This window comes from Pantoea osteomyelitidis, assembly GCF_044342975.1.
GTDB classification, from domain to species: Bacteria; Pseudomonadota; Gammaproteobacteria; order Enterobacterales; family Enterobacteriaceae; genus Pantoea; species Pantoea osteomyelitidis.
On the sequence record NZ_JBGFSN010000004.1, the window covers coordinates 224,937 to 281,154 of the forward strand.

Genomic DNA, 56,218 nt, shown 5'->3' on the forward strand with positions numbered 1-56,218 from the left:
ATCCGCCAGACGAGGGAAAATATCGCGATTCACAAAGGCGGAATGATGGGCCAGCTCGCGCGTCAGGGCGGTTTCCGGCCAGCGTTCGATCTCGGCGGTGATCACGCTTTGCGCGATCGGCAGCGCTTCCGGCTCGGCATCCAGCCCCACCGGATAAACCGCGATACCCAGCGGCTCACCCGCCTGGCGCAACATACGGCCGAGCTGGCCGTTTCCTAATACGCAAACCGGCTTCATGCTTCCTCCCGCGGATCCGGGTTGTTCAGCACCTCATCGGTCTGGCTCTGACGCCAGTTCGCCAGGCGGCTTGCCAGATCGCCATCGTGAAGCGCCAGAATCTGCGCCGCCAGCAGGCCAGCGTTTGCCGCGCCCGCTTTGCCGATCGCCAGGGTTCCCACCGGAATGCCGCGCGGCATCTGCACGATAGAGTAAAGGCTGTCGACGCCACTCAGCGCCGCGCTCTGTACCGGGACGCCCAGTACCGGCACCAGCGTTTTCGCCGCCAGCATGCCGGGCAGATGCGCTGCGCCGCCGGCACCGGCGATAATCACCTGATAGCCATTCTCTGCCGCAGATTCGGCGAAGCTGAACAGCTTATCGGGGGTGCGATGGGCAGAGACCACTTCAACGTGGAAGGGCACGTCCAGGCTGGTAAGGATCTCCGCAGCAAACTGCATGGTGGCCCAGTCACTTTTAGAACCCATGACGATAGCGATGCGGGCCGGGGCGGCGTTGGATGACATGCGGTCAACTCCTGTGAATAATCAAACGAACCTGGCCGGGCGGGCAGGTAAAGAAGGGCACAGAGAATAGCATGAGACGGGCACGAGGAAAACGGTTGCGTCGCGGCAAACCACGGCTTTTCCCGTGGTTTCAGAAGGCAAAATCGATAAGTTGCAGACCGCTGGCGTCCAGCTGGATCATCGACCCCTGCGTATGCCAGGCGCCCAGCACCGCGCGCTGCGCCGGCTGATTCATCACCATCAACGGGTGGACCGCTGGACGGTGCGTATGGCCATGGATCAGCAGCAGTACCTGCTGGCGCGTCATGGCCGCCGCTACCGCATCCTGATTTACATCCATGATGCTCACTGATTTATGCTGATTCGCCTGCTTGCTGTCGGCGCGCATTTGGGCGGCGATACGTTTACGGATAAACAGCGGCAGAGAGAGGAACAGCTTTTGCAGCCAGCGCTGATGCACTTTGGCGCGGAAACGCTGGTAGCCCTGATCGTCGGTACAGAGCGTATCGCCATGCATAATCAACACCCGATGGCCGTAGAGGTCCAGCACCTGTTCTTCCGGCAGCAGCGTCATGCCGCTGGCGCGGGCAAAATCATGACCGAGCAAAAAGTCGCGGTTGCCGTGAATAAAGAAAACCGGAACGGGCAGGGCATGCAGGGCTGCGGCAACCTGCTGATGCAGCGGATTGGGATCGTCATCGCCGATCCAGGCTTCAAACAGGTCGCCAAGAATATAGAGCGCATCGCAGTGCGGCGCTTCGCGCTGTAAAAAACGCAGAAAACCGGCAGTGATTGCCGGTTCTTCATGACACAGATGCAAATCTGCAATAAACAGCGTGCGCGACATTACTCGCTGACGGTCACTTTCTGAATCACGACGTCTTCTTTCGGCACGTCCTGATGCATACCGCTACGGCCAGTAGAGACCGCCTTAATTTTCTCAACCACGTCCATGCCTTCCACCACTTCAGCAAACACGCAGTAGCCCCAGCCCTGCAGGCTTTCGTCGCGGAAGTTCAGGAAGTCGTTATCAGCTACGTTGATGAAAAACTGGGCGGTAGCAGAGTGCGGCGCAGAGGTGCGTGCCATCGCCAGGGTACCACGGGTGTTTTTCAGGCCGTTGTTGGCTTCGTTGCGGATCTCTTCTTTGGTGGCTTTCTGCTTCATGCCCGGCTCAAAGCCGCCGCCCTGAATCATAAAGCCGTTGATCACACGGTGGAAAATGGTGTTGTCGTAGAAACCTTCACGGCAGTAATCCAGAAAGTTTTTCACGGTCGCCGGCGCTTTGTCGTCAAAAGTCTTGATGACGATGTCACCATGGTTCGTCTGGAAGGTAACCATATTCATGTCCTGTAAACGGAGTTGTCGGTATCGCGTGCCGTACCGCGCGTGCGGCAGGCCATTTTATCAGACGCTCGTTATAACATAATTTCTACTGACGCGTCAGCAAGGCGGCGGCAGTTGGCTTGCTTTGCGTCGCGCGAGCGTGAAAAATACGGCACAATGATCTTATTCAAAATAAGCGTAACCCGCACACGTCTATACGGAATCGTTCAATGCTAAAGATTTATAACACTCTGAGTCGACAGAAAGAGGAATTCAAACCTATCCATGCCGGTGAAATCGGTATGTACGTGTGCGGCATCACGGTGTATGACCTTTGTCATATTGGTCACGGACGCACCTTTGTTGCTTTTGACGTGGTGGCGCGTTACCTGCGTTATCTCGGCTATCAGCTGAAATATGTACGCAATATTACCGATATCGATGACAAGATCATCAAACGCGCCAATGAGAACGGCGAAAGCATCGAAACCCTCACTAACCGCATGATTGGTGAAATGCACAAAGATTTCGCCGCGCTGAACATTCTGCCGCCGGATCTGGAGCCGCGCGCCACCCGTCATATCGACGAGATCGTTGAGCTGGTCGGCCAGCTGATCGCGCGCGGTCACGCCTACGTAGCGGAGAGCGGCGACGTGATGTTCGACGTGGCGAGCGACGCCGATTACGGTCTGCTGTCGCGCCAGGATCTGGAGCAGTTGCAGGCGGGGGCGCGTGTCGAGGTGGCGGAAGCAAAACGCAGCCCGATGGACTTCGTGCTGTGGAAAATGTCCAAGGCGGATGAGCCTTCCTGGCCGTCGCCCTGGGGCAATGGCCGTCCCGGCTGGCATATCGAATGTTCCGCCATGAACTGCAAACAGCTGGGCGAACATTTCGATATTCACGGCGGCGGCTCGGATCTGATGTTCCCGCATCATGAAAACGAAATCGCTCAGTCTACCTGCGCCCATGACGGTCCTTACGTCAATTACTGGATGCACTCCGGCATGGTGATGGTGGACCGCGAGAAGATGTCGAAGTCGCTGGGCAACTTTTTCACCGTGCGCGACGTGCTGAAGCACTATGATGCCGAGACCGTGCGCTATTTCCTGATGTCGGGCCACTATCGCAGCCAGCTCAATTATGGCGAAGATAACCTCAACCAGGCGCGTGCGGCGCTGGAGCGTCTTTATACCGCGCTGCGTCATACCGATGCGTCGGCGCAGGCGGCGGGCGGCGAGGGGTTTGAAGCGCGCTTCCGCACGGCGATGGATGACGATTTCAACACGCCGGAAGCCTATTCGGTGCTGTTTGATATGGCGCGCGAAGTGAACCGTCTGAAAGCGATCGATACCGACGCGGCCAACGCGCTGGCGGCGAGCTTGCGTCAGCTGGCGGACGTTTTAGGCATTCTGCAGCAGGATCCGGAGCAGTTCCTGCAGAGCGGCGCGCAGGCGAGCGATGATGAAGTGGCGGAGATCGAAGCGCTGATCAAGATGCGCAACGATGCGCGTAAAGCCAAAGACTGGGCGCAGGCTGACGTGGCGCGCGATAAGCTGAATGCGTTAGGCATTGTGCTGGAAGATGGGCCGCAGGGCACCACCTGGCGACGTAAATAACTCTACAGGGCGAGCAATCGCCCTTTTTTATTGGCGATGATTGAACAAATTCAGATTACCGGCTTCCGCTCGGTAAGAAGCCTGACGCTTCAGCTGGGCCAGCTTAACGTGATTAGCGGTCCCAACGGCTGCGGCAAATCCAACCTCTATAAGGCGGTGCGTCTGCTGCACGATGCCGCCAGCGGACGTTTGTCGCTGGCGCTGGCGGAAGAGGGCGGCATTCAGAAAGCGATGTGGGCTGGCGGACTGCGGCGCGGCGACCGACGCGGCGAGGCCAAACGTCTGAAGCTCGCGGTACAGATGGATGACTTTGACTATCAGATGGAAGTGGGCTTTCCGGAGCCGCTTGAGACCAGTCTGTTTAATTTGGATCCGCTGGTAAAAGAAGAACGGCTGTGGCTGAGCGGCCACCAGCGTCGCCCCTCTTCCTGCATTATGGAACGTCGCAACCAGACCGCGTTTTTGCACAACGTGGAAGGGGAGCGGGTGGCTTATCCGGCCTCGCTGCATCAGGAGGAATCGCTGTTTGGTCAGTTGGGTGAGCCGCATCGTTATCCTGAAATCTCTCAGATGCGCGAGCGTCTGCGCCAGTGGCGTTTTTATCATGAATTTACCGTCTGGCCTGGCTCACCGATTCGTGCGCCTCAACCAGGCATTCGTTCGCCGATACTGTCGCACGATGGCAGTAATCTGGCGGCTGCCTGGGCAACCATTGTCGAGCGCGGTCACCACGAGCTACTGTTTCGCGTGGTAGCCGAAGCCTTTCCCAACAGCGAATTTCATGTGCAGGCGCAGGGCGGCCGTTTCCAGATGCTGATGTCGCGCCAGGGGATTTTGCGTCCGCTGGAAAGCGCTGAATTTTCTGACGGCACATTGCGCTTTCTTTGTCTGGTAGTGGCGCTACTCAGCCCGCGTCCACCGCAGTTTATGGCGCTGAATGAGCCGGAGAATAGTCTGCACGAGGATTTGCTACCGGCGCTGGCGATGTTGATTGCCGAAGCGAGCCAGTTCAGCCAGTTATGGATAACCAGCCACTCATCGCGTCTGGCGCAACTGATTGGCAAATACACCGGGGTCAATCATATTCAACTGGAGCAGGCGGAGGGGGAGACACGCATTATCGGGCAGGCAAGAAGTTAACCGGCGTTGCGGATGCGAACGCCGATCAGGGTCAGGCGGTCACGGTAACGCGCTGGCCTGCAAATTCCACCGTCTGGCCGGAAACGATTTTGCAGCGTTTGCGCGTTTCCACTTTGCCGTCGACGCTGACTTCGCCGTCAGCAATCACCGCTTTGGCGCTGGCGCCGCTCTCTACCCAACCTTCCAGCTTCAGCAGATCGCACAGGTCGACGTGCGGAAATTTACCTAATGAGAATGTTGCCATTATGCCCGCTCTCCGTTGTCCGAGGCTTCACACGCCTGCAGCGTATTTTCAATCAGCGTGGCGACCGTCATCGGACCGACGCCGCCCGGTACAGGCGTAATATAAGAAGCGCGCTCAGAAGCGGCAGCAAAATCGACGTCGCCCACCACTTTGCCGCTCTCCAAACGGTTAATCCCCACATCAATCACAATCGCGCCCGGTTTGATCCAGTCGCCCGGAATAAAGCCCGGTTTGCCGACAGCAACCACCAGCAGATCGGCATGCTCAACGTGATGACGCAGATCTTTGGTAAAACGGTGGGTCACGGTGGTGGTACAGCCCGCCAGCAGCAACTCCATGCTCATCGGACGGCCCACGATATTGGAGGCGCCGACGACAACGGCGTTCAGGCCGAAGGTGTCGATGTTGTAGCGCTCCAGCAGGGTTACGATGCCGCGTGGCGTACAGGGACGCAGCTTGGGCGCGCGCTGACACAGGCGGCCAACATTATAAGGATGGAAGCCATCGACATCTTTATCCGGCACGATGCGCTCCAGCACTTTGACATTGTCGATGCCTGCCGGTAACGGCAGCTGCACCAGAATGCCGTCAATTTCGGTGTCGTTGTTCAGATCGTCAATCAGCTGCAGCAGATCGGCTTCGCTGGTGGTGGCGGGAAGGTCGTAAGAGCGGGAGACAAAACCCACCTCTTCACAGGCACGGCGTTTGCTGCCGACATAGATCTGTGAAGCGGGATTGTCGCCGACCAAAACCACCGCCAGGCCAGGCGCGCGTTTACCGGCCGCCAGACGCTGCTTCACTTTTTCAGCAACTTCAAGGCGCACCTGCTGCGCAATCGTTTTACCGTCAATAATTTTTGCTGCCATCAGAGAGGAAATCCACGTATTGGGTTGATCGGGGAAAGGTGGCTATTTTGTCAGAAGCGCGCCGCGCTGTCAGGCATTGAATCGATGGCGTTGTCTGAAACTTAAGCAATCATGCGGCATGAAAAGCCAAATCGTGACTCATCGGAAGGGGAGTTAATCTGCTGATTACCCTGTTTTTCGCTACGCTTTATTCAACGACGTGCCGTTTTGGGCTTTGTCCGAGGTATTTATGACTCCATATTCTTTGGCTTCAACGCTGAATAAAAAATTTGTGCTGGAACCGGTGGTTTCGCAATCTGGCGCCTTTGTCGGGTTTGAATTATTAACGCGATATACCTCTGAGGCGGGAAAATCCCGTAACGCGCATATGGTAATAGAAAATATGCGTTATGAGGAAAAACGAGAATTTCTGTTTGAGCAGCTCAACCTTCTGTCATCAATCTTGATGCTGCTGGAGCAGCATCAGCTGTTTATCAGCATCAATATTGATCAGGATATGGTGCAGCTTCTTCAGGAAGATGAACGGTTGTGTCGGATGTTCAGCGCTTCCAGCATTATTCGTTTAGAGATCTCTGAGAACGTTGACTTCCTGCCTGACCACGCAGCGAGGCATACGCTGCAGCAGTTAAAAGAGCACGGCATTCGCTTTTTCCTTGGCGATCTCGGCACCGGCTTTGCCAACCTCGAAGCGCTTTATACGGGCCTTTTTGACGCAGTGAAAATCGACAAGCGCTTTTTCTGGGAGCAGAAGGATAAACCGATCTTCCCGGTGCTCATGAAAAATATCCGGCGCTTCTGTCCGCTGATTATCGTGGTTGGCGTAGAGGATGATGAGGATCTGGCGACGCTGGCAGCTGTTCCGGTATACGGGATTCAGGGCTATCGCTACGCCGCGCTGGCGCCAGAAGAGCTGGCGCAGCGTCTCAGTCAGAATGCTTTAAGCTCACCGCCCAGGCAGAACTGAGCGTCAGCGTCATATTTTGTGCGCCAGTTATTTATGCTGGCATCTCCATTTTTTCTCCTTATTTATTCGGTATGTATCAAATTGCATCCCAAACGTTAAGAAATCGATAACCCAGGGTAATGTCCTGTAAGTTATGGTTTTTTAAGAGTTTTAGAGATGCTTTTGTTCCTCCAGATCAACGATAGTAGCTTGCAACGGCGTACGTCGTTTTACTGGAGGTCGTACCATGAAAAAAACAACACTAAGCATCATCGCTTCTCTTATCGCATGCAGCACGTTATTTTCCGGCGTCTCCTGGGCGGACGGTCCGGGCGACCATCATGATGCGCGTTGGCAGCAACACGGCGGCGATCGTCACGACGATCATGGACGTGGCCCGCAGGGGCATGGCCCCGATCGCAGACCGGGAGGCGATCATCATGCGGGAGGCCCGCGATATGACGATCATCATGGCGATGGGCGCGATCATTTCGCATGGAACGGCCATGATTTCCGTCGGGGCCATCCGGTACCGCATGAATACCGCGGTCCGCATTACCGCGTTGACAACTGGCGCGAACGCCACCTGCCGCCGCCGCCCCGTGGCGAATACTGGTCATACATAGACGGCAACTATGTGTTGATTGCCGCTGCGACAGGCGTCATCACCTCGCTGATTTTTAACGGCGCATTTAATTAACGAAAACGGGCGGCATTAGCTGCCCGTTTTGTTTTCCGGGCTGGAGGCTGGGGAATGCCGGATTCGGGCAGTTTGCGTTATATTGCGAGGCGTGAAGATGATGAGGTTGTCTGAAACTTCAGCAACCATACGGGATTAGCAGCAAAGTCGTTGACTCATCAGGTGCTGGCCGTATAATTCACGCAATTCTAATGCGCCCTTAGCTCAGCTGGATAGAGCACCGGCCTTCTAAGCCGTAGGTCACAGGTTCGAATCCTGTAGGGCGTACCATTAGGTTTCAATCAGTTACGCAATTCGCAAACCTACCTGATTTCCTCCTTGTGTCGTTGTCACCTAAAAGTGAGTCAATTTTGCGCGCATGCTCCGTTAAGTGGTTAGGTGCCAGGTGCGCATACCGCTGCACCATTTCTATGCTTTCCCATCCGCCCATTTCCTGCAAAGCAAATAAGGGAATGCTGCTCGTATAGTGGCTGGGATCAGCATATGATTTTACTGACCAACAAGATTGACGTTCAGGTTTTGCATCAATGAAATTCACAAGCGTTTTTGCATATTGCTAAAACCAAAAAGGGCAATAATGCCCTTTATATAAAAACTACCGTGCCCCATCTCACCCCCGTAGCTGGCGAACCGCATCCAGGGTTCTGGCCGAGTACACGGTTGCGGCCCCTGCATTCAGGTTGATCGCCACACCCAACGCCTCAGCGATCTCTTCATCCGACGCGCCAGCTTTTACTGCTGCTTCAGCATGCAAGGTAATACAGCCGTCGCAGCGGGTCGTCACCGCGCACGCCAGCGCAATAAGCTCGCGCACCTTTGTACCAAGATGATCGGTTTTATCGCCTGCATTACCCAAAGTCATCACGCCATTTAAGGTATCCGGGGCAAGCTTTCCAAGATCGCCGACACGCTGCATCAATTCTGAACGATAACTATTCCAGTCTAACATTTTGATACTCTCCCCACTTATGTTGGTTTGTAATCAAAAAGATATGCTGTTCCGGTAATCTGCCGTGGCGCTTACCGAACTCTCTATGCCCTGTTGTTCGGACAAGCCTGAGAAATGTCATCTGACTGTGAAGCGTATTTTTAAATTCAGGCCGATGCCGACGCTTTCAAACTTATACCTCAGGAAGCGCAAAACCTGTGACCGGACAGGAATAATCTGATGACAGACCGTTCTGAATCCCTCTTTTAATGCGTAACCGGTTATTGATTTTGCTCTGGACTGCAATTTATGGAGGTGGGTCTGGCAGATGAGCCACTATCTCCGGCTCACCGATTCCCGCACTACCAGCGTTCCGCACAAACTGTCACCGCCCTCGTCATGCGGCTGATCGAGAATAATCTCCACCGCGCGTTTTACCATTTGATCGAGCGGCGTATCGAGGGTGGTCAGCGCTGGCGAAAAGTAATGTCCTATCGTTGCGTTATCAAACCCGGCCACCGAAATCGCCTCCGGCACCGCCAGGTTAAGATCTTTCAACGCCTTTATCGCTCCCAGCGCCATATCATCATTACCGGCCAGGATAGCGGTAACGTTTTCCTGTCGGCTGATAAGTTCCCGCGCTGCCTGATAACCGCTTTCCATACTCCAGTTTCCCTGCGCAATCAGCTTTTCATAATCCTGTTGCCCCTGGCTTATTAATTTATCCTGCCAGGCCTGCTGGCGAGCCGAGTTACTGGGGGAGGGCATCCTGCCGCGGATATAAGCGATTCTTTTATGACCCTGACTGAACAGATAATCCATCATGATTTCAGCGCCACGATAATGATCGATAAAGATGGCGCGATCGACGTGTCCTGTTAATTTATGATTCAGCACAATGACCGGAACCGGACTGTCAGCGACGGTTTTTTCTAATTGCGCGCTGCTCATATGTCGTGGATAAACCATGATTCCGGCGCACTTCATCCGGACCAGAAAATCGATAGCGTTGAGCTCTTCTTCCGCAGAATTTTTGCCGTCGGCAAAAATCAGTCGGCGATCGTGCTCTTCGCAAAACTTTGCTGCGTTATAAACCAGCGTCGAGAAAAATGGTCCGTTATAAACATCGTTGGTGATCACCAGACCAATCATATTGGTTTTTTGCGTGGCCAACTGCTGCGCCAGCAGGTTAGGTCGATAGCCGGTTTCTTCAATGGCTTTATACACCACTGCTTTGATCTCTTCCCTGACGATATTTTTTCCATTTAATACACGAGACACCGTCGATTTGGACACGCCGGCGCATCGTGCAACATCAAGCATTGTAACCATTACATCCTCGCTTTAAGGAACCTGGCAAAACGGCTAGCTTACCGACATTACCGGCGCGCCTGATGCCACCGACCCGCTATTAACGTGTCTGGTCATCTGGTAATCCTCGCTGTTCATCACTAAAAACGGGGTCGTTAAGTCATAACCAGACTCAACAATCGCCTGTCTGTGAAATCTGATTAGCGGCGTCCCGGCTTTGACCTTATCGCCAACCTTTACCAGGGTCGAAAAATATTGCCCGCCTAACTTTACCGTATCCAGCCCCACATGAATGAGCAGTTCCGCACCGTTGCTACAGAGCAAGCCCACAGCATGGTGGCTTTCAACCGTGGTAGCAACTTCTGCGTCGCAGGGAGAAACAATGATGTCATCTTCAGGCAGAATGGCAATCCCGTCACCCAACAGGCCGCCGGAAAAGCTCTCATCCTTAACCTCAGATAAAGGCAGCACCTTGCCCGCGACCGGGCTGCTCAGCATTAAAGCCACAGCATGTTGAGTCGGCTGCGTCATCGCGGTCTGGGAGGGGGCGATTGCGTCATCTTTGTCCGTGGGACGCGCCTCTTCCTGCTTCGTCACCGGCTCTTTAAAGCCCACCAGGAAAACCAGAACGAGGGTTACCACAATGGTCGTCACTACGCCCGTCAGTTCGCCGATAAAAGACATGGGATTTTCAGGGCTGATAGCGTTCACAATCGTCAGCAGGCCCGGCAAACCGGCATAGGCATAGTAATAACTGCCAAAAAGGCTGGTAACCACAGCGCCGAGAGTGCCGCCGATACATCCGCAGATAAAAGGCTTTTTAAGCTTCAGCGTCACGCCATAAATCGCAGGCTCGGTGATGCCGAATACGCCGGTCAGCCCCGCCGAGTACGCCACCGTTTTGAAACCGCGCTGCTTCGCTTTTAAGGCGCAGGCAAAGGCGGCGGCCATTTGTCCCACCACCGCCATGGTCTGGAAAGCCTGGAATGAATCACGGCCATGCATATCGAAGTTCGCCATCACCACCGGCGTAATTCCCCAGTGAACGCCGAAAATAACAATCACCTGCCATAAGCCGCCAATCACCGCCGCCGCCAGCGCAGGCGCGGTCTCAAACAGCCAGTTGTATCCCATGGCAATTGCGTTGGCGAGGCCTGACGTGACCGGCCCGATAAGGACCAGCGTAAGTGGCACCACGATCACGGCGCAGATAAGCGGCGTAAAAAGCGGAGCCACAACCTGCGGCAATACGCGTTCCACAAAGCGTTCCAGATAAGAAAGCGCTAACACCAGAAAAAGCGGCGGTAAAACTGAAGAGGTATATACCGTCTCGGACAAAGGAAGCGACAAAAAGGTCATAGCTTTGCCCTGCGCTATTTGCGCCGCGAGGGTAGCCCAGTCGGGATTTATCAGGGCGCAGCAGCAGAACAAGGCGATGAAGGTATTACATTTGAAAAACTTAGCGGCAGTGATGGCGATAAAAACCGGCAGAAAGGCAAAAGGCGTCCAGGAAATAAAGTTCAGGATACTGAATGCCCCGGTCTGCTGAAACGCGGGCAGAAAATAATTAACGGTAATCAAGATCCCTTGCAGAATGCCTGCTGCTGCAAGGACATAAATAATGGGCGCAAAAACCGCAGACATGGTAGCAATAACGGTATCGAGAATGCGTTTCTTCTCACCGCTATGTTGGAGTTTATCGGGATCGACTATTGCGGCAAGCGCGTCATAAACATCCGCAACGTGGGTTCCGATAACCACCTGAAATTGCCCGCCGCTGAGCACCACGGTAATCACCCCCGGCAGCTGCTTGATATTTTCACTCGCATTTGCAGGCACTTCTTTAAGCACCAGGCGGAGCCGGGTTGCGCAGCGTGAGAAACTGATTAAGTTCGTTTCTCCGCCCGTTTCTTTAAGGATATCAGTTGCTAATCTGGAATAATCTCTTGTCTTGCCCATTATCACTCCCTGCCGCCTGAGTTAAGAAACCGGTTTCAGCGTAACAGTGCGCAATAACCCTGCAACCGGTTTCATAAGGAAGTGTGGCTGTTATCGCAATTTTCTTGCACGAGCCAGAATGGGAAAAAAGATTATTTTGGTCCTGAAACTCTATTAAAGAACCACATTGAAAGATCTTTCAGAACAGACGTGAAGAGACAAAAAAAGCCCCGTGCATCACTGCCGGGGCAAAATTAACAACGTCATTTGGATGTTGCGCAATACCGCGCGCAGAGGTGCCGAAGCGCACCGGAAAGCCGTCACGCATAACGGCTTTCCGCTATTTCACTGGCACAAAAAAGCCCCGCATAAGCGCGACTTTAAGTTAAAAATTGATGCAAGCTGATAATAAAAAACTTAAAGCTAAGCGGGATATAATTTGCACGCAGGATTGATAGTAAAAATATTATAGACCAGGAATTTTTATAAAGCATAACGGGGAGCAGTATGTTCTGTTCGCAAACTGTGGCCTCAGGATCCGAATATAAAAAATTTTTGCCCGGCAAAAAGTAATTGTACAACTGCGGGGGAGCGTATTTCACCAGGCGCTTGCCTGGCAACATCGCGGGCCGCCGACGTTTTTCTCACACAGGTCTGCCGATTGTATTTTAATTACAACATACATAATGGCGTAAATTCAGGGTGACTTTTGCCGCTTTTTTACAGGTTGTTCAAAAGAGCGCAACACCGCCTGGGAGAGACAATACTACTAATGTTACCGGTAAAGTGGCCGATAAATGTGATGCAAATCACATTATAAGGGATGGTTATGTCTGTTTTTAGTCGTATTAAAACGTCGACATTTTTGCTGCTGAGCATCATTTTATTTGGGCTGCTGCAGCTGTTTTCCGGCGGCTTGTTTCTGCACTCGCTGAGTAATGATAAAGACAACTTTATCAGCGCCAGCGCTTCCAGCGATAAAGTGGATGCCTTGACTAACTCATGGTATGCGCTGAATGCCGCACGTTCTGACGTTAACCGCGTCGTGCTCTGGCTGCTGAAAGAGGGACAAAATAGCGGGAAAGTTGAAGGTATGGTGTCCCATGGGCGAGAGCAGTTACAGCTTGCCGCCGACCAGTTTCAGATTTTCCGTCAGGGCGAAAACCTTCACGGTCTTGATCCTCAGTTGACTGCCAGGCTTGAACAGAGCTATCAGGCCTATTACAGCACCCTGAACCAGCTTATGGCGATCGCCGGAAAGCGCGACATGGATGGGCTATTCTCAATCAATGCGGCACCAAAGCAGCAGGCGATGGCGGCAGATTATGATCGCTGGCGCGCCGCCGCTAACCGGCTATCAAAGCAGACTGCGGAAGAGAGCTACCAAACCTTCAGCCGGATGCTCTGGTTGCTGTGCGGCATTCTGCTGCTGGTGATTGCCGCTATTGCGCTCTGCTGGATGGTCATCACTCGCGTGTTGTTAAAGCCGCTTAATCAGGCGCTGGAACATATCGACAGTATCGAAAATGGCGATCTTACCCAACAGGTTATGTTGGATGCAGGTAGCCGTACCGAAATGGGGCGTCTGCAAGCGGGACTGGCGCGTATGCAGGCTTCGCTGACCCGTACCGTGGGTAATGTGCGCAGCGGCGCAGATACCATACTCTCTGGCGTGAGCGAAATTGCTATCGGTAATACCGATCTCTCTTCGCGTACTGAGCAGCAGGCGGCGTCGCTGGAGCAGACGGCGGCCAGCATGGAAGAGATCACCGCAACGGTAAAACACAATGCAAGCAATGCGCATCAGGCCGCAAAACTGGCGACCTCCGCTGCCGAAACGGCAGAAAATGGCGGCAACATTGTTGATGGCGTGATCAAAACCATGTATGGCATTGAAGAAAGCTCAAAAAAAATTGGCGAAATCACTGGCGTGATAGAAAGCATCGCTTTCCAGACCAATATTCTGGCCCTGAACGCCGCCGTTGAAGCGGCGCGCGCCGGGGAAAATGGCCGAGGTTTCGCGGTTGTCGCCGGTGAGGTGCGGAATCTGGCGCAGCGCAGTGCAGTGGCGGCAAAAGATATTAAAGGACTGATTGAAGAGTCAACGGTGCGCGTCAGTAGCGGATCGAAGCTGGCGGTGGCGGCTGAAGAGTCGATGCAGGGGATCATGAAATCTGTTCAGCAGGTGCGCGATATCATGGACGAAATTTCTGCCGCGTCCGATGAGCAGAGCCGTGGCATCACCCAGGTTGGCGTGGCGGTATCAGAACTGGATCGCGTGACGCAGCAAAATGCCGCGCTGGTGCAGGAATCCTCTTCAGCCGCCGCGCTGCTGGAAGAGCAGGCGAGGCGTCTTAACGATGCCGTTGCGGTATTCCGTCTGCATGCAGCGGCCATGCCAACGGTAAATATGCCCAGGAAATCGTTATTAAGCGAAAAAAACAGGGAGCCGCAGATTTCAATGGCTGAAGCTAAAGCAAACTGGCAGTCATTCTGACGTCAGGATTATATTCTGGTCAGCCAGGGTTATGGCTGACCAGAGACAGGCCTGCATTTTAATTTCCATACACATTGGTTTGCCGAATAACGTTGCCCGGTTATTGGTCAGAGAACAGACCAATTTCCAAACAATGTTGCCATAGGAATCGTCTTTATTTTTCAACTCTTCATTTGAACCTGAAAATATTTCAGGACGATGCCGGTTGACGCGCTGATTTTTCTTTAGATAAAACTTTTTTAACGGTTTTATTCAAAACAGGGTGGTATTATTATTAGACGGCGCTAGTGATGTGGCGTTGTGTGCTTCAGTTTTGCCTTATTTTACAAGGCCTTCCCCGTTTTGGTGGTATGGAAACTCCGCTCCCGATCGCTTTCGATCGGGCTTTTCCTCTGATTTTTTAGTAAGCCCGCTAATTATTCCTCGGTACTATTTTTCAGTAATTAAATTATATTTTTCGCTATTTATTATGTCGAAGTTATTAATTGCATTTTGTTCATAAATAGTAATTTCCTCCCTCTCACGGTTTAAAAAATAGCATTTCGCTTTTAAAGAAGTGTGTCAAAACAAGAGAAATGTTAAGAAATCGATAAGGCGGCGTAATTTATTGTAAGACCAATGATTTTAAGACTTTTGGAAATGCTTTTCGCTCCCCATATAGAGGATAGTGCTTTTCAACGGCACGTTATTAGCCGTTACCATTGGAGGTAAGACGATGAAAAAAACAACACTGAGCCTTGTGGCTTCACTTATTGCATGCAGCACATTTTTCTCAACCGGCTCTTGGGCGGAAGGTCCGGGCGATCAACATGGACAGCCATGGCAGCAGAGCGGCAACGATCGTCAACAGGCGCATGGTCAGGGAGCGGGCGATCGCGGGCATAGTAATGATGATCATCGCGGCAGCTCGCAGGCGCATCACAGCAGCAACCGCGATCACTTCGCCTGGAACGGACACGATTTCCGTCGCGGCCATACGGCTCCCCAGGAATTCCGCAGCGATCGCTACCGTGTCAATGACTGGCGTGAACGCGGCCTGCATGAGCCGCCGCGCGGCGAGTACTGGTCCAATATTGATGGTAACTATGTGCTGATTGCCGCGGCAACCGGCGTGATTACCTCAATCATTCTTCACAGCGCAGTAAATCATTAATTTCTTGCGGATGGCTGCGGCCATCCGCAAACCCTTCTGCATCATTCTGTTTTTCTCCCTTGCCAGGCTATCCTGTTTAGCAAACCCGTGTTTTGCTGATAAGGAGTGATAATGTCCGCTGTGAAAATGGTTGCTGTTGATATGGATGGCACTTTCCTTAACGATCGAAAGCGTTACAACACCGCGCGGTTTCAGAGGCTTTATCAGAGGTTGTAGGAACGCGGTATCAGGTTCGTGGTCGCCAGTGGAAATCAGTACTATCAACTCAAATCCTTCTTTCCTGATATTGCCGATGAAATCAGCTTTGTTGCGGAGAACGGCGCGCTGATTATCGATGGCGGTGAAGAGCTGTTTTGCGGCTCCTTTTCCCGTGACGATGTCGATCACGTGCTGGATACATTGCAGCAGGGCCACTATCCCGAACTCAAATTCCTTCTTTCCGGTCGTAACAGCGCTTATTACTTCTCCGGCGCGGATGAAAGCTGGCTGAGCAAAATGCGTCACTACTGCCATCGTCTGCAGGAGGTCGCCAGCCTCGATGACATCGACGATAAGCTGTTTAAATTCGCACTGAATTTATCGGATGAGTATGTGCCGATATTGATGGCGGACATTGAACGTCTGCATCAGGGCGCAGCGGCGGCGACCTCCAGCGGTCACGGCTCGGTGGATCTTATTGTGCCGGGCCTGCATAAAGCCCACGGGCTGCAACTGCTGGCGCAGCGCTGGGGTATTGAAAATCATGAGGTGCTCGCCTTTGGTGACGGCGGCAACGATCTCGAAATGCTGGTGCAGTCTGGTTACAGTTTCGCGATGGATAATGCGCCGCAGCGGGTAAAGCAGGCCGCGTGTTATCAGGCGCCTTCCAACAATGAGGAGGGCGTTTTGCAGGTCATTGAACAGATGTTGGCCGGTGAGACGCCGTTTCGGTAACGCAAAATAATTCATCAGCGCCAAAAGCCTGGCGCTGATGCTGGCCAGGTTACACCACGCGCCAGGCCTGTTCCAGCATCAGGCGCTGCTCCTCTTTGCTGTACTCCACCAGCGAGTTCTTGCTGTTTGAGCGCGTCAGAATCCAGGTCACTTCATCCCTGGTCAGCGTCGGTCCATCTCGCCAGAACGGCGAGATCGCCTGGTTCTGCAGCCACTCACGCAGATGGCGCGCCGGCGCTTCGCTGGTGACGTTAAACAGCGCCTGCTGCAACGTCTGCATGAGCTGCTGTTGCTGCGGATCCTGATGGCTTTCCAGCAGATCGAGAAAGGGGAACAGCAGGCGGCCGCAGGCTTCGCCATGATGAAACGGCTTGATGGCGCCCAGCTCGCCTGCAATACCATGAATCACGCCTAAGCCCGCCATGCTCAAGGTAACACCGCCAAGCCAGGAGGCCATCATCATTGCCTCGCGCGCGCTGTCGCCTTCCGCATCGTCACGGTTCAGCGCCGGCCAGGCGCGGGCAAACTGCTGCATGCCGTTGAGCGCAAACTGACGTGTGAAAAGATTGCCTTTGCGTGACAGATAACCCTCAAACAGATGGGTAAAGGCATCGATGGCGCAGCTGGCCAGGATGTGATCCGTTGCGCCTTTCAGCAGGTCCGGATCGAGAATCGCGGTTTGCGGTACAAAAACGGGATGACGCAGTGAGGCCTTTACCTTAATCAGATGCTGATCGGTCACTACGGCATTTTGCGTCACTTCACTGCCAGTACCGGCAGTGGTGGGGATGGCGATCAGCGGCAGGGTGACCGGCTGGAGCGGCGTATCGCCTACCTTTTCCAGATAGCGCGCCGTGGGCAAGGGATGTTGGATCATCGCGCTGAAGGCTTTCGCGGCATCCAGCACGCTGCCGCCGCCAATCGCCACCACGCGATCGACATGACCGCGCCAGCGCGTCACCCAGGCATCGATCTCGTCTGGGGAAGCCTCATGACTGACAATTTCATAACCGATAATTTGCGCATTCAGCGCGGCTTTCATCTGGTCGAAGGTCTGGCTTTGCAAAAAAGATCGTCCGCAAAACAGTAGCGTTGGCAGCGGCTGGGCTGACAACAACGGAACCAGCTTTGCCAGACTGCCGCGACCGAACAGGGTTTGTTGATTACTGTACAGCTCACTCAGATTCTCGCTCACCTGCGCATCCTTGGTTGATGAAAAGGGTTATCACTCTCACTGAGCATGCCTTATCCGTGATTATTTCACCAGCATGCGAAAAGCGGCCAGCTCGTCAGCGGGCATACCTGCCTGAAGCGCTGCCTGACAGATTTGCTCCCAGCTGTTTGCATCAAGCGGAATGCCGTTCTCCTGACGCTCCCGGCGGTTTGCCTCTTCCCATTCGCCCGGCACCTGAATCGGCTCAGATCCGCTCTGCGGCGATCGCTTCACCCAGTCAAGAAAGGCTTCGGCTTCCTGATGCATGGCGGGGGCGTCAAAGGCATCGGGATTCAGGATAATGGTCGTCATGCAGTTGAAAATAGCGTCGTTGCCGGTTTGTAAGGTCTCATCATGCGTGGTGCGACCGCCCGAAAGCGCGCCGCCTAAAATTTCGCACATCGTCGCCAGCGCGTAGCCCTTGTGCAGGCCAAACGGCAGCAGCGAGCCGTACGGCGGTTGATGCATCACGCCGGGATCGGTAGTGCCTTTGCCCTGATGATCGATCAAATAGCCTGGCGCAACTTCTACCCCTTTGTTCCACGCCACGCGTGTCTTACCAAAGGCGATACCGCTGGTAGCAAAATCGAGCAGCAGAGGTTTATGACCGCGGCGGGGAAAAATCGCGCAGAAAGGATTGGTGCCGAAGCGGCGATCGCTGCCGCCGAACGGGGCTACCATCGGATCGCCCATCACATTGACGAAATGGAAAGAGACGAAGCCCGCTTCCGCACACTGTTCCGCCCAGTGCCCGATGCGGCCAATATGGTGGGAATGATGTAAGCCTACGGCGGCGATGCCCAGCTTTTGCGCTCTGGCGATGCCGTGCTGCATCGCTTCCCTGGCGGCGACCTGGCCAAAACCCTGATGCGCATCCAGCGTCAGCACGGCGCCAGCATCTTTTACAATGCTGGGATGCTGATTGAGTTGCAGATGTCCCTGCGTCAGGGAAGCCATATAGCTGGGGATCATGCCGACGCCATGGGAATCGTGCCCGGCCTGATTGGCGGCAACCAGATGGTCGGCGACTAAACGCGCCTCGTCGGCTTTGCTGCCGGCATGGCACCAAATAGCCTGCACAAACTGATGCAGGTGAACGGAATCGATACGGTAGAGCGTACTCACGTTGTTATTCTCCTTTTCCGTTGGGGATTTTTTAATCCTGCGTGGAAAACATAACAACAGCAAGTGATGATTGCTACGAAGAAAAGGGCCACATCATGTGGCCCGGGCAGTTTAATGCGGTTGTCCAAACCCCGCTTTTTCCATTTGTTCGCGCAGCGCGCGGGCGATATGGCGATTGCCTCCTGTTACGGGGTAGATCACGTTATTGACTACATCATCAAGATAATGTTCTTCAAACTCTTGCATGGTAAGCTGTGAGCCGCCTTCGTCATTGATAGCAATCGTCCCTTTAATATAATCGCCAGTATTTTTTGCCTTCAGGCTGTAACGTCCCATGCTGGTATTAATCGTGCTCATAAGATCTCCTTGTTACTTTTTTGACGGCCATAGTAATTAAGGCTGTCTATGCCACTTCAAGTTTAGTAATCAATCCCTGTGCGAACGAAGCGCAAAAGCTGAGAAATCTCCGCAGCTGCGATCGTGCTCGCAGAAATTTCTGAAAATTAAACGAAGCCACAACGATTTATGCTGTTCCGCTGCGCTTTCCAGCGAACATAAAAGTTTCATCTATACTGGCTAACGGAACGCATTAATTAATCAGGAAAAGGGAGCAAGAGATGAAAATAATATTGTGGATTATCGCCATCATTTTTATCGTCGGTTTACTCACGCTGACAGGGGTTTTCAAGCTGATATTCTGAACAAGCGGGCACTTAGCGATTGGGTGCCCGTACTGCTTTAACGGAGCTTTTGCTGCCCTAACAGACAGCGCGCAATAGGGTCAACGGTGGTATTGGGCAGCAAATCTTCGGCGCCGAGCGGTTTGCGACAGCGTGCGCAACAGGCGCCGTGGTGTCTGTTTCCCGCCGGTTTACTGGCTGTGAATATAAACTTTGCACTGCCGCAACAGGTGCAGCGAATTTTCATTACCATTTCCTGAGGTATCCTTCCTTGTGCTGTTGTGAGATGAATCTTATCAAAATCAGCAACAGGATCTATAAATTCCTCTAATTTGTTTATCTGCGAAACAAAGATGTTTAACGCTATGAAAATTAAGCATTAACTCAAATTTTCGTTGTCTTTGTTGGTTGATTTTTAGGCAAAAGCGTTTTTTCCATGATTTAAATCAATGGATTAATGTGAGTCGCGCTATTCTGCAATTTCCTTTTTTGGCTGTTACAGGCCCTATGCCTGCCGCTTCGCTTCACAACAGGAAAATTCAAATAAAGGGGAGAGATCCGCAGCAGGCCTGATGGGTGAAGTGCGTAATAATATATAAATTACTTATTTCATAATCATTTATGATAATAATAATGTTTGGGTCGGCTGGTAATATTGCCATTCCGCGCCGTCCGACGGGACACAAACCCGCTTTACGCTAAAAAAGGCGACATTTATCAAGTTTTCGTCAATTCTTACTGGACAAATGTCACCGCAATTGCTGTACTAGACAGCGACACAGTTTAGTGTCCTTTTTTTCATGTAAAGGTAATATAGATGTCCAAGATTAAAGGTACAGTTAAGTGGTTTAATGAATCCAAAGGATTCGGTTTCGTTACTCCGGAAAATGGTGGAGCGGACGTGTTCTGTCACTTCTCTGCTATCCAGAGCAATGGTTTCAAAACCCTGGCTGAAGGTCAGCAGGTAGAGTTTGAAATCACTCAGGGTGCTAAAGGCCCGTCAGCTGCTAACGTTACTCCTCTGTAACTGTACAGACAGAATTCTAAAAACCCGCCTTCTGGCGGGTTTTTTTATGCCTGTAACCAGCAGCACAGCCAGGCGACAAAGGTAGCAAGGCCCACGGCGACAGCAAAATATTCGGTCAGGGTTTTTGGCATCATCGCTTGCATCTTTATTCTCTCTCTACAGTGAAGCAGAGAGCATCCCTCAGTAAGATTAAGTTCACATTAATGCCCGATGAGGAAGCTGCTCAAACAGCACGATCTGCGGGGCCAGTCACATAAAAGCTTTGTAACATTATTACAACAATTCCTGCTTGCAGCTTTTTTGATGCGGACGCTATATAACTGAGCGACAGGATTTAGCCTGTTCTGGAGGAAGAATGAATATACGTCAGGCACAGCCCAAAGACAGTTTTGCCCTGAGCGCACTACTGGCTGAGTTAGGTTACGGCGGCACCGAGAGTTTTATCGACCAGCGCCTCGCCCGGTTAAGCAATCATCCGGATGAGATACTGCTGGTCGCTGAGTATGGCGGGCGCGTTCAGGGTTTTCTTTCCATGCACTTTATTCCGCAGCTGGCGCTGGCCGGAGATTTTGCCCGTATCAGTTATTTTTGTATCGCCGAAAGCGAACGCAGCAAAGGCATGGGCCAGCAGCTGCTTCGCTATGCGGAGGAGATGGCCATTCAGCGCGGCTGCGATCGCATGGAAGTGCATTGTCATATCTCGCGCATCAAGGCGAATCAGTTTTATGAACGCGAAGGTTACGCAGAATCGCCGAGCTATAAGATTAAAAGTCTGCACGCATAGCGACTTCTCGCCCGGACGCAATCACCAGCGCATCGGCAATCACATCCAGCTGAGCGTCCGGAAACATCGCGGTACTGACACGAATAAACTGTCTGCTTCCCATACCACAGCGTTCGCCCGGCAGCACTGCGATACCGCGCGCCGCCAGAGTAATCATCGCATACTGCTCCGAAGCCACCGGGATATAAAGACTCAGACCGTCGCGTTCAGGCAGCACCAGGCCGCGACTGGCTAAGGCCTCCAGCAGACGTCGACGGCGGGCGGCATAAAGGCCACGCGCGTGCTGAAGCTGCTGCTGCGTGGCGCTGTCGCCCAGCATCCAGGCGACGGCATCCTGCAAGATACGGCTGGTCCAGCTTACGCCAAAATTTCGCCACGCCTGAATACGCTTCACTATCTCTGCCGTGCCGGAGAGCACCGCCAGCCGTAAATCGGGACCATAGGCTTTGGAGAACGAGCGGACATGCAGCGTACGTTCCGGAAAGTGCCAACCTAAGCTGTACACCGGCCAGGCGGAGAGATCGCCAATACCGTCATCCTCAACGATCAGCGTTTTGCTGCCCGCCAGCACCTCTGCCAGCGCCGCGCTGCGCGCCTGGCTTACCGTATGGCCGGTAGCGGAATGGGTGCGCGGCTGATAAATCACCATCACCGGCATTTTCTGTAATAACGAGGCCAGCTCGGCGGGCTGCGGTCCCTGATTGTCACAGGGCAGCGGCAGAATTTCAGCGCCCACATTATCGAGAATATCGAGCAGACGGGTAGCGGTGGGATCTTCAATGATGACGCGATCGCCCGGCGAGACCAGCGTTTGTACGATCAGATTCATCGCATCGAACCCGCCGTCAGCTGCCAGAAAGGCTTCAGCGGGAAACGGCCAGCGCGGCTGAATGGCTTTCAACAACTGCGGTGAGATAGGTTCACGCTGATAGCTGTTGAGCTGCGGCGAATTGAGACCAGCCAGCATCGCCTGCCGCAGATTGGGCAGTAGCGCCGGATCCGGCGATGCCAGCGCCAGGTCAGCCTGAATATTCTCACCGTAGTTGCCAATTTTTTCGAAGCGAATCGGGCGTGGCATTGCCGTGTCACCGCAAACCCATACGCCGCTGCGCCCTTTACCGGCCAGTACCTTTTGCTTTTTCAGCTGCGCCCAGGCGGCTGATACCGTGGCCGGGCTGATGCCCAGCTTTTCCGCCAGCTCGCGTACCGCCGGCATCTGCATCCCTACCGTAATCTGGCCTTCCCGAATCAGTGTCGAAGCAGCAAGTGCAATGCCTTTTACCGAGGCGTCGGTGATCTGTTCGCACAGCCAGTGCAGATCCACGGTTTGCGTCATAAGAAAAACCTTTGTTCAGTAACAAAGAAATTATTGTTCAGTTAGTATTCCCGATTTAGTATCAAATTCAAGCACTATTTGGCGAATAATCAGGCGCGCACAGTATCGCTGCGAAAAACGGAGAAAAGAGAGATATGGTTACCATCAGACTGGCGGTACGCGACTGGGACTATTTTACGCCGCTGGCGCTGGGCGATATTCAGCCTGAGGGCTTTACGCTGAAGATTGATCGTGTCGGCACATTGGTCAATGAAATTGCCACCAGTGATCAGTACGACGCCGGTGAAGTGTCGTTCAGCCGCTATGCGCAGGGACGGGCGAAGGGCGACGAATCCCTGCTGGGTCTGCCGCATTTCCTGATGCGCGGCTTTCGCCAGCGCTGCATTATCACCACTGCCGACAGCCCGCTCACTACGCCAGCCCAGCTGAAAGGCAAAAAAATCGGCGTCACCGGCTGGCAGGACTCCGGCAATACCTGGACGCGAACCGTGCTGCGCGAGGCGGGCGTGGAGATTGACGATGCTTACTGGTTTGCTGGTCGCCTCACGGAAGATCATCCGATTGTGGATCGTCTGGCCGGGTTTGGCCGTCCGGGACGGATTGAAGCCGCGCCAGGCGAACGTCCGCTGATCGATCTGCTGAAAGCGGGCGAACTGGATGCGGTTTTCACGCCTTTTATGCCGCAGGGCTTTTTCCTGCCGGAATCCGGCTTGCGTCAGTTGCAGACCGATTTTTATCAGGCGGAGCTGGATTACTTCAATCGTGTCGGTTATGTGCCGGGAATGCACATTCTGGCGATGAAACCAGCGCTGGCGCAGGAACATCCCTGGCTGCCGCAGGCGCTGAGTGAGCTGATCGATCGTTCTTACGTCATGTGGATGCAGAAGCGGGAAAAATATGCGGATACCACGCCCTGGCTGCTCGACGATCTGAGACGCACCGCGCAGGATTTACCCGCTAACTGGAACCAGAATGGATTTGCCGTAAACAAGAAAATGATTGCTGATTTCGCTAACGAACTCTATCAGCAGGGGCTAACCAAAACGTTGCTGACGCCAGAGGCGCTGTTTCCGGCGGCAGGCAAGGGAGAATGATGATGAAAGTAGCAATGGGACAATTTGCTGTCAGTCGTGAATGGCAAGAAAACGCCGATATCTGCATCGGCCTGATGAACAACGCACTGGCTGGCGGCGCCGATCTGCTGGTGATGCCGGAAGGGGTACTGGCGCGTGATATCGCCGATCCTGACCTGGTGCTCAAAGCCGCGCAGCCGCTGGATGGTCCTTTTCTGACGCAGCTGCTGGCGGCCAGTAAAGGCAACACGCTCACCACTATGATGAGCGTGCATGTGCCAACCGAAGGTGAAAAGGCGCTCAACGTGCTGATTGCCATTCGCAACGGCGACATCATCGCCGCCTATGAAAAGCTGCATCTTTATGATGCCTTCGCCATGCAGGAGTCGCAGCGCGTCAAGCCGGGCCACGAAATCCCACCTTTGGTAGAGGTCGCCGGGATGAAGGTGGGTCTGATGACCTGCTACGACGTGCGCTTCCCTGAACTGGCGCGTCGTCTGGTGCTGGACGGCGCCGACGTGCTGGTGCTGCCAGCTGCCTGGGTGAAAGGCCCGCTGAAAGAGATGCACTGGGAATTACTCACCACGGCGCGCGCGCTGGAAAACACCTGTTACATGGTGGCGGTAGGGGAATGCGGTCCACGCAATATCGGTAACAGCCTGGTGATCGACCCGCTCGGCGTAGCGATTGCCAAAGCGCCTGAGTCGGCGGCACTGGTGTTTGCCGATCTCGATCCTCAGCGTATCGCTTATGCGCGCAGCGTCCTGCCGGTTCTGGAAAACCGTCGCTTTGCCCGGCCGGAATTGAAATAACACTGACAGCATAGGGAAAACAGAATGAAAAAAATCGCAACCGTACTGACACTGGCTTTGGGGCTGACTACAACTTTAGCCCACGCCGCAGGAGAGATTCCCACACAGAAGGTCGATCAGGCGCTGCACGATCGTCTGCCGGCGGCGATCAAAACCGCGGGCAAAATGATCTCCGTTAACAACGGATCTTTTCCTCCCTATGAGATCGTGAACGGGCCGCACTCCATGGATGGCGCGTCTGCCGATCTGACCAGCGCGCTGGGCGAACTGCTGGGCGTGAAGATTGAGCACGCAACCGTCAGCGGACTGTCGGGCGTGCTGGCTGGCATCAACTCCGGCCGCTATCAGCTGGCTGTAGGACCGATTGGCGACTACCCGGATCGTCAGCAGAAAGTGGACTTTATCGACTTCGTGCAGGAGTTTGTGGTGTTTGGCGTGCAGAAAGGTAATCCATCTGGCATTAACGGCCTTGAAGATACCTGCGGCAAGCGCATCGCGGTGATGGCGGCGGGTTCCGCCGAGCAGGTGATCCGTAAACAGTCGCAGGCCTGTACCGAGGCCGGTAAGCCCGCGGTGACGGTACAATCCTTTACCGATCAGCCTTCCTCGATTCTGGCGGTGCGTTCGAAACGATCTGACGCTTTCTTCTCCTCGCAGGCGCCGCTGACCTATTTTGTTGAGCAGGCCAACGGGCAGCTGGAGCTGTCGGGCAAAGGGCAGAAAAACGGCTTCGGCGATATTTTCCAGGGAACCGTGGTGCCGAAAGGCTCGGAGCTGGGCAATGTGGTGCTGGATGCCTATCGCGAGCTGTATAAGAACGGCACCTATGCAGCCATCATGAAAAAGTGGAAGCTGGACGGCAATATGATCAACGAGCCGGGACGTAATCTGGCGAAAGGGGTCGCAAAATGAATGTAGACACCAACGATTCTCGAGCCACGGATAAGGCCGACGTGCAACAGCGCGACGTCGCTTTTGCCCGCAGCGCCCCGACCTACGGGCGCTGGGTCTCCTGGATTGTGGTGCTGGTTATCGCCTCCAACTTTCTCTGGCTGGTGGCGACTAACCCCAACTTTGAGTGGAAAGTGGTGCTGCAATGGTTTACCGAGGCCTCGGTGCTGAAGGGCCTACAGGTCACTCTGGGTCTGACGGTTGTTTCTATGATCCTCGGCGTGCTGATCGGTTTGCTGCTGGCGGTATGGCGGCTGTCGGAGAACCGCTTGCTGCGCGGCCTCTCAGGGCTTTACATCTGGTTCTTTCGCGGTACGCCGCTGCTGGTGCAGCTGATTTTTTGGTACAACCTGTCGACGCTGTTTCCCACGCTGTCGATCGCTTTGCCCTGGACAGGCATCACCTTCGCCAGCTGGAACACCAACGATCTGATCACGCCGCTAACGGCCGCGATTGCGGGCCTGGCGCTGAATGAAGCGGCCTATATGGCGGAGATTATTCGCGCCGGTCTGCTGTCGGTGGATAATGGCCAGGTAGAAACGACTCAGGCTTTTGGTATGAGCCGGACGCGCGCCCTGCGTCGCATTATTATCCCCCAGGCGATGCGTTCGATTATTCCGCCAACCGGCAACCAGCTGATCAGCATGATCAAGGCCACCTCGCTGGTCAGCGTGATTGCGATGGGCGACCTGCTCTACTCGGTGCAGTCAGTCTATAACCGCACCTTTGAAATTATCCCGATGCTGATGGTGGCGGTCATCTGGTATCTCTTTATCACCTCTGTGCTGAATATGGGGCAGTCGGCCATTGAGCGCTACTACGCCCGCGGCACCAAACGCACGGTGACGATGGTGAAACGCGATAAGAGCGCCGCTGAGCCGGTGGGAAATCGCACGCTGGTACAGAAGGAGGATCTATGACCACTGCTCAGCCGCTGGTACGGGCACGTAACGTACAGAAAAGCTACGGCGACAATGAGGTGCTGAAAGGCATCGACCTTGATGTGTTTCCTGGCGAAGTGGTGGTGATTCTCGGGCCGTCCGGCTCGGGGAAATCAACCTTCCTGCGCTGTATTAACCATCTGGAAGATATGAATGCCGGTTCGATTATGGTCGGGGACGATCAGGTCGGTTATGAGCTGAAGAAAGGAATTTTGCATCGGCTGTCGCCGCGTAAAATCGCCCATCAACGGCAGAAAATCGGCATGGTGTTTCAGCAATTCAACCTCTATCCCCATATGACGGTGCTGCAAAACATTATCGAGGCACCGATTGGCGTGCATAAGTTCCCGCGTCATGAGGCGATGACGCACGCTAAAGCGCTGCTGGCGACGGTGGGGTTGAGTGATAAGGCTGACGCCTGGCCGCGTCATCTGTCAGGCGGTCAGCAGCAGCGCGTGGCTATCGCCCGCGCGTTAGCCATCAAGCCGACGTTGATGCTGTTTGACGAGCCAACCTCCGCGCTCGACCCGGAGCTGGTCGGCGAAGTGCTGGCGACGATGCGCACGTTGGCGGATCAGGGACTGACGATGATTGTGGTGACGCATGAGATCGGCTTTGCGCGCGAAGCGGCCGACCGCGTGGTGTTTATGGACGGCGGCGTGGTGGTGGAGCAGGGGCCACCGGAACAGGTGATTGGCAATCCGCGTCACCCACGTACCCAAGCGTTTCTCAGCCGTTTTATCTGATAAACCGGGTCGTCGCTGGCGGCGACCGATCGTACTCTGTTACAGATTGCAGTTGTCGCGCGCGTTAAACTGCGCGTAAATAACAGCTACTGATTTTCGCTGAGGTTAAAAGGTAAAGTATGGAAGGTATCAGCATTGCCAAACTGCTGATCATCGGTGCGCTCATCGTACTGCTTTTTGGCACCAATAAGTTACGTTCACTGGGTGGCGATCTGGGCTCCGCAATCAAAGGCTTCAAAAAAGCCATGAAAGATGATGAACCCGCCGCAGCTAAAAGCACCGCAGAAGACGTTCCGGCAGAACGCGTTACCCACAAAGAATAATCTCCGCTTTCTTCGTCATTAAATGTAAATTTTTGTGTCGAATGCAAAGATGATAAACCAGACTGCCATGCAGTCTGGTTTTGTTTTGGGCGCGTAATGGCGGAGCGAGTATTACTTCACTTCCAGGCCTTTAGCCTGCATATCCGCATGATAAGAAGAGCGGACAAAGGGACCGCAGGCGGCATGGGTAAAGCCCATCGCCAGCGCTTCTTCTTTCATCTCATCAAATTCAGCCGGGCTGACGTAGCGTTGTACCGGCAGGTGATGGCGGCTCGGCTGGAGATATTGTCCCAGCGTCAGCATCGTCACGCCATGGCGACGCAGGTCGCGCATTACCTCAATGATTTCCGCATTGGTTTCGCCTAATCCCACCATCAGACCTGATTTGGTCGGGATCTCCGGATGAGCTTCTTTAAAGCGCTCCAGCAGTTTCAGCGACCAGTCGTAGTTCGCACCGGGACGTACCTGGCGGTAAACGCGCGGCACGTTTTCCAGGTTGTGGTTAAAGACATCAGGCGGCGTGGCGTTGAGAATCTCCAGCGCGCGATCCATACGACCACGGAAGTCAGGCACCAGCGTCTCGATTTTAATCGACGGGCTTTTTTCACGAATGGCAGTGATGCAGTCGGCAAAGTGCTGTGCGCCGCCGTCACGCAGATCGTCGCGATCCACCGAGGTGATCACCACATAGCGCAGCGCCATATCAGCTATGGTCTGAGCCAGCTTCTGCGGCTCACCAACGTCCGGCGCGTTCGGGCGGCCATGCGCCACGTCGCAGAACGGGCAGCGGCGGGTACAGATGGCGCCCAGAATCATAAAGGTCGCGGTGCCGTGGTTAAAGCATTCTGCCAGGTTGGGGCAGGAAGCCTCTTCACACACCGAGTGCAGACCGTTTTTGCGCATCGCCGCTTTGATACCCTGAATACGGCTGGAGTCAGCGGGAAGTTTGATTTTCATCCATTCAGGCTTGCGTAACAGCTCCTGCCGTTCGGTGACCACCGTTTTTACCGGGATCAGCGCCATTTTGTCTGCGTCGCGATATTTGACGCCGCGTTCCATCTGAATTGGTTTACTCATAAATCTGCAGGTTCCGGTCGGGATTGCGATTTGAAAGCTTCCTCACTCAAGCTGAGAACGACGCTTTCAACTTTTTTTGAAAAATTTGCAAAAACTATATCATTTTACCGGCCAGGAAGCAGCCGCTGTGGCGTGCGTCAGGTTACAAATTTGTAAAAGCGCACGCGCAGTTAAAGCAGCGGATTCTCATCAGCCGGCCGCCACTCAATGTTTTCATAGCCGGTCAGGCGGGCGAATGCCTCGATTAACAACGGCTGCACATCCTGCGGCGTAACGCCGGGTTTCAGCGCGCTCAACTGCGTCATGGTCATACCGGCATAGCCGCAGGGATTGATTCGCAAAAAAGGCTCGAGGTCCATGGCGACGTTCAGCGCCAGCCCGTGAAACGAACAACCTTTACGGATACGCAGGCCCAGCGAGCAAATTTTCTGCTCGCCGACATATACGCCCGGCGCATCCGCGCGCGCGCGCGCGGTGATGCCAAAGTGAGCCAGCGTGGCGATTACCGTCTCTTCCAGCGCGGTCACCAACTGGCGTATTCCCAGCTTGCGGCGCTTGATGTCCACCAGCACGTACATGATCTGCTGGCCGGGACCGTGATAGGTCACCTGACCGCCGCGATCGCTCTGCACCACCGGGATATCGCCGGGCATGAGCAAATGCTCCGCTTTACCCGCCTGGCCTTGGGTAAATACCGGGAAATGTTCAACCAGCCAGATTTCATCCGCGCTGTTGCTGTCGCGCCGATCGGTAAACTGGTGCATGGCTTCGGAGACGGTTTGCCAGTCGCGCAAACCTGACTGACGAACAAGAAGAGTATTTGCTGACAAAACGACGGTCCGGTTAGGGATAAGAAGGTGAGTATAACGTCGGCAAAGGGCAAGACCAACTCCCTTTGCCGATTAAGGCGCTGCGCAGCCAGGAGGGCTTAGAGCACCATACGAACAATGTCGATTTTGCCCAGCTCTTCATACAGGATTTCAACCTGTTCGATATGGGTAGCGTTGATGGTGATGGAAACGGAGTGATAGTTGCCTTTGCTGCTCGGCTTTATCTCAGGAGAATAATCGCCGGGCGCATGACGCTGCACCACCTCAACCACTTGATCAACCAGCTCCGGTTGCGCCAGACCCATCACTTTATAGGTGAAGGGGGTAGGGAATTCGAGCAGCTCATTCAGTTTGGTTTTCATATTGACTCCGGTGCATAAAAAACAGGCTCCCGCCGGAGCGGGAGCAGATATATTACCTTTTAATCGGGCCAGTGTGGTGATTTTTCAACCGCCACACGATCCTTTAGCCGAACCAGTGATGGAACATCAGCTTGATATAGTCGACGATGCGGCTGAAGAAGCCGCCTTCCGGTACTTCATTCAGCACCACCAGCGGACGCTGATCGATGGTTTTGCCATCCAGCTGGAAGTTGATGCTGCCTACCACCTGGCTTTTCTTCAGCGGCGCATGCAGTTCAGTGTTGCTCAGCACGTAGCTCGCTTTCAGATCTTTCATGCGGCCACGGGGAATGGTGAGGTAGACATCTTTATCCACGCCCAGCTGAACGCGATCGCTGTTGCCAAACCAGACCGGCTCTGAGGCGAACTCTTTGCCTTCCTTCAACGGTGCCACCGTTTCAAAGAAGCGGAAGCCCCAGGTCAGCAGCTTCTTGCTCTCAATTTCACGGCCTTTATAGGTATGGCCGCCCAGTACCGCCGAGATCAGACGCATCTGACCTTCGGTTGCAGATGCCACCAGGTTGTAACCGGCAGAGCTGGTGTGGCCCGTTTTGATGCCGTCCACGTTCAGGCTGGTATCCCACAGCAGACCGTTGCGGTTCGTCTGGCGAATGTTGTTAAAGGTGAACTCTTTCTCTTTGTAAACCGCATACTCTTCAGGCACATCGCGAATCAGCGCCTGGCCGATCAGCGCCATATCACGCGCTGAACTGTACTGACCATCGGCGTCCAGGCCATGAACGGTCTGGAAATGGGTATTTTGCAGGCCCAGCGCCTTCACGTAGTTGTTCATCAGACCAACAAACGCATCCTGGCTGCCCGCGACGTAATCCGCCATCGCCACACAGGCATCGTTGCCGGATTGCAGCACAATGCCGCGCGTCAGCTGCGAAACCGGCACGCGATCGCCTGGTTTCAGGAACATCAGCGAGGAGCCTTTAAATACCGGGTTGCCGGTCGCCCAGGCATCCTGACCCACGGTAACGATATCGTCCTGATGAATTTTTCCAGCTTTCACCGCCTGACCAATCACATAACTGGTCATCATTTTGGTCAGGCTGGCCGGATCGCGGCGTGCATCGGCATTCTTTTCCGCCAGCACTTTCCCTGAGTGATAGTCGATCAGGACATACGCTTCGGCATCAATGTCCGGCACACCCGGAATCATGGTCTTGAGATTGACATCATCAGCAATGGCAGCATGGCTGAGTGAAAAGGCGATCAGTGATCCCACTGTCAGGCGTTTCAGGAAACGAGAGGGTTTCAGCGTATTCATGTTAGGGACTACAACATCCGTGGGGTTAAAGGTTAAAGAAGTGCCTTACTATAGCAAATGCCTGTTTTACAGGCATCTTGCCCGGCGATTTTGTTGTAACGCGTTAACACCATGCCGCGCAAAGCCTTACATAGCATGACGGGTCGTGGTGATAAAGGATGACATTTGCGCTTCACTGGCGAGGCGCTGCTGCAAGGCAGTGGCTTCAGCGCGTGTCTTGTAGCCGCCAAGCTGGACGCGCCACACTGAGCCGTTGGCTTCGACCGTACCCGGCACGCCAAAGCGCTGACTCAGACTGTTTTTAAGCTGTTGCGCGCGCGCAGGATCGTTCAGTGCGCCCACCTGCACCACGTAGCCTGCGACCGGCTGCGCGGCACCGGCAGACGGCGTCGCCGCTGCGCTGCTGGCCGCTACCGGCGCAGGCGTCGGTTCGCTGCCTTCCAGCACGCCGTTGGCTAACGGCTGCGGCGCGCCGAGAAAGCCGCTGCTGTGCACCGGCGCGCCCATGTTGTCGCCGCTTTGCAGCGTACTGTTATCAACCGGACGCGTGTCGGCTTCAGAAGCAGGCGCCGCAGCGCTGCCGCCTGTCATCACCATGCCACCGCCGAGATCGGGACGCGGCGGCAGCGCATAGCTCTGTTTCGCTACACGCGTTCCGATGGTGCCGGGGCCGGAAAGCGAGCCGTCGGGCGCAACCGCGATATAATCGAGGCGCACGCGGCTGTTGTTGGAGAGATTGAGGCGATCGCCGGCGGCGCGGGACAGATCGATAATGCGACCAGGCTCATAGGGACCGCGATCGTTAACGCGCACCACAATCTGACGACCGTTGGCCAGATTCGTCACGCGTACATAACTCGGCAGCGGCAGCGTCGGATGCGCGGCGCTCAGGGCTTCAGGATCAAAGGTCTCGCCGGTTGCGGTGCGTTTTCCTTGCGCGTCGTCGCCGTACCAGGCGGCCAGACCCACTTCGCTGTAGTTCGCCGGGTTTTTGATAATACGGTAGTTTTTACCGTTGACGCTGTAATCCTGGCTGGTATTGGGATCGATGGGTTCGTAACGCGGCTCCACGCCGGGAATTTCTACCACCGGTCCGTTATAAGCAGGTTGCGGCGGAGCCGTGTTCTGCTGCTGTTCCGGTGCGCTGCACGCCGCCAGTAACAGTGTCGCCAATCCAATGCCAAGCCAGTCCTTACGCATGTACGCAGCCTCTTAAACGCTTTTTGATAACATTTTTCGATGAGTATGGATCGACATCACGATGCCAAATCCGGCCATTAACACGATGAGCGCGGAGCCGCCATAGCTTACCAGCGGCAAAGGCACGCCAACCACCGGTAAGATACCACTAACCATGCCAATGTTAACGAAAACATAAACGAATAAAATCAGCATTAAACCGCCCGCCATCACGCGGCCAAACGTGGTTTGCGCTCGCGCCGCGATAACCAGCCCGCGCATGATAAGCAGCAGATAGAGTACCAGCAGGATCAATACGCCCACCAGCCCCAGCTCTTCTGCCAGCACGGCAAAAATAAAGTCGGTATGGCGTTCGGGCAAGAACTCCAGCTGCGACTGAGTGCCGTGCAGCCAGCCTTTACCGCGCAGGCCGCCAGAACCGATGGCGATTTTCGACTGAATAATGTGATATCCGGCGCCCAGCGGATCGCTCTCGGGATCCAACAGCATCATCACGCGGTCACGCTGATAATCATGCATCAGGAAGAACCAGAGCACCGGAATAAAGGCGGCCACCAGCAGAACGGCAACGCCAATCAGCTTCCAGCTCATGCCGGAAAGGAACAGCACGAACAGCCCTGACGCGGCGATCAGGATTGCTGTGCCGAGGTCTGGCTGCGCCGCCACCAGCAGCGTGGGGACGAAAATCAAAATCAGCGCGATGCCGGTATTTTTCAGCGTCGGCGGACAGACGTCGCGGTTGATAAAACGCGCCACCATCAGCGGCACGGCGATTTTGGCTATCTCCGAGGGCTGAAAGCGCACCACGCCAAGATCGAGCCAGCGCTGCGCCCCTTTACTGATATGACCAAAGGCATCCACGGCAACCAGCAGGATCACGCAAAAGATATAGAGATAGGGCGCCCAGCTTTCATAGACGCGGGGCGGCACCTGCGCCATCACCACCATGATTACCAGTCCCATCAGGATCTGGCCGATCTTGCGTTCCATCATGCCGGGGTCCTGACCGCTGGCGCTCCAGATCACGATAGCGCTGTAGCCCAGCAGACCCAGGATCACCGTTAAAAATAGTGGATCGATATGGATGCGCGTCCAGATCGATTTGACTTGCGGGTTATCGCTCATGGACATCGTTATTCACCTTCATAACCGGGCGGTGTCGGCGCCGCTTCCGGCAATACCGTATTGTTATCGCCTAACATAATGTGGTCCAGAATCTGACGCATCACGGTGCCGACCGCCGGGCCGGCGCCGCCGTTTTCCAGAATCATGGTGACGGCCACGCGCGGCTTATCGTAGGGCGCGAAGGCGGTCATGAGTTTATGGTCGCGCAGGCGTTCGGCGATTTTGTGCGCGTTATAGGTTTCGTTCTCTTTCAGACCGAACACCTGAGCAGTACCCGATTTCGCCGCGATTTTATAGGGCGCGTCGGCAAAGCTCTTATGCGCGGTGCCGTTTGGTCGGTTAGCGACGCCATACATACCATCTTTCGCCAGCTCCCAATAGCCGGAGTGGATATCGCCGATCGGCGCGCCAGGCGGCTGGCGGAAGGGCGTCATGGTGTTGCCTTCGCGCGTGGCGCGCAGCAGATGCGGCACTTTGATCACGCCATCGTTTATCAGGATCATCATTGCCTTATTCATCTGTACCGGCGTGGCGGTCCAGTAGCCCTGGCCGATGCCCACCGGTATGGTATCGCCCTGATACCAGGGTTTTTTGAAGCGCTTCATTTTCCAGTCGCGCGTCGGCATGTTGCCCGGACTCTCCTGCGGCAGATCGATACCGGTGCGGTGACCATAGCCAAATTTGTTCATCCATTCAGACAGGCGATCGATGCCCATGTCATAAGCGACTTGATAGAAGAAGGTATCGGCGGATTCTTCCAGCGAGCGGGTAACGTTGAGGCGGCCATGTCCCCATTTTTTCCAGTCGCGATAACGTTTTTCCGAGCCGGGCAGCTGCCACCAGCCGGGATCGAACAGGCTGGTGTTGCGGGTGATAACCCCGGCGCTCAGCGCGGAAACGGCGACGTAAGGTTTCACCGTCGAGGCGGGGGGATAAGCAGCCTGAATCGCCCGGTTATAGAGTGGACGATTTTCGTCAGTCAGCAGCGCTTTGTAATCTTTGCTGGTAATGCCATCGACAAACAGGTTGGGATCGTAGCTTGGCGTGGAAACCAGCGCGAGAATCTCGCCGGTACGCGGATCGCTCACCACCACGGCGGCGCGGCTGCCAGCCAGCAGCGTCTCGATATACTGCTGCAGCTTAAGATCGATGGTGAGCCAGATGTCGCGGCCAGCCTGTGGCGACTGCTCATGCAGCTGGCGGATCACCCGGCCACGGTTATTGACTTCAACCTCTTCATAGCCGGTTTTTCCGTGCAGCACATCTTCGTAATAGTTTTCAATGCCCAGCTTGCCGATATCGTGCGTCGCGGCATAATTGGGCCATTTGCCCTCTTTATCCAGCCGCGCTACGTCGCGATCGTTGATTTTCGACACATAGCCGACCACATGGGTCAGCGTCGGGCCGTAAGGATAGTATCGGCGCTGATAGCCTTTCACCTCGACGCCGGGAAAACGGTACTGGTTCACGGCGAAACGCGCCACCTGCACATCGTTCAGGCCGGTTTTCAGCGGAATGGAGGTAAAACGTCGCGAACGCTTGCGCTCTTTGTCAAAGGCGACAAGATCATCATCGCTGAGGTCGAGCACCGGGCGCAAATCCTGCAGGGTTTTCTGTAGATCATCCACCTTTTCCGGCACCAGCTCCGCCTGATAAATCGTGCGGTTTAACGCCAGCGGCGTGCCGTTACGGTCATAAATAATGCCGCGACTGGGCGCAACCGGCACCAGCTTGATGCGGTTTTCATTGGAACGGGTGCTGTAATCCTCAAAGCGCAGAATTTGCAGGTGATAAAGGTTTACCACCAGCACGCAGGAGAGCAGAAAAATGCCGACGAAAGCGACAAGCGCCCGACGGACAAAAAGTTTCTGTTCGGCGCTGTAATCGCGAAAGGCGTTGCTTTGTAATTTCATCCGCTGCTTGTTAAGTCGGGTATGACCTTATCGGTTATTCACGATGATAAGGATGATTAGCCGTTATGCTCCATGCACGATAAAGGCTTTCGGCCACCAGTACGCGCACCAGCGGATGGGGCAGTGTCAGGGCGGAAAGCGACCAGCTTTGCTCCGCCGCGGCCTTGCAGGCGGGCGATAACCCTTCCGGGCCACCAATCAGCAGGCTGACGTCACGACCATCCTGTTTCCAGCGTTCAAGCTGGTTTGCCAGCTGTGGGGTTTCCCACGGATGGCCAGGAATGTCGAGAGTGACGATACGGTTGCCTTTTCCTGTCGCTGCCAACATCGCTTCGCCTTCCTTCTCCAGAATGCGTTTGATGTCGGCATTTTTACCACGCTTGCCGGCCTGAACTTCGGTCAGCTCCAGCGGCATATCTTTAGGAAAGCGGCGCAGGTATTCCATAAAACCGGTTTGTACCCAGTCGGGCATTTTGGTGCCGACGGCAACAAGCTGCAGTTTCACGCATTAACCCCAGAGCTTTTCCAGTTCATAGAGCTGGCGGCTCTCTTCCTGCATGACATGTACAATCACTTCACCGAGATCAACCACCACCCAGTCGGCGATGTTTTTCCCTTCCACGCCGAGCGGAATCAGTCCGGCGGCGCGTGATTCCTGAACAACATGGTCAGCAATCGACGCAACGTGACGCGTAGAGGTACCGGTGCAGATAATCATACAGTCGGTAATGCTGGATTTGCCTTGCACATCAAGACTGACGATGTTCTGGCCTTTGAGATCATCAATTTTATCAATAACGAACTCTTGGAGTAGTTTACCTTGCAAAAGGTTCCCCCTTGAAAACAGGTAATGGCGGGCTGGCTGTAAGCCCGGATGACGCAGCCAAAAATGAAGCGGCGTAGTATAGCACGCCCGGATCAGTCGCGATATAAGCCAAATCGGTCGATATAGTCAATAACGGCCTGGGGTAACAGATCATCGCAGGCGATACCCTGATGATGGCGCCGACGAATCTCTGTTGCTGATATATTATACAACGGCGTCTCCGCCAGCCAGATATGACCTGCGGGATGCCGGTGCAGATGCTGAATATCCTGCGTGAGATGCTGCTCAAGCCAGCGCTGCATCTCCGGCGTCTCCATCTGCGCGGCGTAGCCCGGACGCTTGCACACCAGCAGATGACAAAGCGACAGCAAATCCTGCCAGCGATGCCATTTCGCTAATGTGAGCAGCGAATCCTGACCGATGATAAATCCGAGCGGTTGCTGGCTGCCGCGCTCGGCGCGCAACGCCTCCAGCGTACTCACCGTCCAGGATGGGGTATTGCGCGCCAGCTCGCGTTCATCAATATCGAACAAAGGGCGATCGGCGATGGCGGCTTGCAGCATCGCCACGCGCTGCGTCGGTGTCGCCTCCGGTTGCGGGCGATGCGGCGGAACGTTATTCGGCAGCAGCGTGACCTTTTTTAACCCTACCTGAGCCGCCAGCGCCTCCACCGGACGCAGATGACCGTAATGCACCGGATCGAAAGTGCCGCCAAACAGCGCGTAGAGTTCAGACATCGGCAAAGCTCGCGGGAAAAGTGCGGGTAGAGAGCAGCAGCGACAGGGTTTCCAGCTGTGGCCAGACCGACTGACCGTAATCCTGCTTCAGCGTCAGCTCAATGGTGGTCAACAGATGCAGCGCACGCTGGAGCCGCGCGCCATCCAGGCGTTGCAGCGCATCGGTAAACAGCGTGCGACGATTTTGCCAGATACGCTGTTGATCCATCAGGGTGCGCAGCGGCTGCTGATGCTGATGACGCTGCAGATGCAGCAGGGTGATCAGATCACGCTGCAAGGTACGCAGCAGAATCACCACCTCGCTCTCTTCTTTCGCCAGCGTGCGCAGAATATGTAGCGCGCGTTTGCTTTTGCCCGCCAGCAGCGCATCTACCCAGTGATAAGGGGTAAAGTGGGCGGCATCGCTGACGGCGGCTTCCACGCGCGGCAGCGTCAGCTTGCCGTCGGGCCAGAGCAGCGAGAGTCGCTCCAGCGCCTGCGCCAGCGCCAGCAGATTGCCTTCGTAGCAATAACAGAGCAGCTGAACCGCAGCATCGTCAATCGACAGCTGCATCGCTTTTGCCCGGCTCACCACCCAGCGCGGCAGCTGGGCATGTTCCGGCGTCGCGCAGGGCACCAGCACCGCGTTGCTGCTCAGGGCTTTGAACCAGGCGCTGTTTTCCTGCGCTTTGGTGAGTTTTGCCGTGCGCAGGATCAGCAGAATATCGTTATGCAGCAGGCTCGCCAGCTTGACCAGCTGTTCCGCCATCGCCGCCGTCGGGCCGTTTTCCGGAAAGCTCAGCGTCAGCGTCTGACGCAGAGTAAACAGGCTGAGCGACTGACACTGGGTAAACAGGTTATCCCAGTCGGTTTGCGCATCCAGCGTAACGCTGAAATGCTCCTCAAAACCCTGCCCGGACGCCGCCGCCCGGATCAGGTCCTGACTTTCCTGCAGCAGCAGGGTTTCATTGCCGCTGAGTAAATAGCAAGCGCGCAGCCCCTCACGGAGCTGCGCGCTGAGTTGTTCAGGATAGATCCTGATCATTGCAGGCTGGTAGCGGAAGAGGAAGAAACTTCCGGTGACCCTGTCCCCGGCGCCGGTAAATCCGACTGCGGTAACGTATCCTTGTTATTCTTCACCGCCGCGTGAACGGTCAGCAGCTTACGTACCAGCTGATCGGCCGCACGCTGGCGCATCTCCTGAATGATCATGTCCTGCTCGGCATCTTTCGCCAGCGCCGCATTCGGGTTATCGAAGAAAGAACGATAAACCGTGGTGCTGATGGGGTAGAGACCTTTACCCGGCAGCAACACCTGCGCAGTGACGGTCATCACCAGCTGATATTCCGCCGTCGTGCCGCTGATAAACACTGAAGCGGTATCACGTCCCTGCGCTTCGCCGCCCAAACGCAATGTCGGCACATCGGTGCGATTCGCTTTGGTATCGCTGACGATCTGAATATCGTTCAGGCGCAGCTGCTGGCGCACGGTGCGCGCCAGCGGACCATAGGGATCGCCGCTGGTGAGAATCATGGTTTTCAACTCCGCTGGCACCTGCGTGGTGCCGCGCGGATGGAAGCCGCAACCGGCGGTAATCAATACCGCCAGCATAGCAAACAGCCTGATAATCGGTTGTCGCACAGTTCCTCCTGAACTTAACCCACGACCAGGTTAAGCAGTTTGCCCGGTACATAAATCACTTTACGAACAGTGACGCCATCAAGGTATTTCGCTACCAGATGCTCCTGTGCGGCGCGTGCCTGCACCTGCTCCTGGGTGGCATCGGCCGCAACGGTGATTTTACCGCGGACTTTACCATTAACCTGCACCACCACCAGCAGCGAATCTTCAACCATCGCCGCTTCATCAGCGACCGGCCAGCTGGCGTCGTCAATGGCGCCTTCGCCGCCCAGCGCCTGCCACAGCACATAGCTGGCGTGCGGCGTGTAAGGATAAAGCAGACGGGTTACCGCCAGCAGCGCTTCCTGCATCAGGGCGCGATCCTGCTCGCTCTCCTGCGGCGCGCGGGCCAGCTTGTTCATCAGCTCCATAATGGCGGCGATAGCAGTGTTAAAGGTCTGACGGCGACCGATATCATCCGACACTTTAGCGATGGTTTTATGTAAATCGCGACGCAGCGCTTTCTGATCGTCGTTCAGGCTTGCCACATCCAGCGCCACGGTCGCCCCTTTGCTGGTGTGATCGTAAGCCAGCTTCCAGACGCGTTTCAGGAAGCGGTTCGCGCCTTCGACGCCAGATTCCTGCCATTCCAGAGTCATATCAGCCGGTGACGCGAACATCATAAACAGACGCACGGTATCGGCGCCGTAGCGCTCGACCATCAGCTGCGGGTCGATGCCGTTGTTTTTCGACTTCGACATCTTGCTCATGCCGGCATACACCAGCTCATGACCGGCAGCGTCGCTCGCCTTCACGATACGGCCTTTCTCATCACGCTCAACGGTGACGTCTACAGGCGAGACCCAGTTACGCTCGCCATTCACGCCGAGGTAATAAAAGGCGTCCGCCAGCACCATGCCCTGGCAAAGCAGACGTTTCGCCGGCTCATCGGAATTCACCAGGCCCGCGTCACGCAACAGCTTGTGGAAGAAACGGAAATACATCAGATGCATGATGGCGTGTTCAATACCGCCGACATATTGATCCACCGGCAGCCAGTAGTTAGCCGCAGCAGGATCGAGCATACCTTCGTCATAGTTGGCGCAGGTGTAGCGGGCGTAATACCAGGATGACTCCATAAAGGTATCGAAGGTGTCGGTTTCACGCAGCGCAGGCTGACCGTTCACCGTGGTTTGCGCCCAGGTCGGATCGGCTTTAATCGGACTGGTAATCCCATCCATCACCACATCTTCCGGCAGGATCACCGGCAGCTGATCTTCCGGTGTCGGCATCACGGTGCCATCTTCCAGCGTCACCATCGGGATAGGCGCGCCCCAGTAGCGCTGACGGGAAACGCCCCAGTCGCGCAGACGGTAGTTTACCTTACGCTCGCCGACGCCTTTATCCGCCAGCGCCTGAGCGATAGCATTAAAGCCCGCTTCGTGGCTCAGGCCGTTAAACTCGCCGGAGTTAAACAGCGTGCCTTTGTCGGTCATGGCGGCCACGCTGATATCCGGCTCGCTGCCATCGAGGTTTAGCACCACTGGCTTGATGGGCAGATCGTATTTGGTGGCGAATTCCCAGTCGCGCTGATCGTGGCCCGGAACGGCCATCACGGCGCCGGTGCCATATTCCATCAGCACAAAGTTAGCGACCCAGACCGGGATCTTTTCGCCCGTCAACGGATGAAGAGCAAACAGGCCGGTGGCCATGCCTTTTTTCTCCATCGTTGCCATATCCGCTTCCGCAACCTTGGTATTGCGGCATTCAGCAATGAAATCAGCCAGCGCCGGATTATTAACCGATGCCTGCACCGCCAGCGGATGGCCCGCCGCCACGGCAACATAAGTTGCGCCCATAAAGGTGTCAGGACGGGTGGTATAAACGGTGACTTTCTCTTCGCTATCCGCCACGTCAAAGGCGATCTCAACACCTTCAGAACGGCCAATCCAGTTGCGCTGCATGGTTTTGACCTGCTCAGGCCACTCTTCCAGCTTGTCGAGGTCGTTCAGCAGCTCTTCCGCATAATCGGTGATTTTGATAAACCACTGCGGGATCTCTTTACGCTCGACTTTGGTGTCGCAGCGCCAGCAGCAGCCATCGATCACCTGCTCATTCGCCAGCACGGTTTGATCGTTCGGGCACCAGTTCACCGCCGAGGTCTTTTTATAGACCAGGCCTTTTTCATACAGTTTGGTGAAGAACCATTGTTCCCAGCGATAGTAGTCCGGCTTACAGGTCGCCAGCTCACGGCTCCAGTCATAGCCGAAACCCAGCAGCTTCAGCTGGTTCTTCATGTATTCGATGTTGTCGTAAGTCCAGGGTGCCGGCGCGGTGTTGTTTTTCACCGCCGCGCCTTCCGCCGGCAGACCAAATGCATCCCAGCCAATCGGTTGCAGCACGTTTTTACCCAGCATACGCTGGTAGCGGGCAATCACATCGCCGATGGTGTAGTTACGAACGTGGCCCATATGTAGGCGGCCAGAAGGATAGGGCAGCATAGAGAGGCAGTAATATTTTTCTTTGCCTTCCTGCTCAGTCACTTTAAACGTTTCGTTCTCGTGCCAGTGTTGCTGGACGTGGGATTCTATCTCTTCCGGGCGGTATTGCTCTTGCATGGCAGCCTGTGGTCCTTTGTAAATAGCGCGAAGCTTAAACATCTAATTTTCGATCCGCATAGCATACCCATAAGGCCGCATATCAACAACACTTCGCACCGGTGCAAGCGCGATTTATCCCGTGGGCAGGCTCAGACGTCCTGTTTTGTGATTCGGTCTTTTCTCACGCTGGCAAAAGCGATAAGCGGTCTAAACTTAATGCACGCGACAGGAGCGGAAAGGAGAATAAAATGAATAAAGTGGCGCAGGTTTATCGGGAGTCGGTCGCTTCATTAACGGAGCGCATCAGTCGGGGCGATCGCGATATTGATGGATTGCTGGCGGAAACGCGCAGGCGCTTACTGCAGCGAGATGATCTCACCTCTGGCGAAGTGGAGGAGGTGCTGCTTGCCGTACGGCGTGATGTCGGCGAGTTTGCACGCAGCTATGGCGAAACGGCCGATTCCACAGACGATTCCCTGTTTATGCGTATCATTCGTGAAAGCCTGTGGAAAGAACTGGCGGATATCACGGACAAAAGCCAGCTGGAGTGGCGGGAAATCTTTCAGGATCTGCATCATCACGGCGTTTATCACAGCGGCGAAGTGGTAGGGTTAGGCAATCTGGTGTGTGAAAAGTGCGGCTTTGAGCGCGCCATCTATACCCCTGAAACCCTCTCGCGCTGCCCGGAGTGCGGCCACGATCAGTTCCAGCGTCAGCCGTTCGAGCCCTGAAAACGGCGGGCGAACCTGTCGCCCGCCAGCTTTTAGTGCAGAATTTTCGCCAAAAACTCTTTTGCGCGGTCAGACTGTGGGTTGTTGAAGAAGTCATCCTTGCGTCTGTCTTCAATAATCTTGCCTTCATCCATAAAAATCACGCGATTGGCTACTTTGCGCGCAAAGCCCATCTCATGGGTCACCACCATCATGGTCATGCCTTCCTGCGCCAGCTCCACCATTACGTCCAGCACTTCGTTGATCATCTCCGGGTCCAGAGCAGAGGTCGGTTCATCAAACAGCATCGCGACCGGATCCATGCAGAGCGCGCGGGCAATGGCGACGCGCTGCTGCTGGCCGCCGGAAAGCTGGCCGGGATATTTATGGGCATGAGCGGAAAGTCCTACGCGTGTCAGCAGCTTCAGGCCTTTTTCCCGCGCGGCGGCTTTGTCGCGCTTCAGCACCTTGACCTGCGCCAGCGTGAGGTTCTCGACGATGCTCAGGTGCGGAAAGAGTTCGAAATGCTGGAAAACCATGCCGACTTTGCTGCGCAGCTGCGCGAGGTTGGTCTTTTTATCCGTCACCTCAGTACCGTTGACGCTGATGCTGCCTTTTTGAATCGGCTCCAGGCCGTTAACGGTTTTAATCAGGGTGGATTTACCGGAACCGGACGGGCCGCACACCACCACCACTTCACCGGTTTTCACTTCGGTTGTGCAGTCGGTCAGTACCTGAAAGTGACCATACCACTTAGAAACGTTTTTCAGGTTAATCATTTATACCGTCCTTTTTCTTTTGAGATAGCTGACCAACAGCGAAGCGCTCAGGCTGATCACGAAGTAGACCAGACCTGCAAACAAAATCATTTCAACCTGGGTGCCGTCACGTTCGCCAATCGACGAGGCGGTACGGAAGAAGTCGGCCAGGCTGAGTACATAAACCAGCGAGGTATCCTGAAACAGCACGATGCCCTGCGTCAGCAGCAGCGGCACCATGGCGCGAAACGCCTGCGGCAAAATAATCAGCTGCATCGATTGCCATTGCGTCATGCCCAGCGCCAGCGCGGCATTTCCCTGACCGCGCGCAATGCTCAAAATACCGGCGCGAATAATTTCGGAGTAATAGGCGGCTTCAAACAGGGCGAAGGCGACCATCGCCGAGATCAGCCGGATATCGGTTTTCGGCGACAGACCCAGCACCTGTTGCAGGAAGCTCGGCACCACCAGGTAAAACCAAAGCAGCACCATTACCAGCGGCACGGAGCGAAACAGGTTAACGTAAATTTTGGCGAACCAGCTGATGGGCTTAAAGCTCGACAGGCGCATCACCGCCAGCAGCGTTCCCCAGATAATGCCGAACACCACGGCGGTCACGGTGATTTTCAGGGTAATCACCATACCGTTCATCAGATAGGGCAGGCTGGGAGGAATCGAGCTCCAGTCAAAATCGTACATTATTTACCTCCCATATTGCCCGGCAGACGCACTTTGCGCTCCACCAGACTCATGATCAGCATGATTACCAGGTTAATGGCGATATAGGCCAGGGTAATCGCGGTAAAGGATTCATAAGCGTGGGCGGAGTAGTCGAGCAGCTTGCCCGCCTGCGCCGCCATATCCACCAGACCAATCGTCGAGGCGATGGCGGAGTTCTTTACCAGGTTCAGCATTTCTGATGTCATCGGCGGTACGATGACGCGATAACAGTTCGGCAGCAGCACATAACGATAGGTTTGCGCCAGCGTCAGGCCCATCGCCAGCCCGGCATTTTTCTGACCGCGTGGCAGCGACTGAATCGCGGCGCGCACCTGCTCGCAAACGCGAGCGGCGGTAAACAGGCCGAGACAGATCATCGACGAAACGAAGAACTGAATATTGGGATCCAGCTCAGCTTTGTACCACATGCCCAGATTTTCCCCGACCAGTTCCGGCGCCACCAGATACCAGAAGAAGAACTGCACAATCAGCGGAATATTGCGGAACAACTCTACGTAGCAGGTGCCGATGGTGGCCAGCAGGCGGTTGGGCAGGGTACGCAGAATGCCGAAAAAGGACCCGACGAAAAAGGCGATAATCCAGGCGCAGACGGAGACGGCGATCGTCACCTGAAAGCCGGACCACAGCCAGCCGAGGTAGGTGGTGTTACCGAACGGGGCCTGTTCAAGAAAGATGCCCCAGTTCCAATCAATACCCATAACAAACTCCGGTAAAAAAGGGTAGCTAAGCTACCCTGAAGATTGATGAGAGGCTTCTCGTTCCTGCCGCAAGGGAACGACCTGCGGCAGTCTGTCTGTCCGAGCCTCTGTTCAGCAATCGAGAGGGCAGCCGGGCCGCCCTTGTTTTGGTTTTTAATTCACTGCCTTGTCGTTCGGCGCGGCGAACAGGGCTTTCATATCGTCGGAAAGCGCAAAATTCATATTCAGATTTTTCGGCGGAATCGGCTGGTTAAACCACTTATCAAACCATTTCGCCGCCTGACCTGAGGTCTGTGCTTTGGCAATCGTCTCATCCATCAGCTGCTTGAACTGCGGATCGTCTTTGCGCAGCATACAGCCATAAGCCTCTTTGGACTGTGGCGTGCCGACGATTTCCCAGTTATCCGGTTTCTTCGCTTTGGCGCGCTCACCCGCCAGCAGCGCATCATCCATCATAAAGGCGACGGCGCGGCCGGTTTCCAGCGTACGGAAGGAATCACCATGATCCTTGGCGCTGATAATGCGCATTTCCATTTTCTTTTCGTCGTTCAGCTTGTGCAGCAGGACTTCAGAAGTGGTACCGGAGGTCACGACCACCGTTTTGCCTTGCAGATCGCTGAAATCTTTAATCGGGCTGCCTTTTTTCACCAGCAGACGCGTACCAATCACAAACACGGTGTTGGAAAACGCGGCCTGTTTCTGGCGCTCAAGGTTATTGGTCGTCGAGCCGCACTCAAAATCGTAGGTGCCGTTCTGTAACAGCGGGATACGGTTCTGAGAAGTAATCGGGATCATTTTTACCTGAAGGTCAGGCTTGTTCAGCTTAGTTTTGATCGCTTCAACAATGGCATTGGAATAGTCTTGTGAATATCCCACAACTTTTTGCTGATTATCATAATAAGAAAAGGGAACTGATGATTCACGGTGCCCGACGACGATCACGCCATTGTCGTTGATCTTCTTCAGGGTGCCGCTGAGATCTTCCGCCTGGGCCGCCCCGACTGCTGTGCTCATCAGCAGAAGAGATAATGCCACTTTGCGTATCTGCATGTTCCAACTCCTTCGTATCGATGTGGCGCAGAATAAAAAATGCGCTGATTATGATGTTGTGTGTATTTCCTGCTGCTTTTCTTGTTATCCCACCGCGCAACTGCGCTCAGAATATTCTTTAACATAGCGGAATGTTAACGTAATGAAACGAAAAAGTTTCTTTTTTTGCGAGGCAAACCGCACCAAAAAAAGGCAATTTTTCCTCTTTGCGCTATAAGAGTGCGTAAGGATGTTTACCCGTGGTGCAAAGTAAACCTGAGTTACGTGACAATAACGTTATGCTGGTGAAACTACTGAAAAGGTTAGCAATCATCATGCCAGAATCAGAATTTGCCGATTTCTTAACAAACCGGCACAGGGGCGAAGCGGAGAGAAGAAAACGGCGAAGTCATTGCTTCGCCGTCAGGGAGATGCAGAGTTAAACAGGCTGGCGTCGTCTGAGCAGCGCCATGGCGCCAGCCAGCAATGTTAATAGCCATACCGGCCAAAGTCCCGCGTGAGCATAAGGCGTCTCGCCAGTGGTTGGCGTGACGTTGGTTGTCAGCACCCCCTGGGTAAACTGCGGCAGGATATGCTGAACGTCGCCGTTGGCATCCACCACGGCAGTGACACCGTTATTGGTGCTGCGCAACAGCGGACGTCCCAGCTCCAGCGCGCGCATCCGCGCCATCTGGAAGTGCTGCCAGGGGCCGATGGAGTGGCCGAACCAGGCATCGTTCGAGACCGTCAGCAGGAAATTAGTGTCCGGGCGGAAGTTGGCGCGCACCTGCTCACCCAGCACGATCTCATAGCAGATGGCGGTGGTCAGGTTGTAACCCGCCACGCTTAACTGCCGCTGGATATAATCGCCGCGGCTGAAAGAGGACATCGGCAGATCGAAGAAAGGCGCCAGCGGACGCAGCAGACTCTCCAGCGGAACAAATTCGCCGAACGGCACCAGATGATTTTTCTGGTAGCGATTACGGCTCAGGTAGCTGTAAGGCTGTTCGCCGCCCAGCACTATCACCGAGTTGTAATCGTGATAGTGATTCTGCTCCAGGCGCGAATCCACGATGCCGGTAATGAGGCCGCTGCCGCGCGCGCGTAGTTCTTCATCCAGCGAATGCAGGAAAGGCTGCTGGTTGCTTTCCAGATCGGTAATGGCCGACTCCGGCCAGATAATGATAGGCGCTTTGCCTATCCACGGCTGGCTCAGGGCGTTATAGGCGCGCAAAGTACGCAGCAGCTGCTGCGGATCCCACTTCATTGACTGCGGAATATTGCCCTGCACCATGGCAACCTTAACGCTGCGTTGCGGCAACGGTTGATACCAGCTGATATAGCGCAGCGGCCAGGGCAGCAGCAGCAGAAGTACGCCAGCCACAGCCGCCACCGGGCGACGTTGCGCCAGCGCGTAAACCAGCAGACCAGCAATCACCATCAGCACAAAGGTCAGGGTTTCCACCCCGGCCAGCGGCGCCAGCCCTTTCAGCGGGCCATCGATTTGGCTGTAGCCGAACTGCAGCCAGGGAAAGCCGGTCAGGATCCAGCCGCGCAAGAATTCACTGATTTGCCAGAGCGCAGGTGCGGCCAGCGCAAGACGGCAAAGCGTTGCCCGTGGCCAGAGGCGGTTCAGCAGCGCGGCGAACAGCGCCGGGTAGATGGCAAGATAAGCCGCCAGCAGAATAACCAAAAAAACGTTAACCGGGCCGGGCATGCCACCAAAGGTGGCGATGCTGACATAAACCCAGTTCACTCCGCTGCCAAACAGGCCAAAGCCCCAGATAAAGCCGATAGCGGCTGCCTGCGGCACGCTACGGTTCAACGTCAGCAGCTGCAGACCGCACAGGGCGACGAGCGCCGCTGGCCAGAAATCATAGGGAGAAAATGCCAGGGTGCCAGATGCACCCGTCAGTAAAGCCAGCAGCAAGCGTACCCGCTGTTGCTGGCAAAGAGAGGCCAGTGCCATAAACTTATTCGTCATCGAGTTGAGGTTGCGGCGAATTTTCCGGAATTTTTACATGAATCTGGATGATACGACGGCTGTCAGCCATAGCGATCTTGAACTGATAGCCTTCAATCTCAATGCTTTCGCCGCGAGCAGGCAGATGGCCGAACCCTTGCATCACCAGACCACCGAGGGTATCCACCTCTTCATCGCTGAAGTGGGTGTCGAAAACCTCGTTGAAATCTTCAATCGGCGTCAGGGCACGCACTGTGTAGGTATGACGGCTGAGCTGACGAATATCACGATCTTCTTCTTCGTCATATTCATCTTCGATTTCGCCGACGATCAGTTCAAGAATATCTTCAATGGTCACCAGACCAGAGACGCCGCCAAACTCATCGATAACGATAGCCATATGGTAACGCTGAGAGCGGAACTCTTTAAGCATGCGATCAACACGCTTGCTTTCCGGCACTACCACCGCAGGACGCAGCACTTTTTCGATACTGAACGGCTCGGCCTCGCTGCTCATAAACGGCAGCAGGTCCTTCGCCATGAGAATGCCTTCAACATGATCGCGGTCTTCGCTGATCACCGGAAAGCGGGAGTGTGCGGATTCGATAATCACATCGAGACACTCATCCAGGCTCTGGTTGCGCTTCAGGGTAATCATCTGCGAACGCGGGATCATGATGTCGCGTACGCGCTGCTCCGCGATGTCCATGACGCCTTCGAGCATGTCGCGGGTATCCTGGTCAATAAGTTCTTTCTGTTCAGAATCGCGGATCAGCTCCAGCAGCTCGTCACGGTTTTGCGGTTCACCGTGAAAAAGTTGATTGATCAGCAGGGAAAAGAATCCCTTTTTACTACTGGGTGCATCGCTGTTTTGAGAATGGTCGTCGCTCATGGCGTTTTTTTACAGATCTCTCTGATGAGGGGAACGGGAACCGTCGGCGATTATGCCGACAGCGGGATAACCTGAGCACCCGGCTCAGGCATCTTCTTTCTCCGAAATGTACGGATCGGGATAACCAAGAGCAAGCATTATCTCCGTCTCCAGCGCTTCCATCTCTTCGGCTTCGTCATCTTCGATATGGTCGTAGCCGAGCAGATGCAGCGTGCCGTGCACCACCATGTGCGCCCAGTGCGCCTCAGAAGTTTTTCCTTGTTCGGCAGCCTCTTGCTCCACTACCTGACGACAGATGATCAGATCGCCCAGCAGCGGTAATTCGATACCGGGCGGCGCTTCAAAGGGGAAAGAGAGCACATTGGTAGGCTTGTCTTTGCCGCGATAAGTCAGATTAAGCTCATGGCTTTCCGCTTCATCGACCAGACGAATGGTCACTTCGCTCTCCGGCTGGAACGGCGTAACGGCCGCTTCCAGCCAGCGGCGAAACGCCGCCTCGTCAGGCAGGCCTGCGCTGTTTTCGCAGGCCAGTTGAAGATCCAGTATCACGTCGGTCATTGATTTACCTGCGTATCCGTACCCGCCGCAGCGGCCTGTGCCGTCAGGGCTTCCTGTTTGCGTTCTGCCGCCAGCCGGTCGCGACGTTTCTGATCCGCTTCTTCCCAGGCCTCATAAGCGCTGACGATGCGCGCCACAACCGGATGTCGCACCACGTCTTCGGTATGGAAGAAGTTGAAGCTCAGCTCCTCAACTTCGCTCAGCACCTCGATCGCATGACGCAGGCCGGACTTGGTGTTGCGCGGCAGGTCGATCTGCGTCACGTCGCCGGTAATCACCGCTTTCGAGTTAAAGCCGATACGGGTCAGGAACATCTTCATCTGCTCGATGGTGGTGTTCTGGCTTTCATCAAGAATGATAAAGGCGTCGTTGAGGGTACGGCCACGCATGTAGGCAAGCGGCGCCACTTCAATCACGTTGCGCTCCATCAGCTTCTCGACGCGCTCGAAGCCCAGCATCTCAAACAGCGCGTCATACAGCGGACGCAGATAGGGATCGACCTTCTGACTCAGATCGCCTGGCAGGAAGCCGAGCTTTTCACCCGCTTCCACCGCCGGACGCGTCAGCAGGATACGGCGGATCTCCTGACGCTCCAGCGCATCAACCGCGGCAGCCACCGCCAGATAAGTTTTCCCGGTACCGGCAGGACCGATGCCGAAGGTAATATCATGATCGAGAATATTGGCGATGTACTGCGCCTGGTTCGGCGTACGCGGCTTAATCACGCCACGCTTGGTCTTGATGTTCACTGACTTACCGTATTCCGGCACGCTCTCGGCGGTTTGCTCCAGTACACGGCTCTCTTTGATCGCCAGATGAATCTGATCGGGTTCGATATCGGGAATATTGCCGCGCATCGGCGCGGTATCCACATAGAGCGTACGCAGAATGTTTGCCGCCGCCTCGACGCACAGAGAACGGCCAGAGAGTTTAAACACATTATCGAGACGGTTGATCTCGATACCCAGCCGACGTTCGAGCTGTTTTACATTGTCATCAAACGGACCGCACAAGCTCATCAGTCGACGGTTATCTGCCGGTTCAAGGGCGATTTCACGAGTTTCGATATTCAAACTAATCCTTTGGGTCACTCAGGGCCAGTTGGGTAAAAGGTCTTACGCACCGTTACGCTGAATGCGTGATGCCATAACGGAAGTATTTATGTCGTCGTGCCCGGGCGCAAGCTTGAAAAAATATATTTGGGCGGCACTGTCAGAAACCAAGTGCAACAGGATGAAAACAGCGGCGACACCGGATGTGCCGCCGCTGAAGGGAAGGGGCATCAAGGCTGGAAAGTACCCACGCCGATTTCGTTCTCTTTTCGCGTGCGGGCAATCACCGAGGCCGGGCTTTCCACAATGCGCAGGCCCATCTCCTCTTCGCTGCGCACCACTTTGCCGCGCAGCGAGTTGGCGTAGACGTCAACGATTTCCACATCGACAAATTTGCCGATCATCGCCGGTGAGCCTTCGAAGTTCACCACGCGGTTATTTTCGGTACGACCAGAGAGTTCCATCACGTTTTTACGCGAGGTGCCTTCCACCAGAATGCGCTGCACGCTGCCCAGCATACGGCGGCTCCATGCCATTGCCTGCTGGTTAATGCGGTCCTGCAGAATATAGAGACGCTGCTTTTTCTCCTCTTCGGAGACATCGTCCGGCAGATCGGCGGCTGGCGTACCCGGACGCGCTGAGTAGATAAAGCTGAAGCTCATATCGAAATTAACGTCGGCAATCAGCTTCATGGTCTGCTCGAAATCCTGCTGCGTTTCACCCGGGAAACCGATGATGAAATCTGAGCTGATCTGGATAGTCGGGCGCGCCGCGCGCAGCTTACGGATAATCGCTTTATACTCCAGCGCGGTGTGGGCGCGTTTCATCAGCGTCAGGATGCGGTCGGCGCCGCTCTGCACCGGCAGGTGCAGGAAGCTGACCAGTTCCGGCGTATCGCGGTAGACCTCGATAATATCGTCGGTAAACTCAATCGGATGGCTGGTGGTGAAGCGAATACGGTCGATGCCATCGATCGCAGCGACCAGGCGCAGCAGCTCGGCAAAGGTGCAGATGCCGCCGTCAAAGGTCTCGCCGCGGTAAGCGTTGACGTTCTGGCCCAGCAGGTTGACTTCGCGTACGCCCTGCGCTGCCAGCTGCGCAATCTCCAGCAGGATGTCGTCGCTGGGACGGCTCACCTCTTCGCCGCGCGTATAGGGCACCACGCAGAAGGTGCAATATTTGTTGCAGCCTTCCATGATGGAAACAAAGGCGGTTGGCCCTTCCGCGCGCGGCTCCGGCAGGCGATCGAATTTCTCAATTTCCGGGAAGCTGATGTCCACCACCGGGCTTTTATTGCCGCGCACGCTGTTGATCATCTCCGGCAGACGGTGCAGGGTCTGCGGACCGAACACGATATCCACATAGCTGGCACGCTGACGAATATGATCTCCCTCCTGCGATGCCACGCAGCCGCCCACGCCGATAATCAAATCGGGGTTACGCTCCTTCAGCGTTTTCCAGCGGCCCAGCTGGTGAAAGACCTTTTCCTGCGCCTTTTCGCGAATGGAACAGGTGTTGAGCAGCAGGATATCCGCCTCATCGGCTTCCTCTGTCAGGGTGTAGCCGTGCGTGCTGTTCAGCAGGTCAGCCATCTTCGATGAATCGTATTCATTCATCTGACAGCCCCAGGTTTTGATATGCAGTTTTTTCGTCATCGAACTAGCCATTGATTCAGTGCAAAGAAGTGCAGGGCGCGTATTGTAATGCTTTGCTGCTGTTGTGACCAGTATAAGGGCTTTTCTGATTGTGCCGTGATTTTCCGGTACACTTTAGCGCATCAGGTACTTTCCTGAAGCAGGGAAAGAACAAGAGGAAGATGAAGATGCAGGATAACCAATTTGATGTGGTGATCGTGGGCGGCGGCATGGTGGGCGCTGCGCTCGCCTGCGGGCTGGCAGAGCACCGCTTTCGCGTGGCGATGATTGAGCGGGCGGAGCCTGCGGCTTTTGATGCGCAGAGCGATCCCGATGTGCGCATCTCTGCTATCAGCGCCGCCTCGGTGGATCTGCTTAAGCAGCTGAATGTCTGGTCAGCCGTGCAGGCGATGCGCTGCGCGCCTTACCGCAAGCTGGAAACTTGGGAGTGGCAAACCGCACATGTGACCTTTGACGCGGCCTCGCTGGGCCTGCCGGAACTGGGATTTATGGTGGAGAATGCGGTGCTGCAACGGGCGCTCTGGGAGAAGATGCAGCAGTGCGACATTCATCTCTTCTGTCCGGCAACGCTGGAAAATCTGCAGCAGCGCAACGGCGGCTGGACGCTGAACCTTGTCGGCGGCGAGACGCTGACGGCGAAGCTGGTGGTGGGCGCGGATGGCGCTAATTCACAGGTGCGTCAGCTGGCGGGCATTGGCGTGCACGGCTGGAACTATACGCAATCCTGCCTGTTGATCGGCGTGGAATGCGAGCATGCGACGGGCGACGCCACCTGGCAGCAGTTTACGCCGGACGGCCCGCGTGCTTTTTTGCCACTGTTTGATCGTCACGCCTCGCTGGTCTGGTATGACAAACCCTCACGTATCCGTCAGTTGCAGTCGCTGTCGTTGCCGCAGCTGGAAAAAGAGATCGTCACTCATTTCCCGGCGCGGCTGGGACGATTCCAGGCGAAACGGGCGGCCGCCTTTCCGCTGGTGCGTCGACACGCCTCGCGCTACGTGATGCCGGGCCTGGCGCTGGTGGGTGATGCGGCGCATACCATTAATCCGCTGGCGGGGCAGGGAGTCAATCTCGGCTACCGTGACGTGGATGCCTTAATGACCACTCTGATTGACGCGCGCGCCAGCGCCGAAGAGTGGGGCGCGGAACGCGTTTTGCTGCGTTATCAGCGCCAGCGTCAGCGGGATAATATGATGATGCAGAGCGGAATGGATCTTTTCTACTTCGCCTTCAGCAACAGCCTGCCGCCGGTGAAGATTCTGCGTAATCTGGGACTGATGGCGGCGGAGCGCGCCGGTATGGTCAAACGTCAGGTGCTGCGTTACGCGCTGGGATTATGAATAGCGGCGGCCGTAAGGTCGCCTGAGTTAGATTGCTGAAACGCAGAAACAAAAAAGCCCGCTTCTGCGGGCTTTTTTGTGCAATTTGGCTGGGGTGCAGGGATTCGAACCCCGGAATGCCGGAATCAGAATCCGGTGCCTTACCGCTTGGCGACACCCCAATGGTGTAAGTCAAATTGTCTTGAAAATGGCTGGGGTACGAGGATTCGAACCTCGGAATGCCGGAATCAGAATCCGGTGCCTTACCGCTTGGCGATACCCCAAGAAAATGGTGGCTACGACGGGAATCGAACCTGTGACCCCAGCATTATGAGTGCTGTGCTCTAACCAGCTGAGCTACGTAGCCAAATTGTACTGCTATCCGATGATGGCTGGGATACCTGGATTCGAACCAGGGAATGCCGGTATCAAAAACCGGTGCCTTACCGCTTGGCGATATCCCAATATTCGATTCACATCCGCAAAAAAACTCATCGGATTGGCTGGGGTACCTGGATTCGAACCAGGGAATGCCGGTATCAAAAACCGGTGCCTTACCGCTTGGCGATACCCCATCCGTGCTGCCGAAGACTGAAATGGTGCGGGAGGCGAGACTTGAACTCGCACACCTTGCGGCGCCAGAACCTAAATCTGGTGCGTCTACCAATTTCGCCACTCCCGCAAAAAAGATGGTGGCTACGACGGGAATCGAACCTGTGACCCCAGCATTATGAGTGCTGTGCTCTAACCAGCTGAGCTACGTAGCCATCTTTTTTCGCGTTACCTTCATCGGCGTTGCGGGGCGCATTATGCGGAGTTGACTTAGCAGCGTCAACAAGTTTTTTGTCGAATTTCGCCTTAACGCGCGCGTTTGACTGGCTTGTAACCAGGCTGATGATTTATTCGGCAATTTCTGATCGTAACCGCGCCAGCGGCAAATAAAATGGACCCCGCAAGGTCCATTTTTCTTCTGACATCCTGTCGCGATTATTTATACGCAGACTGATGTACGCCGACCGCACGTCCGGAAGGATCGTCCATGGATTTGAACGCTTCATCCCATTCAATCGCTTTGGCGGAGGAGCAGGCTACGGAAGGACCGCCCGGCACGCACTCCGCAGCGCTTGGCAGCGGGAACAGCTCTTCGAAAACTTCACGATAGAGATAAGCTTCTTTCGACGCCGGCGTGTTGTACGGGAAGCGGAAGTGCGCTGTCGCCAGCTGCTGATCGCTCACCTGCTGCTGCGCCACTTCTTTCAGCGTGTCGATCCAGCTGTAGCCAACGCCGTCGGAGAACTGCTCTTTCTGACGCCATGCCACGCTTTCCGGCAGATAAGAGGAGAAGCATTCGCGCAGGATATGTTTTTCCATTTTGCCATTGCTGCCGCACATCTTGTCTTCAGGGTTGATGCTCATGGCGACATCAAGGAATTTTTTGTCGAGGAACGGCACGCGAGCTTCCACGCCCCAGGCGGACATCGCTTTGTTAGCGCGCGCGCAGTCGTACATGTGCAGCGCCAGCAGTTTGCGCACGTTCTCTTCATGGAACTCTTTCGCGTTGGGTGCCTTATGGAAATAGAGGTAGCCGCCGAACACTTCATCCGCGCCTTCGCCGGACAGCACCATTTTGATGCCCATCGCTTTGATCTTACGCGACATCAGATACATCGGCGTCGAGGCGCGAATGGTGGTCACGTCGTAGGTTTCGATGTGATAGATCACGTCACGAATCGCATCCAGCCCTTCCTGCACGGTAAAGTGGATTTCGTGATGCACGGTGCCAAGATGATCTGCGACCGATTTTGCCGCTTTCAGATCCGGCGAGCCTTCAAGGCCCACGGCGAAAGAGTGCAGCTGCGGCCACCAGGCTTCGCTTTTATCCTGATCTTCAACGCGTTTCGCCGCAAAGCGTTTGGTTACCGCGGAGATGATAGAGGAGTCAAGACCGCCAGAAAGCAGCACGCCGTAAGGCACGTCAGACATCAGGTGGCTTTTCACCGACTCTTCCAGCGCGTTTTTCAACGCTGCCGCGTCGGTTGTGTTGTGCTCAACGTTTTTATACTCCATCCAGTCACGCTGCCAGTAACGACGGATTTCGCCGTCAGTGCTGGAGAGGTAGCTTCCCGGCGGGAATTCTTTAATGCTACGGCAAACCGGCACCAGCGCTTTCATTTCTGACGCGACAAACAGGTTGCCGTGCTCATCGTTGCCCATATAGAGCGGGATGATACCGATATGATCGCGACCGATCAGGTAGGTATTTTTCACACGGTCATACAGGATAAAGGCGAACATGCCCTGCAGATCGTCGAGGAAATCTACCCCTTTTTCCTGATAGAGCGCCAGGATCACTTCACAGTCGGAGCCGGTCTGGAACTGATAGCGATCGCTCAGCTCGGCACGCAGCGCCTGATGGTTATAGATTTCACCGTTAACGGCCAGTACGTGGGTATGATCGGCGTTATAAAGCGGCTGCGCGCCGTTGTTGACGTCCACAATCGACAGACGCTCATGGGCGAGGATCGCATGATCATCAGCATAAACGCCTGACCAGTCTGGCCCGCGATGACGCATCAGACGAGAAGATTCCAGCGCTTTTTTGCGCAGCTCAACCGGATCGCTTTTCAGGTCCAGCACACCAAAAATTGAACACATAACCTACTCCTGGCACACCTTGCAGTGATGTTGATTCTACGTTTGTCTGGCAGCCTGTGGCTGCGTAATGCATAAGAAAATGCGCTATTTCATGCCTGTTGTGCAAGTGAATTCGTGTTTTTCTGATAAAAAGATTGTTGTCCGCCGTTTAAAATTGAATATTATTCAATTAATGGGCTGTTATATTGATGGATCGATAATGAAAAGGCAGAATTGAGCGAAATTTGAACGGTTGCGAGCAGGGACCAAAGCGCTAAACCGGTCTTTCTGAACAGAGAATGAGGAAATACCGCACAGCTGTGCGGTATTGAGAATAAGTTTTGCTGATGGAAGAAGCGGAAAACGATCGATAGCGGCGGCAGAAGGGCGGGCTCCGCAAGCCCTTTACTCTTCCAGAAGATGTTGCAGCAGAATGCCATTCAGCATCGCGCGTTTAGCCAGGGCGAAAGCGCCAATGGCCGAGCGGTGATCCAGTTCTGAGCGCACCACCGGAAGATTTTTGCGGAACGCCTTCAACACCTGGGTATTGATACAACCTTCAATCGCTGGCAGCAGCACTTTCTCTGCATCGGTGATTTCACCGGCAATCACTACTTTTTGCGGATTGAACAGGTTAATGGCGATAGCGATAGCCTTGCCCAGATAGCGGCCCACATATTCGATCACTTCACAGGCCAGCGCATCGCCATGATTAGCCGCTTTGCAAATCTGCGTCATCTGGCAGTCGTTCAGGGTCAGGGTGCTGGGATAGCCCTGATTCAGCAAATGACGCACGCGATTTTCAATCGCACCGTTGGCGGCGATAGTTTCCAGACAGCCGAAATTGCCGCAGTGACAGCGTTCGCCGAGGGGATCAACCTGGATATGGCCGATTTCGCCCACGTTGCCGTTGCTGCCGAGGAAAATATGGCCATTGGCGATGATGCCCGCGCCGGTACCGCGATGAAGACGCACCAGAATAGAATCCGCGCAGTCGCGGCTTGCACCAAAGTAGTGCTCAGCCAGCGCCAGGCTGCGGATATCGTGGCCGACGAAGCTGGTCACGTTGAAACGTTTTTTCAGATTCGCCACCAGCGGCCAGTGGCTGACATTGATATGCGGCATATAGCGAATAATGCCGTTAACCGGATCCACCAGGCCAGGCAGGATCACCGAGATGGCGATCAGCTCGCGGAGCTTGCGCTGATGGCTCTCCATAAAGGAGGAGATAGCATTCAGCAGCGTGTTTTCCAGCGTTTCCTGAGTACGCTCCGGT

Annotated in this window: 55 protein-coding genes, 8 tRNA genes and 2 pseudogenes (2 of these 65 only partly in view); 19 read left to right on the forward strand and 46 right to left on the reverse strand. The window is 55.0% G+C overall.

Features of this window, described 5'->3' with window-relative positions:
* The 4 genes from purK to ppiB all read right to left on the reverse strand — a co-directional run.
* Positions 1-237, reverse strand: the 5' portion of a protein-coding gene (gene purK, locus ABU178_RS06000) for a 5-(carboxyamino)imidazole ribonucleotide synthase (RefSeq protein WP_397212950.1). Its footprint begins 828 nt before the window's first position; 237 of the gene's 1,065 nt are visible here — the first part of the coding sequence; its start codon is at positions 235-237; the stop codon falls past the left edge of the window.
* Positions 234-743: a 5-(carboxyamino)imidazole ribonucleotide mutase gene (purE, locus tag ABU178_RS06005; RefSeq protein ID WP_397212951.1), complete on the reverse strand. Its 510-nt coding sequence runs from the start codon at positions 741-743 to the stop codon at positions 234-236. The genes purK and purE overlap by 4 nt, the downstream gene beginning before the upstream one ends.
* Positions 744-873: 130 nt before the next feature.
* A complete protein-coding gene (lpxH, locus tag ABU178_RS06010; protein ID WP_397212953.1) occupies positions 874-1,590 on the reverse strand; it encodes a UDP-2,3-diacylglucosamine diphosphatase in 717 nt (238 codons plus the stop codon).
* Positions 1,590-2,084 carry a peptidylprolyl isomerase B gene (gene ppiB / locus ABU178_RS06015; RefSeq protein ID WP_312241122.1) on the reverse strand — a complete coding sequence of 165 codons (495 nt, stop codon included), beginning with the start codon at positions 2,082-2,084 and terminating at the stop codon, positions 1,590-1,592. The genes lpxH and ppiB overlap by 1 nt, the downstream gene beginning before the upstream one ends.
* 215 nt (positions 2,085-2,299) lie before the next feature.
* Between ppiB and cysS the strand changes: the two genes are divergently transcribed.
* Entirely contained in the window at positions 2,300-3,685 is a 1,386-nt protein-coding gene (cysS, locus tag ABU178_RS06020) for a cysteine--tRNA ligase (RefSeq protein WP_397212955.1), read from the forward strand.
* Between the two features lie 36 nt (positions 3,686-3,721).
* Positions 3,722-4,825 carry an AAA family ATPase gene (locus ABU178_RS06025; protein WP_397212956.1) on the forward strand — a complete coding sequence of 368 codons (1,104 nt, stop codon included), beginning with the start codon at positions 3,722-3,724 and terminating at the stop codon, positions 4,823-4,825.
* A 31-nt stretch (positions 4,826-4,856) separates the two neighbouring features.
* Here ABU178_RS06025 and ybcJ read toward each other — a convergent pair whose 3' ends face one another.
* On the reverse strand, positions 4,857-5,069 hold the full coding sequence (ybcJ, locus tag ABU178_RS06030) for a ribosome-associated protein YbcJ (RefSeq protein WP_397212958.1): 213 nt from the start codon (positions 5,067-5,069) through the stop codon (positions 4,857-4,859).
* Positions 5,069-5,935, reverse strand: coding sequence for a bifunctional methylenetetrahydrofolate dehydrogenase/methenyltetrahydrofolate cyclohydrolase FolD (gene folD / locus ABU178_RS06035; RefSeq protein ID WP_397212960.1), 867 nt, complete (start codon positions 5,933-5,935; stop codon positions 5,069-5,071). Before folD ends, ybcJ begins: the two co-directional genes overlap by 1 nt.
* 229 nt (positions 5,936-6,164) lie before the next feature.
* On the opposite strand from folD, the gene ABU178_RS06040 reads away from it, so the two are divergent.
* From ABU178_RS06040 to ABU178_RS06050, 3 genes are all read left to right on the forward strand, one after another.
* Positions 6,165-6,899 carry an EAL domain-containing protein gene (locus ABU178_RS06040; protein WP_397212962.1) on the forward strand — a complete coding sequence of 245 codons (735 nt, stop codon included), beginning with the start codon at positions 6,165-6,167 and terminating at the stop codon, positions 6,897-6,899.
* 226 nt (positions 6,900-7,125) lie between these two features.
* Positions 7,126-7,578: an RcnB family protein gene (locus tag ABU178_RS06045; protein WP_397212964.1), complete on the forward strand. Its 453-nt coding sequence runs from the start codon at positions 7,126-7,128 to the stop codon at positions 7,576-7,578.
* A gap of 193 nt (positions 7,579-7,771) precedes the next feature.
* Positions 7,772-7,848: transfer RNA gene (locus ABU178_RS06050), tRNA-Arg, on the forward strand.
* Between the two features lie 15 nt (positions 7,849-7,863).
* On the opposite strand, the pseudogene ABU178_RS06055 reads toward ABU178_RS06050, so the two are convergent.
* The 5 genes and pseudogenes from ABU178_RS06055 to ABU178_RS06075 form a co-directional block, all read right to left on the reverse strand.
* Positions 7,864-8,038 (reverse strand): annotated as a pseudogene (locus ABU178_RS06055) (integrase); the annotation flags it as partial.
* A 150-nt stretch (positions 8,039-8,188) separates the two neighbouring features.
* The gene (locus ABU178_RS06060; protein WP_397212966.1) at positions 8,189-8,527 is read right to left on the reverse strand and encodes a carboxymuconolactone decarboxylase family protein; all 339 of its coding nucleotides are present in this window, start codon (positions 8,525-8,527) and stop codon (positions 8,189-8,191) included.
* Between the two features lie 315 nt (positions 8,528-8,842).
* Positions 8,843-9,838: a LacI family DNA-binding transcriptional regulator gene (locus tag ABU178_RS06065; RefSeq protein WP_397212968.1), complete on the reverse strand. Its 996-nt coding sequence runs from the start codon at positions 9,836-9,838 to the stop codon at positions 8,843-8,845.
* Positions 9,839-9,871: 33 nt separating this feature from the next.
* The gene (locus tag ABU178_RS06070; RefSeq protein WP_397212969.1) at positions 9,872-11,776 is read right to left on the reverse strand and encodes a glucose PTS transporter subunit IIA; all 1,905 of its coding nucleotides are present in this window, start codon (positions 11,774-11,776) and stop codon (positions 9,872-9,874) included.
* A gap of 178 nt (positions 11,777-11,954) precedes the next feature.
* A complete protein-coding gene (locus tag ABU178_RS06075; RefSeq protein ID WP_397212970.1) occupies positions 11,955-12,083 on the reverse strand; it encodes a hypothetical protein in 129 nt (42 codons plus the stop codon).
* Between the two features lie 501 nt (positions 12,084-12,584).
* Between ABU178_RS06075 and ABU178_RS06080 the strand changes: the two genes are divergently transcribed.
* From ABU178_RS06080 to ABU178_RS06090, 3 genes and pseudogenes are all read left to right on the forward strand, one after another.
* Positions 12,585-14,252: a methyl-accepting chemotaxis protein gene (locus ABU178_RS06080; protein WP_397212972.1), complete on the forward strand. Its 1,668-nt coding sequence runs from the start codon at positions 12,585-12,587 to the stop codon at positions 14,250-14,252.
* Between the two features lie 715 nt (positions 14,253-14,967).
* Positions 14,968-15,405 carry an RcnB family protein gene (locus ABU178_RS06085; RefSeq protein WP_397212974.1) on the forward strand — a complete coding sequence of 146 codons (438 nt, stop codon included), beginning with the start codon at positions 14,968-14,970 and terminating at the stop codon, positions 15,403-15,405.
* Between the two features lie 111 nt (positions 15,406-15,516).
* Positions 15,517-16,338, forward strand: a pseudogene (locus tag ABU178_RS06090) (Cof-type HAD-IIB family hydrolase).
* Between the two features lie 49 nt (positions 16,339-16,387).
* On the opposite strand, the gene ABU178_RS06095 reads toward ABU178_RS06090, so the two are convergent.
* From ABU178_RS06095 to ABU178_RS06105, 3 genes are all read right to left on the reverse strand, one after another.
* Positions 16,388-17,533 (reverse strand): iron-containing alcohol dehydrogenase, encoded by a 1,146-nt coding sequence (locus ABU178_RS06095; RefSeq protein WP_397212976.1) that lies wholly within the window; start codon positions 17,531-17,533, stop codon positions 16,388-16,390.
* Positions 17,534-17,593: 60 nt separating this feature from the next.
* Positions 17,594-18,676, reverse strand: coding sequence for a malate/lactate/ureidoglycolate dehydrogenase (locus tag ABU178_RS06100; RefSeq protein ID WP_397212978.1), 1,083 nt, complete (start codon positions 18,674-18,676; stop codon positions 17,594-17,596).
* A gap of 111 nt (positions 18,677-18,787) precedes the next feature.
* On the reverse strand, positions 18,788-19,033 hold the full coding sequence (locus ABU178_RS06105; RefSeq protein ID WP_397212979.1) for a hypothetical protein: 246 nt from the start codon (positions 19,031-19,033) through the stop codon (positions 18,788-18,790).
* A 260-nt stretch (positions 19,034-19,293) separates the two neighbouring features.
* Between ABU178_RS06105 and ABU178_RS20350 the strand changes: the two genes are divergently transcribed.
* The 3 genes from ABU178_RS20350 (at position 19,294) to ABU178_RS06115 (ending at position 21,167) form a co-directional block, all read left to right on the forward strand.
* Positions 19,294-19,377 (forward strand): small membrane protein YohP, encoded by an 84-nt coding sequence (locus ABU178_RS20350; protein WP_019105993.1) that lies wholly within the window; start codon positions 19,294-19,296, stop codon positions 19,375-19,377.
* Between the two features lie 796 nt (positions 19,378-20,173).
* Positions 20,174-20,383 carry a transcription antiterminator/RNA stability regulator CspE gene (gene cspE, locus ABU178_RS06110; RefSeq protein WP_397212981.1) on the forward strand — a complete coding sequence of 70 codons (210 nt, stop codon included), beginning with the start codon at positions 20,174-20,176 and terminating at the stop codon, positions 20,381-20,383.
* A 355-nt stretch (positions 20,384-20,738) separates the two neighbouring features.
* Complete coding sequence (locus ABU178_RS06115) at positions 20,739-21,167, forward strand: GNAT family N-acetyltransferase (RefSeq protein WP_397212983.1); 429 nt, start codon at positions 20,739-20,741, stop codon at positions 21,165-21,167.
* Here the strand turns inward: ABU178_RS06115 and ABU178_RS06120 are convergent.
* The gene (locus ABU178_RS06120; protein WP_397212985.1) at positions 21,148-22,503 is read right to left on the reverse strand and encodes an aminotransferase class I/II-fold pyridoxal phosphate-dependent enzyme; all 1,356 of its coding nucleotides are present in this window, start codon (positions 22,501-22,503) and stop codon (positions 21,148-21,150) included. The two genes, ABU178_RS06115 and ABU178_RS06120, sit on opposite strands and share 20 nt — an antisense overlap.
* Before the next feature lie 134 nt (positions 22,504-22,637).
* On the opposite strand from ABU178_RS06120, the gene ABU178_RS06125 reads away from it, so the two are divergent.
* From ABU178_RS06125 to tatE, 6 genes are all read left to right on the forward strand, one after another.
* Complete coding sequence (locus tag ABU178_RS06125; RefSeq protein ID WP_397212987.1) at positions 22,638-23,597, forward strand: nitrate ABC transporter substrate-binding protein; 960 nt, start codon at positions 22,638-22,640, stop codon at positions 23,595-23,597.
* 2 nt (positions 23,598-23,599) lie between these two features.
* Entirely contained in the window at positions 23,600-24,388 is a 789-nt protein-coding gene (locus ABU178_RS06130; RefSeq protein WP_397215709.1) for a deaminated glutathione amidase, read from the forward strand.
* 24 nt (positions 24,389-24,412) lie between these two features.
* Positions 24,413-25,300 carry an ABC transporter substrate-binding protein gene (locus tag ABU178_RS06135; RefSeq protein WP_397212988.1) on the forward strand — a complete coding sequence of 296 codons (888 nt, stop codon included), beginning with the start codon at positions 24,413-24,415 and terminating at the stop codon, positions 25,298-25,300.
* Positions 25,297-26,259, forward strand: coding sequence for an amino acid ABC transporter permease (locus tag ABU178_RS06140; protein ID WP_397212990.1), 963 nt, complete (start codon positions 25,297-25,299; stop codon positions 26,257-26,259). The genes ABU178_RS06135 and ABU178_RS06140 overlap by 4 nt, the downstream gene beginning before the upstream one ends.
* On the forward strand, positions 26,256-27,026 hold the full coding sequence (locus ABU178_RS06145) for an amino acid ABC transporter ATP-binding protein (protein ID WP_397212992.1): 771 nt from the start codon (positions 26,256-26,258) through the stop codon (positions 27,024-27,026). Before ABU178_RS06140 ends, ABU178_RS06145 begins: the two co-directional genes overlap by 4 nt.
* A 119-nt stretch (positions 27,027-27,145) precedes the next feature.
* On the forward strand, positions 27,146-27,349 hold the full coding sequence (gene tatE / locus ABU178_RS06150) for a twin-arginine translocase subunit TatE (RefSeq protein WP_397212994.1): 204 nt from the start codon (positions 27,146-27,148) through the stop codon (positions 27,347-27,349).
* Between the two features lie 111 nt (positions 27,350-27,460).
* On the opposite strand, the gene lipA is transcribed toward tatE, so the two are convergent.
* The 13 genes from lipA to leuS all read right to left on the reverse strand — a co-directional run bounded on the left by lipA (position 27,461) and on the right by leuS (position 40,951).
* Positions 27,461-28,426 (reverse strand): lipoyl synthase, encoded by a 966-nt coding sequence (lipA, locus tag ABU178_RS06155; RefSeq protein WP_397212996.1) that lies wholly within the window; start codon positions 28,424-28,426, stop codon positions 27,461-27,463.
* A gap of 170 nt (positions 28,427-28,596) precedes the next feature.
* Entirely contained in the window at positions 28,597-29,256 is a 660-nt protein-coding gene (gene lipB / locus ABU178_RS06160; protein ID WP_397212998.1) for a lipoyl(octanoyl) transferase LipB, read from the reverse strand.
* Positions 29,257-29,354: 98 nt separating this feature from the next.
* Entirely contained in the window at positions 29,355-29,618 is a 264-nt protein-coding gene (gene ybeD / locus ABU178_RS06165) for a DUF493 family protein YbeD (protein WP_397212999.1), read from the reverse strand.
* A 103-nt stretch (positions 29,619-29,721) separates the two neighbouring features.
* Positions 29,722-30,933, reverse strand: a complete 1,212-nt coding sequence (gene dacA / locus ABU178_RS06170; protein ID WP_397213001.1) for a D-alanyl-D-alanine carboxypeptidase DacA — start codon at positions 30,931-30,933, stop codon at positions 29,722-29,724.
* A gap of 126 nt (positions 30,934-31,059) precedes the next feature.
* Positions 31,060-32,133, reverse strand: a complete 1,074-nt coding sequence (gene rlpA, locus ABU178_RS06175) for an endolytic peptidoglycan transglycosylase RlpA (RefSeq protein WP_397213003.1) — start codon at positions 32,131-32,133, stop codon at positions 31,060-31,062.
* A 12-nt stretch (positions 32,134-32,145) separates the two neighbouring features.
* Positions 32,146-33,258 carry a peptidoglycan glycosyltransferase MrdB gene (gene mrdB, locus ABU178_RS06180; RefSeq protein WP_397215711.1) on the reverse strand — a complete coding sequence of 371 codons (1,113 nt, stop codon included), beginning with the start codon at positions 33,256-33,258 and terminating at the stop codon, positions 32,146-32,148.
* Positions 33,259-33,266: 8 nt separating this feature from the next.
* Positions 33,267-35,171 (reverse strand): peptidoglycan DD-transpeptidase MrdA, encoded by a 1,905-nt coding sequence (gene mrdA / locus ABU178_RS06185; protein WP_397213004.1) that lies wholly within the window; start codon positions 35,169-35,171, stop codon positions 33,267-33,269.
* Between the two features lie 34 nt (positions 35,172-35,205).
* Positions 35,206-35,676 (reverse strand): 23S rRNA (pseudouridine(1915)-N(3))-methyltransferase RlmH, encoded by a 471-nt coding sequence (rlmH, locus tag ABU178_RS06190; RefSeq protein WP_397213006.1) that lies wholly within the window; start codon positions 35,674-35,676, stop codon positions 35,206-35,208.
* A 3-nt stretch (positions 35,677-35,679) separates the two neighbouring features.
* Positions 35,680-35,997, reverse strand: a complete 318-nt coding sequence (gene rsfS / locus ABU178_RS06195) for a ribosome silencing factor (RefSeq protein WP_397213008.1) — start codon at positions 35,995-35,997, stop codon at positions 35,680-35,682.
* Positions 35,998-36,089: 92 nt separating this feature from the next.
* Complete coding sequence (nadD, locus tag ABU178_RS06200) at positions 36,090-36,734, reverse strand: nicotinate-nucleotide adenylyltransferase (RefSeq protein WP_397213010.1); 645 nt, start codon at positions 36,732-36,734, stop codon at positions 36,090-36,092.
* A complete protein-coding gene (gene holA / locus ABU178_RS06205; protein WP_397213011.1) occupies positions 36,727-37,758 on the reverse strand; it encodes a DNA polymerase III subunit delta in 1,032 nt (343 codons plus the stop codon). The genes nadD and holA overlap by 8 nt, the downstream gene beginning before the upstream one ends.
* Entirely contained in the window at positions 37,755-38,354 is a 600-nt protein-coding gene (gene lptE, locus ABU178_RS06210; protein ID WP_397213013.1) for an LPS assembly lipoprotein LptE, read from the reverse strand. The genes holA and lptE overlap by 4 nt, the downstream gene beginning before the upstream one ends.
* A 14-nt stretch (positions 38,355-38,368) precedes the next feature.
* Entirely contained in the window at positions 38,369-40,951 is a 2,583-nt protein-coding gene (leuS, locus tag ABU178_RS06215) for a leucine--tRNA ligase (protein ID WP_397213015.1), read from the reverse strand.
* Between the two features lie 230 nt (positions 40,952-41,181).
* On the opposite strand from leuS, the gene ABU178_RS06220 reads away from it, so the two are divergent.
* A complete protein-coding gene (locus ABU178_RS06220) occupies positions 41,182-41,664 on the forward strand; it encodes a zinc ribbon-containing protein (RefSeq protein WP_397213017.1) in 483 nt (160 codons plus the stop codon).
* A gap of 32 nt (positions 41,665-41,696) precedes the next feature.
* Here ABU178_RS06220 and ABU178_RS06225 read toward each other — a convergent pair whose 3' ends face one another.
* The 9 genes from ABU178_RS06225 to miaB all read right to left on the reverse strand — a co-directional run bounded on the left by ABU178_RS06225 (position 41,697) and on the right by miaB (position 50,989).
* Positions 41,697-42,422, reverse strand: coding sequence for an amino acid ABC transporter ATP-binding protein (locus ABU178_RS06225; protein WP_397213019.1), 726 nt, complete (start codon positions 42,420-42,422; stop codon positions 41,697-41,699).
* Positions 42,423-43,100: a glutamate/aspartate ABC transporter permease GltK gene (gene gltK, locus ABU178_RS06230; protein WP_397213021.1), complete on the reverse strand. Its 678-nt coding sequence runs from the start codon at positions 43,098-43,100 to the stop codon at positions 42,423-42,425.
* Positions 43,100-43,840, reverse strand: a complete 741-nt coding sequence (locus tag ABU178_RS06235) for an amino acid ABC transporter permease (RefSeq protein ID WP_397213023.1) — start codon at positions 43,838-43,840, stop codon at positions 43,100-43,102. Before ABU178_RS06235 ends, gltK begins: the two co-directional genes overlap by 1 nt.
* Positions 43,841-43,993: 153 nt before the next feature.
* A complete protein-coding gene (locus tag ABU178_RS06240; protein WP_397213025.1) occupies positions 43,994-44,890 on the reverse strand; it encodes an amino acid ABC transporter substrate-binding protein in 897 nt (298 codons plus the stop codon).
* Between the two features lie 418 nt (positions 44,891-45,308).
* The gene (gene lnt, locus ABU178_RS06245; protein WP_397213027.1) at positions 45,309-46,838 is read right to left on the reverse strand and encodes an apolipoprotein N-acyltransferase; all 1,530 of its coding nucleotides are present in this window, start codon (positions 46,836-46,838) and stop codon (positions 45,309-45,311) included.
* Positions 46,839-46,842: 4 nt separating this feature from the next.
* Complete coding sequence (gene corC / locus ABU178_RS06250; RefSeq protein ID WP_397213029.1) at positions 46,843-47,724, reverse strand: CNNM family magnesium/cobalt transport protein CorC; 882 nt, start codon at positions 47,722-47,724, stop codon at positions 46,843-46,845.
* 84 nt (positions 47,725-47,808) lie between these two features.
* Positions 47,809-48,282 carry an rRNA maturation RNase YbeY gene (ybeY, locus tag ABU178_RS06255; RefSeq protein WP_397213031.1) on the reverse strand — a complete coding sequence of 158 codons (474 nt, stop codon included), beginning with the start codon at positions 48,280-48,282 and terminating at the stop codon, positions 47,809-47,811.
* Positions 48,279-49,355, reverse strand: coding sequence for a PhoH family protein (locus ABU178_RS06260; RefSeq protein ID WP_397213033.1), 1,077 nt, complete (start codon positions 49,353-49,355; stop codon positions 48,279-48,281). The genes ybeY and ABU178_RS06260 overlap by 4 nt, the downstream gene beginning before the upstream one ends.
* A gap of 209 nt (positions 49,356-49,564) precedes the next feature.
* Positions 49,565-50,989 (reverse strand): tRNA (N6-isopentenyl adenosine(37)-C2)-methylthiotransferase MiaB, encoded by a 1,425-nt coding sequence (gene miaB / locus ABU178_RS06265; RefSeq protein WP_397213035.1) that lies wholly within the window; start codon positions 50,987-50,989, stop codon positions 49,565-49,567.
* 167 nt (positions 50,990-51,156) lie between these two features.
* On the opposite strand from miaB, the gene ubiF reads away from it, so the two are divergent.
* Complete coding sequence (gene ubiF, locus ABU178_RS06270; protein WP_397213037.1) at positions 51,157-52,329, forward strand: 3-demethoxyubiquinol 3-hydroxylase; 1,173 nt, start codon at positions 51,157-51,159, stop codon at positions 52,327-52,329.
* Positions 52,330-52,415: 86 nt separating this feature from the next.
* On the opposite strand, the gene ABU178_RS06275 is transcribed toward ubiF, so the two are convergent.
* The 9 genes from ABU178_RS06275 to nagC all read right to left on the reverse strand — a co-directional run.
* Positions 52,416-52,490 (reverse strand) — tRNA-Gln (locus ABU178_RS06275).
* 27 nt (positions 52,491-52,517) lie between these two features.
* A tRNA-Gln gene (locus ABU178_RS06280) sits at positions 52,518-52,592 on the reverse strand.
* 6 nt (positions 52,593-52,598) lie between these two features.
* Positions 52,599-52,675 (reverse strand) — tRNA-Met (locus ABU178_RS06285).
* Between the two features lie 22 nt (positions 52,676-52,697).
* Positions 52,698-52,772, reverse strand: a tRNA-Gln gene (locus ABU178_RS06290).
* Between the two features lie 36 nt (positions 52,773-52,808).
* A tRNA-Gln gene (locus tag ABU178_RS06295) sits at positions 52,809-52,883 on the reverse strand.
* Between the two features lie 22 nt (positions 52,884-52,905).
* Positions 52,906-52,990: transfer RNA gene (locus tag ABU178_RS06300), tRNA-Leu, on the reverse strand.
* Positions 52,991-52,998: 8 nt separating this feature from the next.
* Positions 52,999-53,075, reverse strand: a tRNA-Met gene (locus ABU178_RS06305).
* Between the two features lie 220 nt (positions 53,076-53,295).
* Positions 53,296-54,963 (reverse strand): asparagine synthase B, encoded by a 1,668-nt coding sequence (asnB, locus tag ABU178_RS06310; RefSeq protein ID WP_397213039.1) that lies wholly within the window; start codon positions 54,961-54,963, stop codon positions 53,296-53,298.
* Between the two features lie 384 nt (positions 54,964-55,347).
* A protein-coding gene (nagC, locus tag ABU178_RS06315) for a DNA-binding transcriptional regulator NagC (RefSeq protein ID WP_397213040.1) crosses the window boundary here: on the reverse strand, positions 55,348-56,218 show its 3' portion. It continues 350 nt past the right edge of the window; the window shows 871 of its 1,221 coding nt (coding positions 351-1,221); its start codon lies beyond the right edge, outside the window — the gene reads right to left on this strand; its stop codon occupies positions 55,348-55,350.

Bases quoted from the DNA above. Each gene is read 5' to 3' on its own strand.
- purE (WP_397212951.1), bottom strand. From the start codon at position 743: ATGTCATCCAACGCCGCCCCGGCCCGCATCGCTATCGTCATGGGTTCT.
- lpxH (WP_397212953.1), bottom strand. From the start codon at position 1,590: ATGTCGCGCACGCTGTTTATTGCAGATTTGCATCTGTGTCATGAAGAA.
- ppiB (WP_312241122.1), bottom strand. From the start codon at position 2,084: ATGGTTACCTTCCAGACGAACCATGGTGACATCGTCATCAAGACTTTT.
- cysS (WP_397212955.1), top strand. From the start codon at position 2,300: ATGCTAAAGATTTATAACACTCTGAGTCGACAGAAAGAGGAATTCAAA.
- ABU178_RS06025 (WP_397212956.1), top strand. From the start codon at position 3,722: ATGATTGAACAAATTCAGATTACCGGCTTCCGCTCGGTAAGAAGCCTG.
- ybcJ (WP_397212958.1), bottom strand. From the start codon at position 5,069: ATGGCAACATTCTCATTAGGTAAATTTCCGCACGTCGACCTGTGCGAT.
- folD (WP_397212960.1), bottom strand. From the start codon at position 5,935: ATGGCAGCAAAAATTATTGACGGTAAAACGATTGCGCAGCAGGTGCGC.
- ABU178_RS06040 (WP_397212962.1), top strand. From the start codon at position 6,165: ATGACTCCATATTCTTTGGCTTCAACGCTGAATAAAAAATTTGTGCTG.
- ABU178_RS06045 (WP_397212964.1), top strand. From the start codon at position 7,126: ATGAAAAAAACAACACTAAGCATCATCGCTTCTCTTATCGCATGCAGC.
- ABU178_RS06060 (WP_397212966.1), bottom strand. From the start codon at position 8,527: ATGTTAGACTGGAATAGTTATCGTTCAGAATTGATGCAGCGTGTCGGC.
- ABU178_RS06065 (WP_397212968.1), bottom strand. From the start codon at position 9,838: ATGGTTACAATGCTTGATGTTGCACGATGCGCCGGCGTGTCCAAATCG.
- ABU178_RS06070 (WP_397212969.1), bottom strand. From the start codon at position 11,776: ATGGGCAAGACAAGAGATTATTCCAGATTAGCAACTGATATCCTTAAA.
- ABU178_RS06075 (WP_397212970.1), bottom strand. From the start codon at position 12,083: ATGCGTGACGGCTTTCCGGTGCGCTTCGGCACCTCTGCGCGCGGTATT.
- ABU178_RS06080 (WP_397212972.1), top strand. From the start codon at position 12,585: ATGTCTGTTTTTAGTCGTATTAAAACGTCGACATTTTTGCTGCTGAGC.
- ABU178_RS06085 (WP_397212974.1), top strand. From the start codon at position 14,968: ATGAAAAAAACAACACTGAGCCTTGTGGCTTCACTTATTGCATGCAGC.
- ABU178_RS06105 (WP_397212979.1), bottom strand. From the start codon at position 19,033: ATGAGCACGATTAATACCAGCATGGGACGTTACAGCCTGAAGGCAAAA.
- ABU178_RS20350 (WP_019105993.1), top strand. From the start codon at position 19,294: ATGAAAATAATATTGTGGATTATCGCCATCATTTTTATCGTCGGTTTA.
- cspE (WP_397212981.1), top strand. From the start codon at position 20,174: ATGTCCAAGATTAAAGGTACAGTTAAGTGGTTTAATGAATCCAAAGGA.
- ABU178_RS06115 (WP_397212983.1), top strand. From the start codon at position 20,739: ATGAATATACGTCAGGCACAGCCCAAAGACAGTTTTGCCCTGAGCGCA.
- ABU178_RS06120 (WP_397212985.1), bottom strand. From the start codon at position 22,503: ATGACGCAAACCGTGGATCTGCACTGGCTGTGCGAACAGATCACCGAC.
- ABU178_RS06125 (WP_397212987.1), top strand. From the start codon at position 22,638: ATGGTTACCATCAGACTGGCGGTACGCGACTGGGACTATTTTACGCCG.
- ABU178_RS06130 (WP_397215709.1), top strand. From the start codon at position 23,600: ATGAAAGTAGCAATGGGACAATTTGCTGTCAGTCGTGAATGGCAAGAA.
- ABU178_RS06135 (WP_397212988.1), top strand. From the start codon at position 24,413: ATGAAAAAAATCGCAACCGTACTGACACTGGCTTTGGGGCTGACTACA.
- ABU178_RS06140 (WP_397212990.1), top strand. From the start codon at position 25,297: ATGAATGTAGACACCAACGATTCTCGAGCCACGGATAAGGCCGACGTG.
- ABU178_RS06145 (WP_397212992.1), top strand. From the start codon at position 26,256: ATGACCACTGCTCAGCCGCTGGTACGGGCACGTAACGTACAGAAAAGC.
- tatE (WP_397212994.1), top strand. From the start codon at position 27,146: ATGGAAGGTATCAGCATTGCCAAACTGCTGATCATCGGTGCGCTCATC.
- lipA (WP_397212996.1), bottom strand. From the start codon at position 28,426: ATGAGTAAACCAATTCAGATGGAACGCGGCGTCAAATATCGCGACGCA.
- ybeD (WP_397212999.1), bottom strand. From the start codon at position 29,618: ATGAAAACCAAACTGAATGAGCTGCTCGAATTCCCTACCCCCTTCACC.
- dacA (WP_397213001.1), bottom strand. From the start codon at position 30,933: ATGAATACGCTGAAACCCTCTCGTTTCCTGAAACGCCTGACAGTGGGA.
- rlpA (WP_397213003.1), bottom strand. From the start codon at position 32,133: ATGCGTAAGGACTGGCTTGGCATTGGATTGGCGACACTGTTACTGGCG.
- mrdB (WP_397215711.1), bottom strand. From the start codon at position 33,258: ATGAGCGATAACCCGCAAGTCAAATCGATCTGGACGCGCATCCATATC.
- mrdA (WP_397213004.1), bottom strand. From the start codon at position 35,171: ATGAAATTACAAAGCAACGCCTTTCGCGATTACAGCGCCGAACAGAAA.
- nadD (WP_397213010.1), bottom strand. From the start codon at position 36,734: ATGTCTGAACTCTACGCGCTGTTTGGCGGCACTTTCGATCCGGTGCAT.
- holA (WP_397213011.1), bottom strand. From the start codon at position 37,758: ATGATCAGGATCTATCCTGAACAACTCAGCGCGCAGCTCCGTGAGGGG.
- leuS (WP_397213015.1), bottom strand. From the start codon at position 40,951: ATGCAAGAGCAATACCGCCCGGAAGAGATAGAATCCCACGTCCAGCAA.
- ABU178_RS06220 (WP_397213017.1), top strand. From the start codon at position 41,182: ATGAATAAAGTGGCGCAGGTTTATCGGGAGTCGGTCGCTTCATTAACG.
- ABU178_RS06225 (WP_397213019.1), bottom strand. From the start codon at position 42,422: ATGATTAACCTGAAAAACGTTTCTAAGTGGTATGGTCACTTTCAGGTA.
- gltK (WP_397213021.1), bottom strand. From the start codon at position 43,100: ATGTACGATTTTGACTGGAGCTCGATTCCTCCCAGCCTGCCCTATCTG.
- ABU178_RS06235 (WP_397213023.1), bottom strand. From the start codon at position 43,840: ATGGGTATTGATTGGAACTGGGGCATCTTTCTTGAACAGGCCCCGTTC.
- ABU178_RS06240 (WP_397213025.1), bottom strand. From the start codon at position 44,890: ATGCAGATACGCAAAGTGGCATTATCTCTTCTGCTGATGAGCACAGCA.
- lnt (WP_397213027.1), bottom strand. From the start codon at position 46,838: ATGGCACTGGCCTCTCTTTGCCAGCAACAGCGGGTACGCTTGCTGCTG.
- corC (WP_397213029.1), bottom strand. From the start codon at position 47,724: ATGAGCGACGACCATTCTCAAAACAGCGATGCACCCAGTAGTAAAAAG.
- ybeY (WP_397213031.1), bottom strand. From the start codon at position 48,282: ATGACCGACGTGATACTGGATCTTCAACTGGCCTGCGAAAACAGCGCA.
- miaB (WP_397213035.1), bottom strand. From the start codon at position 50,989: ATGACGAAAAAACTGCATATCAAAACCTGGGGCTGTCAGATGAATGAA.
- ubiF (WP_397213037.1), top strand. From the start codon at position 51,157: ATGCAGGATAACCAATTTGATGTGGTGATCGTGGGCGGCGGCATGGTG.
- asnB (WP_397213039.1), bottom strand. From the start codon at position 54,963: ATGTGTTCAATTTTTGGTGTGCTGGACCTGAAAAGCGATCCGGTTGAG.